General features: G+C 39.5%; 55 protein-coding genes and 1 pseudogene (1 of these 56 cut by a window edge). 31 read left to right on the plus strand and 25 right to left on the minus strand.

Features of this window, described 5'->3' with window-relative positions; translation table 11 throughout:
• Positions 1-180 (plus strand): annotated as a pseudogene (locus tag ACE1B6_RS15315) (RNA-guided endonuclease TnpB family protein); the annotation flags it as partial.
• A 199-nt stretch (positions 181-379) separates the two neighbouring features.
• Entirely contained in the window at positions 380-1462 is a 1083-nt protein-coding gene (gene psbA, locus ACE1B6_RS15320; RefSeq protein WP_413258113.1) for a photosystem II q(b) protein, read from the plus strand.
• 84 nt (positions 1463-1546) lie between these two features.
• On the opposite strand, the gene ACE1B6_RS15325 is transcribed toward psbA, so the two are convergent.
• The 4 genes from ACE1B6_RS15325 to ACE1B6_RS15340 form a co-directional block, all read right to left on the minus strand.
• Positions 1547-3970 carry a CHAT domain-containing protein gene (locus ACE1B6_RS15325; protein ID WP_413258114.1) on the minus strand — a complete coding sequence of 808 codons (2424 nt, stop codon included), beginning with the start codon at positions 3968-3970 and terminating at the stop codon, positions 1547-1549.
• 218 nt (positions 3971-4188) lie between these two features.
• Positions 4189-6696 carry a two-partner secretion domain-containing protein gene (locus tag ACE1B6_RS15330; RefSeq protein WP_413258115.1) on the minus strand — a complete coding sequence of 836 codons (2508 nt, stop codon included), beginning with the start codon at positions 6694-6696 and terminating at the stop codon, positions 4189-4191.
• Between the two features lie 145 nt (positions 6697-6841).
• Positions 6842-7417, minus strand: a complete 576-nt coding sequence (locus ACE1B6_RS15335; RefSeq protein ID WP_413258116.1) for a tetratricopeptide repeat protein — start codon at positions 7415-7417, stop codon at positions 6842-6844.
• Positions 7418-7727: 310 nt separating this feature from the next.
• The gene (locus ACE1B6_RS15340) at positions 7728-8348 is read right to left on the minus strand and encodes a TetR/AcrR family transcriptional regulator (RefSeq protein WP_459563038.1); all 621 of its coding nucleotides are present in this window, start codon (positions 8346-8348) and stop codon (positions 7728-7730) included.
• 157 nt (positions 8349-8505) lie between these two features.
• On the opposite strand from ACE1B6_RS15340, the gene ACE1B6_RS15345 reads away from it, so the two are divergent.
• Genes ACE1B6_RS15345 through ACE1B6_RS15355 form a run of 3 tightly spaced genes read left to right on the plus strand, consistent with a single transcriptional unit; the run spans position 8506 to position 11825 of the window.
• Complete coding sequence (locus tag ACE1B6_RS15345; RefSeq protein WP_413258118.1) at positions 8506-9930, plus strand: HlyD family efflux transporter periplasmic adaptor subunit; 1425 nt, start codon at positions 8506-8508, stop codon at positions 9928-9930.
• A complete protein-coding gene (gene devC, locus ACE1B6_RS15350) occupies positions 9927-11102 on the plus strand; it encodes an ABC transporter permease DevC (RefSeq protein ID WP_413258119.1) in 1176 nt (391 codons plus the stop codon). The genes ACE1B6_RS15345 and devC overlap by 4 nt, the downstream gene beginning before the upstream one ends.
• Positions 11103-11117: 15 nt before the next feature.
• Positions 11118-11825 (plus strand): DevA family ABC transporter ATP-binding protein, encoded by a 708-nt coding sequence (locus ACE1B6_RS15355; protein ID WP_413258120.1) that lies wholly within the window; start codon positions 11118-11120, stop codon positions 11823-11825.
• A 152-nt stretch (positions 11826-11977) separates the two neighbouring features.
• Here ACE1B6_RS15355 and hemJ read toward each other — a convergent pair whose 3' ends face one another.
• A complete protein-coding gene (hemJ, locus tag ACE1B6_RS15360) occupies positions 11978-12550 on the minus strand; it encodes a protoporphyrinogen oxidase HemJ (protein WP_413258121.1) in 573 nt (190 codons plus the stop codon).
• Between the two features lie 226 nt (positions 12551-12776).
• Positions 12777-14162 (minus strand): oxygen-independent coproporphyrinogen III oxidase, encoded by a 1386-nt coding sequence (gene hemN, locus ACE1B6_RS15365; protein ID WP_413258122.1) that lies wholly within the window; start codon positions 14160-14162, stop codon positions 12777-12779.
• Positions 14163-14361: 199 nt separating this feature from the next.
• On the opposite strand from hemN, the gene ACE1B6_RS15370 reads away from it, so the two are divergent.
• Positions 14362-14742 carry a hypothetical protein gene (locus ACE1B6_RS15370; RefSeq protein WP_413258123.1) on the plus strand — a complete coding sequence of 127 codons (381 nt, stop codon included), beginning with the start codon at positions 14362-14364 and terminating at the stop codon, positions 14740-14742.
• Between the two features lie 127 nt (positions 14743-14869).
• Here ACE1B6_RS15370 and hetL read toward each other — a convergent pair whose 3' ends face one another.
• The 4 genes from hetL to pirA form a co-directional block, all read right to left on the minus strand.
• The gene (gene hetL / locus ACE1B6_RS15375; protein ID WP_459563039.1) at positions 14870-15598 is read right to left on the minus strand and encodes a heterocyst differentiation pentapeptide repeat protein HetL; all 729 of its coding nucleotides are present in this window, start codon (positions 15596-15598) and stop codon (positions 14870-14872) included.
• 19 nt (positions 15599-15617) lie between these two features.
• A complete protein-coding gene (locus tag ACE1B6_RS15380; protein ID WP_413258125.1) occupies positions 15618-16472 on the minus strand; it encodes an alpha/beta fold hydrolase in 855 nt (284 codons plus the stop codon).
• An 89-nt stretch (positions 16473-16561) separates the two neighbouring features.
• Complete coding sequence (locus ACE1B6_RS15385) at positions 16562-17968, minus strand: aromatic ring-hydroxylating dioxygenase subunit alpha (protein ID WP_413258126.1); 1407 nt, start codon at positions 17966-17968, stop codon at positions 16562-16564.
• Between the two features lie 200 nt (positions 17969-18168).
• A complete protein-coding gene (pirA, locus tag ACE1B6_RS15390) occupies positions 18169-18318 on the minus strand; it encodes an arginine synthesis PII-interacting regulator PirA (protein WP_413258127.1) in 150 nt (49 codons plus the stop codon).
• A gap of 348 nt (positions 18319-18666) precedes the next feature.
• On the opposite strand from pirA, the gene ACE1B6_RS15395 reads away from it, so the two are divergent.
• The 4 genes from ACE1B6_RS15395 (at position 18667) to dprA (ending at position 22608) form a co-directional block, all read left to right on the plus strand.
• Positions 18667-19785: a patatin-like phospholipase family protein gene (locus ACE1B6_RS15395; RefSeq protein WP_413258128.1), complete on the plus strand. Its 1119-nt coding sequence runs from the start codon at positions 18667-18669 to the stop codon at positions 19783-19785.
• 86 nt (positions 19786-19871) lie between these two features.
• Positions 19872-20651: an SAM hydrolase/SAM-dependent halogenase family protein gene (locus ACE1B6_RS15400; protein WP_413258129.1), complete on the plus strand. Its 780-nt coding sequence runs from the start codon at positions 19872-19874 to the stop codon at positions 20649-20651.
• A gap of 55 nt (positions 20652-20706) precedes the next feature.
• Positions 20707-21369, plus strand: a complete 663-nt coding sequence (locus ACE1B6_RS15405; protein WP_413258130.1) for a DUF2301 domain-containing membrane protein — start codon at positions 20707-20709, stop codon at positions 21367-21369.
• Between the two features lie 84 nt (positions 21370-21453).
• A complete protein-coding gene (dprA, locus tag ACE1B6_RS15410; RefSeq protein ID WP_413258131.1) occupies positions 21454-22608 on the plus strand; it encodes a DNA-processing protein DprA in 1155 nt (384 codons plus the stop codon).
• Positions 22609-22723: 115 nt separating this feature from the next.
• On the opposite strand, the gene ACE1B6_RS15415 is transcribed toward dprA, so the two are convergent.
• The 3 genes from ACE1B6_RS15415 to ACE1B6_RS15425 are packed head-to-tail and all read right to left on the minus strand — an operon-like array spanning position 22724 to position 25376.
• Positions 22724-23050 carry a helix-turn-helix domain-containing transcriptional regulator gene (locus ACE1B6_RS15415; protein ID WP_413258132.1) on the minus strand — a complete coding sequence of 109 codons (327 nt, stop codon included), beginning with the start codon at positions 23048-23050 and terminating at the stop codon, positions 22724-22726.
• On the minus strand, positions 23022-23369 hold the full coding sequence (locus tag ACE1B6_RS15420) for a type II toxin-antitoxin system RelE/ParE family toxin (RefSeq protein ID WP_413258133.1): 348 nt from the start codon (positions 23367-23369) through the stop codon (positions 23022-23024). The genes ACE1B6_RS15415 and ACE1B6_RS15420 overlap by 29 nt, the downstream gene beginning before the upstream one ends.
• 24 nt (positions 23370-23393) lie before the next feature.
• Positions 23394-25376 carry a protein kinase domain-containing protein gene (locus tag ACE1B6_RS15425; protein WP_413258134.1) on the minus strand — a complete coding sequence of 661 codons (1983 nt, stop codon included), beginning with the start codon at positions 25374-25376 and terminating at the stop codon, positions 23394-23396.
• 89 nt (positions 25377-25465) lie between these two features.
• Here ACE1B6_RS15425 and ACE1B6_RS15430 point away from each other — a divergent pair, with 89 nt between their 5' ends.
• The 5 genes from ACE1B6_RS15430 (at position 25466) to ACE1B6_RS15450 (ending at position 27946) form a co-directional block, all read left to right on the plus strand.
• The gene (locus ACE1B6_RS15430; protein ID WP_413258135.1) at positions 25466-26071 is read left to right on the plus strand and encodes a hypothetical protein; all 606 of its coding nucleotides are present in this window, start codon (positions 25466-25468) and stop codon (positions 26069-26071) included.
• Positions 26072-26420: 349 nt separating this feature from the next.
• On the plus strand, positions 26421-26756 hold the full coding sequence (locus ACE1B6_RS15435; protein ID WP_413258136.1) for a type IIL restriction-modification enzyme MmeI: 336 nt from the start codon (positions 26421-26423) through the stop codon (positions 26754-26756).
• Positions 26757-26855: 99 nt separating this feature from the next.
• Positions 26856-27065 carry a type II toxin-antitoxin system HicB family antitoxin gene (locus tag ACE1B6_RS15440; protein WP_413258137.1) on the plus strand — a complete coding sequence of 70 codons (210 nt, stop codon included), beginning with the start codon at positions 26856-26858 and terminating at the stop codon, positions 27063-27065.
• Positions 27065-27292, plus strand: a complete 228-nt coding sequence (locus tag ACE1B6_RS15445; RefSeq protein ID WP_413258138.1) for a type II toxin-antitoxin system HicA family toxin — start codon at positions 27065-27067, stop codon at positions 27290-27292. Before ACE1B6_RS15440 ends, ACE1B6_RS15445 begins: the two co-directional genes overlap by 1 nt.
• A 69-nt stretch (positions 27293-27361) precedes the next feature.
• A complete protein-coding gene (locus ACE1B6_RS15450; RefSeq protein ID WP_413258139.1) occupies positions 27362-27946 on the plus strand; it encodes a Uma2 family endonuclease in 585 nt (194 codons plus the stop codon).
• Here the strand turns inward: ACE1B6_RS15450 and ACE1B6_RS15455 are convergent.
• The 7 genes from ACE1B6_RS15455 to ACE1B6_RS15485 all read right to left on the minus strand — a co-directional run bounded on the left by ACE1B6_RS15455 (position 27941) and on the right by ACE1B6_RS15485 (position 36015).
• Positions 27941-28405, minus strand: a complete 465-nt coding sequence (locus ACE1B6_RS15455) for a DUF29 domain-containing protein (protein WP_413258140.1) — start codon at positions 28403-28405, stop codon at positions 27941-27943. The two genes, ACE1B6_RS15450 and ACE1B6_RS15455, sit on opposite strands and share 6 nt — an antisense overlap.
• Positions 28406-28527: 122 nt before the next feature.
• Positions 28528-30627 (minus strand): M3 family metallopeptidase, encoded by a 2100-nt coding sequence (locus ACE1B6_RS15460; RefSeq protein WP_413258141.1) that lies wholly within the window; start codon positions 30625-30627, stop codon positions 28528-28530.
• A gap of 164 nt (positions 30628-30791) precedes the next feature.
• Positions 30792-31109 (minus strand): carbon dioxide-concentrating mechanism protein CcmK, encoded by a 318-nt coding sequence (locus ACE1B6_RS15465; RefSeq protein ID WP_413258142.1) that lies wholly within the window; start codon positions 31107-31109, stop codon positions 30792-30794.
• A 218-nt stretch (positions 31110-31327) separates the two neighbouring features.
• Positions 31328-31789: a DUF29 domain-containing protein gene (locus ACE1B6_RS15470; RefSeq protein WP_413258143.1), complete on the minus strand. Its 462-nt coding sequence runs from the start codon at positions 31787-31789 to the stop codon at positions 31328-31330.
• A gap of 185 nt (positions 31790-31974) precedes the next feature.
• Complete coding sequence (locus ACE1B6_RS15475; RefSeq protein WP_413258144.1) at positions 31975-32985, minus strand: NAD-dependent epimerase; 1011 nt, start codon at positions 32983-32985, stop codon at positions 31975-31977.
• Positions 32986-32994: 9 nt separating this feature from the next.
• Complete coding sequence (locus ACE1B6_RS15480; protein ID WP_413258145.1) at positions 32995-35172, minus strand: Tex family protein; 2178 nt, start codon at positions 35170-35172, stop codon at positions 32995-32997.
• A 96-nt stretch (positions 35173-35268) separates the two neighbouring features.
• The gene (locus ACE1B6_RS15485) at positions 35269-36015 is read right to left on the minus strand and encodes a DUF3891 family protein (protein WP_413258146.1); all 747 of its coding nucleotides are present in this window, start codon (positions 36013-36015) and stop codon (positions 35269-35271) included.
• A gap of 183 nt (positions 36016-36198) precedes the next feature.
• Between ACE1B6_RS15485 and ACE1B6_RS15490 the strand changes: the two genes are divergently transcribed.
• Complete coding sequence (locus ACE1B6_RS15490; RefSeq protein ID WP_413258147.1) at positions 36199-36819, plus strand: hypothetical protein; 621 nt, start codon at positions 36199-36201, stop codon at positions 36817-36819.
• Positions 36820-36823: 4 nt separating this feature from the next.
• Here the strand turns inward: ACE1B6_RS15490 and ACE1B6_RS15495 are convergent, their stop codons facing one another.
• Positions 36824-37318, minus strand: a complete 495-nt coding sequence (locus ACE1B6_RS15495) for a DUF4385 domain-containing protein (RefSeq protein ID WP_413258148.1) — start codon at positions 37316-37318, stop codon at positions 36824-36826.
• A gap of 164 nt (positions 37319-37482) precedes the next feature.
• Here ACE1B6_RS15495 and ACE1B6_RS15500 point away from each other — a divergent pair, with 164 nt between their 5' ends.
• Positions 37483-37818, plus strand: a complete 336-nt coding sequence (locus ACE1B6_RS15500) for a DUF433 domain-containing protein (RefSeq protein WP_413258149.1) — start codon at positions 37483-37485, stop codon at positions 37816-37818.
• Between the two features lie 76 nt (positions 37819-37894).
• Here ACE1B6_RS15500 and ACE1B6_RS15505 read toward each other — a convergent pair whose 3' ends face one another.
• Positions 37895-39364 carry an alpha/beta hydrolase family protein gene (locus ACE1B6_RS15505; protein ID WP_413258150.1) on the minus strand — a complete coding sequence of 490 codons (1470 nt, stop codon included), beginning with the start codon at positions 39362-39364 and terminating at the stop codon, positions 37895-37897.
• A gap of 58 nt (positions 39365-39422) precedes the next feature.
• Between ACE1B6_RS15505 and ACE1B6_RS15510 the strand changes: the two genes are divergently transcribed.
• From ACE1B6_RS15510 to ACE1B6_RS15525, 4 genes are all read left to right on the plus strand, one after another.
• The gene (locus ACE1B6_RS15510) at positions 39423-41591 is read left to right on the plus strand and encodes a DNA phosphorothioation-associated putative methyltransferase (RefSeq protein ID WP_413258151.1); all 2169 of its coding nucleotides are present in this window, start codon (positions 39423-39425) and stop codon (positions 41589-41591) included.
• A 2-nt stretch (positions 41592-41593) separates the two neighbouring features.
• Positions 41594-41887, plus strand: a complete 294-nt coding sequence (locus ACE1B6_RS15515; RefSeq protein ID WP_413258152.1) for a hypothetical protein — start codon at positions 41594-41596, stop codon at positions 41885-41887.
• Between the two features lie 22 nt (positions 41888-41909).
• Positions 41910-42209, plus strand: coding sequence for a hypothetical protein (locus ACE1B6_RS15520; RefSeq protein WP_413258153.1), 300 nt, complete (start codon positions 41910-41912; stop codon positions 42207-42209).
• 67 nt (positions 42210-42276) lie between these two features.
• Positions 42277-43428, plus strand: coding sequence for a DNA cytosine methyltransferase (locus ACE1B6_RS15525; RefSeq protein ID WP_413258154.1), 1152 nt, complete (start codon positions 42277-42279; stop codon positions 43426-43428).
• Here the strand turns inward: ACE1B6_RS15525 and ACE1B6_RS15530 are convergent.
• Entirely contained in the window at positions 43425-44003 is a 579-nt protein-coding gene (locus ACE1B6_RS15530) for a hypothetical protein (protein WP_413258155.1), read from the minus strand. The two genes, ACE1B6_RS15525 and ACE1B6_RS15530, sit on opposite strands and share 4 nt — an antisense overlap.
• Before the next feature lie 293 nt (positions 44004-44296).
• Here ACE1B6_RS15530 and ACE1B6_RS15535 point away from each other — a divergent pair, with 293 nt between their 5' ends.
• The 5 genes from ACE1B6_RS15535 to ACE1B6_RS15555 all read left to right on the plus strand — a co-directional run bounded on the left by ACE1B6_RS15535 (position 44297) and on the right by ACE1B6_RS15555 (position 50957).
• Positions 44297-46429, plus strand: a complete 2133-nt coding sequence (locus ACE1B6_RS15535; RefSeq protein ID WP_413258156.1) for a S8 family peptidase — start codon at positions 44297-44299, stop codon at positions 46427-46429.
• A 117-nt stretch (positions 46430-46546) separates the two neighbouring features.
• Positions 46547-48190: an ABC transporter substrate-binding protein gene (locus tag ACE1B6_RS15540; RefSeq protein ID WP_413258157.1), complete on the plus strand. Its 1644-nt coding sequence runs from the start codon at positions 46547-46549 to the stop codon at positions 48188-48190.
• Positions 48191-48430: 240 nt separating this feature from the next.
• The gene (locus ACE1B6_RS15545) at positions 48431-49441 is read left to right on the plus strand and encodes an ABC transporter permease (protein WP_413258158.1); all 1011 of its coding nucleotides are present in this window, start codon (positions 48431-48433) and stop codon (positions 49439-49441) included.
• Between the two features lie 69 nt (positions 49442-49510).
• A complete protein-coding gene (locus ACE1B6_RS15550) occupies positions 49511-50347 on the plus strand; it encodes an ABC transporter permease (protein WP_413258159.1) in 837 nt (278 codons plus the stop codon).
• A 205-nt stretch (positions 50348-50552) separates the two neighbouring features.
• Positions 50553-50957 (plus strand): four helix bundle protein, encoded by a 405-nt coding sequence (locus ACE1B6_RS15555; RefSeq protein ID WP_413258160.1) that lies wholly within the window; start codon positions 50553-50555, stop codon positions 50955-50957.
• A 115-nt stretch (positions 50958-51072) separates the two neighbouring features.
• On the opposite strand, the gene ACE1B6_RS15560 is transcribed toward ACE1B6_RS15555, so the two are convergent.
• Positions 51073-51387 (minus strand): slr1957 family protein, encoded by a 315-nt coding sequence (locus ACE1B6_RS15560; protein ID WP_413258161.1) that lies wholly within the window; start codon positions 51385-51387, stop codon positions 51073-51075.
• 328 nt (positions 51388-51715) lie between these two features.
• Here ACE1B6_RS15560 and ACE1B6_RS15565 point away from each other — a divergent pair, with 328 nt between their 5' ends.
• From ACE1B6_RS15565 to ACE1B6_RS15580, 4 genes are all read left to right on the plus strand, one after another.
• The gene (locus ACE1B6_RS15565) at positions 51716-53263 is read left to right on the plus strand and encodes an ABC transporter ATP-binding protein (RefSeq protein ID WP_413258162.1); all 1548 of its coding nucleotides are present in this window, start codon (positions 51716-51718) and stop codon (positions 53261-53263) included.
• 351 nt (positions 53264-53614) lie between these two features.
• Positions 53615-54529, plus strand: coding sequence for a COX15/CtaA family protein (locus ACE1B6_RS15570; protein ID WP_413258163.1), 915 nt, complete (start codon positions 53615-53617; stop codon positions 54527-54529).
• A gap of 96 nt (positions 54530-54625) precedes the next feature.
• Positions 54626-55609, plus strand: a complete 984-nt coding sequence (locus tag ACE1B6_RS15575) for a heme o synthase (RefSeq protein ID WP_413258164.1) — start codon at positions 54626-54628, stop codon at positions 55607-55609.
• A 100-nt stretch (positions 55610-55709) separates the two neighbouring features.
• The gene (locus ACE1B6_RS15580; protein ID WP_413258165.1) at positions 55710-56228 is read left to right on the plus strand and encodes a DUF29 family protein; all 519 of its coding nucleotides are present in this window, start codon (positions 55710-55712) and stop codon (positions 56226-56228) included.
• Positions 56229-56245: 17 nt separating this feature from the next.
• Here the strand turns inward: ACE1B6_RS15580 and ACE1B6_RS15585 are convergent, their stop codons facing one another.
• Entirely contained in the window at positions 56246-56446 is a 201-nt protein-coding gene (locus ACE1B6_RS15585; RefSeq protein ID WP_413258166.1) for a type II toxin-antitoxin system HicB family antitoxin, read from the minus strand.
• 206 nt (positions 56447-56652) lie between these two features.
• Here ACE1B6_RS15585 and ACE1B6_RS15590 point away from each other — a divergent pair, with 206 nt between their 5' ends.
• A protein-coding gene (locus ACE1B6_RS15590) for a hypothetical protein (RefSeq protein WP_413258167.1) crosses the window boundary here: on the plus strand, positions 56653-56932 show its 5' portion. Its footprint extends 134 nt past the window's final position; the window shows 280 of its 414 coding nt (coding positions 1-280); its start codon is at positions 56653-56655; the stop codon falls past the right edge of the window.

Here is a 56932-nt window from a genome sequence, read left to right on the forward strand (position 1 = left end):
AGAGACGAAAACGCCGCGATTAACATTCTAATCAAGGCATTGCAAATACTTGGCTATGTATCAAATACGCTAGGGCATAGCGAAATTAACGCTTGCGGAGAGACGACCCTCTACTTGGACTTGGAAACAACGCTCAAGCAAAGTCACTCGTTGAAGCAAGAATCTCCCGTCACAGCGTAGCTTGACGGTGAGAGTGTCAATGCTCGATCATTTCTGCCACGCTGCACTAATCGAGCCGATTTAGTTCTTATAAGTAATTTTTATATACTCTATATATTGACAACGATATAACTATACGGTTATAAATTACATACAGCACGGCAAACGCTGTGAACATTCATAAATACATAAAGCATTCATCTTTCAGGAGATATATTCCATGTCAAGTTCTGTAGTCAGACCTACAGGTGATAACCTGTGGGAACGGTTTTGCAACTGGATTACCAGCACCGAAAATCGGCTGTATATTGGTTGGTTTGGGGTGTTGTTGATTCCGACAATGCTAACAGCTGCGATCGCCTTCATTCTCGCCTTTATTGCTGCACCTCCAGTAGATTTAGATGGCATCCGGGAACCTGTTTCTGGTTCTTTGCTTTCCGGCAATAATATAATGACAGCGACGATCGTGCCAACTTCGGCGGCTGTTGGTTTGCACCTTTACCCGATGTGGGAAGCAGCTTCTCTGGATGAATGGCTCTACAATGGTGGCCCATACGAATTAATTGTCCTGCACTTTTTAATTGCGATTTTTGCTTACATGGGTCGGGAATGGGAGTTAAGCTATCGTTTAGGGATGCGTCCTTGGATTCCCGTAGCTTTCTCTGCGCCTGTAGCGGCGGCAACTGCGGTTTTGTTGGTTTATCCGATCGGACAAGGCAGTTTTTCTGATGGTTTGATGTTGGGAGTTTCTGGTACTTTCAACTTCATGATTGTTTTCTCGGCAGAACATAATATTTTGATGCACCCATTCCATCAATTAGGTGTAATTGGTGTGTTCGGTGGCGCGTTATTTTCCGCGATGCACGGTTCTTTAGTAACTTCTAGTTTGATTCGGGAAACGAGTGAGAACGAATCTGCTAATTACGGTTACAAATTCGGTCAAGAGAAAGAAACTTACAATATCGTAGCTGCTCATGGTTACTTGGGTCGCGTACTCTTCCAATATGCAAGTTTTAATAATGGACGATGGCTCCACTTTGTCCTCGCAGCTTGGCCCGTTGTAGGAATTTGGTTCGCGTCTTTGGGTATTTCGACAATGGCGTTTAACCTGAATGGTTTTAACTTCAACCAATCAATACTTGACGCTGAAGGTCGAGGAATTAATACCTGGGCTGATATTCTTAACCGAGCTAATTTGGGGATTGAAGTAATACACGAACGCAATGCTCACCAATTCCCTCTAGATTTAGCTTCTGTTGATGTGCAACCTGTAGCTTTAACTGCGCCTGCAATTAATGGATAAAGTCCTCTTTTTGTCAGCAGCTTCTCTTTAATTTGTTCCCCTGACTTTTAGTGTTGCAGCTAAAGTCAGGGGTTTTTTTGATGATTACAGCCAATTGCCTACTAAGACAAAGGCAGCCCAGAAAAATGGATGTTGAAATTGAGGATTTTGTAATAAAGATAGTTGAGCATTATGAAGTGCTATGGCTTTGTTTTCATGATTAGCTAACTCGTGATAGAACTGGGTCATTAAAATAGCTGTAGCTTCGTCACTAACTGACCACAAAGATGCTACGGTACTGCTAGCGCCAGAACGCACTGCCATTCCAGCAATTCCCAAGGCAGCACGATCGTCACCTTCAGCTGTTTGGCAAGCACTAAAAACGAGTAATTGAATGGGGGCAAATTTACTGCGTTGTCTATCTTTTAGGATTTGTTCTAAGTCTTTAATATTGAGAAAACCATCCCAAGTGAGAATAAATGTATTTTGGGCTTTTGAGCTAAAACTGCCGTGAGTAGCAAGATGAATAATGGGGAAAGCTGTTAATTTTAGCTTTTTTTGGATAGCTTCAGTGGTAAAATCTTGATTCAGAAGTTGCTCAGTTGAAATCAGAGTTTGTATTTGTTGTAATTCCTGAACTACAGAGGGTAATGCTGGGAAGCCGTGACGTGATTCTGATAATCCAGCGGTTAATGCTTTGAGATGTTCTTTGCTAAAAGATGTCCGATCTTGCAAATATTGACTAGGGCTAAGTGCGATCGCATATTTTTCTAATAAATACTGCTTTCCGTCATATAAAACACTCATTGGAACATTCCGTAACACTCCATCCAATACAAAAACTAAGGTTTTTGCTTCACTGCGATCGAGTTCCATCTCAGTAGGTTTAATTAGCCAGTTATACAGCTGTTGAGAAAGAGCTAAAATTTCATCTTTTCTAGAACTTCCTATAGTGATCTTGAGTAAACTGCGACGTAGTTGAGTGACAACACTTCTCAATTTATCCTGGGAGATAGAAGTAGAGTAGTGGCGCAATGGTTTTCCCGGTAAGGAAAGTATAATTTCTAATCGATCGGGCAAAATAATCGGATAAATAATTGCTGCTGTGGGATCTACTTGACTGATTGATACTCCACTCGAACTAGAAACTGTTTCGGAACAAGTATCACCAAAAAAGTTATCAAGTTCGGCTAATTGAAGTGATTCCATTAATGCTAACACCTCGTTTAGGTTATCTTGTGTTGGTTGATTGTTAGCTGTAGGTGTTAATAGTAAATTTATTAATTCTCGATAAACAGGTTCTACATTCTTTTTAAAAGAAAATTGAACTTCTGTATTGGCGCTGACTAAATCTCGCCGGAGAGATTTCAGGATTAAAATTGTGTCATTGTAAGCTGCGATCGCGTCAGGAATTTTCCCATTAGCTTGAAAAATTCGACCTAGTTGCCAATGCCATTTATAAGCAATATCGGTATCATTTAAAGCTTGAGCTTTTAGGAGTGCTTGTTGCGTTAAATCTTGAGCATCTGTTAATTTTCCACTCATCTCATATAAACTGCCCAATCTTCCTAAAGCATAAGCTTCACTACGTCGATCTCCCAAAGATTTTGCCTGCTCAATTGTAGTTTTTAAAAGATTAGCTATTTCTGACCAATCTGCCGCACCTTTGCTAGTATTTTCTCTTAGACGCATCAAACTTTCAGCAAAATTTATCTTTGCAAACAAGCTATTTCTACCAAGCGGTAGTTCACTTAAAGAATTCTGAATAGTCGGATATAAATTGCTGGCAGAAGTAATCCGAAACTCATCAAGCAATAAACTCAGTTGATTTAGTTGTGCCTGAACTTTTATGAAAGGTGAAGTTTTTATATTCGCTGCTTGAACATAAAATTGTAATGCTGCTTGATTATCCTCAGCAGTGCGAGCAGTATTACCTAAAGCTAACAAACTTTTTGCTGCTATTTCAGGAGCATTAATTCGTTGGGATAATTCCCTACTTTCCTGTAAGACAGTACGAGATTTTTCTATTTCTCCTATTCGTTGCCAAGCATTACCTAAAGCAATTAGTGTTTCGGCTTTTACTAAAGAGTCAGGTTGTGTTTCTAATAGTTCTTTTAATTGGGTTAAAATATGCAATTCTTGCTGATACAATCCTAATGCTTGTAAGGCTTGGGCTTGATTCAGAAGAGAACCTATTTTTCCGGTTTCATCTTTTAACTGGGTGTAGATAGTTTCTGCCTGTTTCCAAGTATTAAGTGCTGCTTCTGCTTTTCCTTGAACTAACTGTAGTTGACCTTGGATATTCAAAGCTTGGGCGAAAATGGCTGATTGTTGGGGATGATTGGTCAGAAGTTGTAAACTTTGGCGAATTGTTGTATTTGCGGCTTCCCATTTTCCTAACTGTTGATAACCTAGAGAAATCAGATTTAATGATGAAGCTTGTCCAATTTCATCTTTTTGAGATGTAAAAGCGGTATTCGCTTGTTGCCAAAGTTTAATTGCGTCAGTTATTTGACCAGCTTGATACAAGAGTTTGCCCTGTTTTAATAATATTTCAGGGTTTGATAGTTGTGTTTTGGTGTTAGTAGGTGAGGCTGAGATATGGGTTGCGAATAAAGGATGGGGAACAACTAAACTTAATAGTAACGAGCTAGCGAAAATGAGGAAAAATGAAATCAATCCTAAGTGTTTTTTCCAGGGATAAGTTCGATGAAATTTCTGATACATATTCAATCTTTAAGTTTTAATTATTGCGCCTGACAATCGGGTAAAGTCCACCAATGAGAATTAGTTAAATTAACTTGGCGAGCAGTTAAAATTATGTCTCCGTTGGCAGATTTAAACCATCCTTGGGCTTCGATTAATGAATCGGGTGCAGAGGCAGATACATGAGGAGTTACTTCCACTGATTGATTCGGATTAGTATAAGTGTCACGCAGGTCTAGCCAAACATTATCTCCACTGAAAGGGTCGCTAGGGCTAGGTGGCAAACCACCACGACCTGTAATAGTAAAAGTATTATTTGCCCCTGGACTACAACGCTTAGTAATCAATTCGGTGTTATTGATGAAATTATCAGATAGTTGAATTAATCCTTGACTAGGATTAATTTCGGCAATTTGAATATCTACTGTGCCACTAAATTCTGCACCAAGTTCTGAAGAAGCAGTAATATCGCTAGTCTTGGGACTTTCTTGTTGGCGAAATGCAGTACCAAAGATAGCTTGTGTTTGAATTTGTATCCGACCACCAAAACTTTGTTCTGCATCAGCTGTAATATCGCTATTTTCTAGGGCTGCTAATGTTTGGCTATTAATTGCAATATTGCCACCACTTGCGGTTCCTTTGGCGTTAGTAGAAATTAGACTTTGGTGACGTAGTTGCAAGCTTGAGGTGTTGAGTGTAATATTACCGCGATCGCCAGCGGCAGAGGTTGCCGTCAGTTTGCCTTGATTATTCAGTTGAATCAAATTTGCGGAAATACTTAAATTGCCAGCTGCACCAGTTCCAGTTCCACTAACAGTAATTTCTGCGCGATCTCTGACTACTAATTTCGGAGTTTCTATTCTCAAATCTCCTGCTCCTCCAGCCCCTTGACTCCGCCCTAATAACCTACTAGGTACGCTGCTATTTGCACCAATACCGATAATTTGCACAGATTCAGTTGCCTTAATTGTTAGCGATCCGCCCGGTTGTGTAGTATTTGTTCTAGCACCAACAGCAATTTCTCCCCCATCTTTAACTAATAATTGACTTGTTTGGATATTCAGATTACCTCCCTTACCTTGAGCACCTGTGAGAGCTTGGGCAAATAAGCCACTTCCATTGTTACCATCAAAGGTTTCGCCGACTAATTCAACTGTGTTTGCAATTACTGTGAAGTCGCCTGCTTGACCTTTAGTTATAGTCGAGACGGATATTTGTGCTCCTTGCTGTAAACTTAATTTTTGGGTTTGAATTGTTAAGCTGCCACCTGCTCCGGTTTCTTTAATTTCTGTTTGATTTGTATCCCCTGCTCTAGCAAAAATCCCGCTCGGAAAAAAATTTTCTTGTTCATAACCGCCACCAATTGCAGTTACAGATTCAGAGGCATTAATTGATACATTACCTGCTTTACCAAAGCCTAAAGTTGTGGCGGAAATCTGTGCTCCATCTAGTAGGGTTAATTTTCTTGTATTTACAGTAATATTCCCGCCGTTGCCTGTGGTTTCTTGTTGGGCTTCGGCAATCAAGCCACCACTATTTTGACTGAAATTATTGTTGATTGGCGATCGCATACCTACCAATTCTAAAGATTCGGAAGCATTTACCGATAAGTTTCCGGCATTTTGCTCCCCTAACGTACTATTTTCTATTTGTGCGCCATCGCGTAAAGTGACTCGCCCGCCCCAAATCTGAATTTCACCGCTAGCTGTACCACTGGTATCTATTTTCGCTTCTTGTGACAGTTGGATGTTGCCAAAATGCTCTACTGATTCATATCCCAAAGCTAGGTTTGGTAATAATTTGAGGCTGACGAAGCTTTCTCGTTGAATGCTACCTAGTTCAACTCTGCCGCCCGCTGCTGTGATTCTGCCGCCCTCTAGCTCGATATTCCCTGCAACTAAGGCTAAGGTTTGATTAGCTGGAACTTCTAAACCGACTATTTTTCCGCTGCTGTCTGTGGCGATCGATTGATTAATAATGCTTCTCGGTGTCTGATTGAATTGCAGCCCAATTGGTACATTGATGCTTAATAAAGGTGCAGTTTGGGGGTTGGTGGCGCTGAAAAAGCTACCATCAGATAATTGAATGCTGCTGGCAGTGCTAGCAACAAAAGAACCTCTCAAGTTTAATCTGGCATTAGGGCCAAATAAAATTCCATTGGGATTAATCAAAATTAAGTTGGCGTTCCCCAAAACTCCGAGTGTTCCAAAAACATGAGATGGGTTATTACCTGTAACTCGGCTGAGAATATTTTGAATTTGAGTTGGGTTGGTGAAGTAAACGCTACGTCCTGGTTCTATATTGAATTGTTGAAAGCTGTGAAATAGGGTGGTTCCACGAATTGCTCCGCCTTCTATTTGGTCGATATTATTATCAACATTTGGGGTGATGATTGAGCTTTCATTACCAAGTGTGGCATCTGGGATGATTTGTGCTGTAGCGTTTTCCGCGGGCATTGCGATCGCTCCCAGAAAAACTAAATAGCTGATTTTTACTAAGGGAAATTTTTGACTCCTTTTAGAAATCAACCTCAAAGTTGAGTGTTTCATTATTTTGCTTCAGTACTAACTAAAGGTACTCGCTAATAATGCCTCTTAAAAATTAAAAGCTAATTTTGAATTTCAGGGAATAGGGAATAAATTTTTCCCACTTTAGGTTGGTAGCCAATTTAAGAGGCATTTTAGCCAAGCTTTATTAGCGTCCTTCTCCTCCGTTACGCAGTACAGGGCGAGGAAAATTACCTTGGTTATTATCATTGGCGATCGCAGTTATTTTGGCATCAACTTGACTGACGCTTTCTGAATCACCTAATGTTATGTAGTTCTGCTTGGCTTGGTTTAATAATTGATTCGCTTCTTCTTTTTTGCCTAATTTAAATTGCACATCTGCTAATGCTACTTGAGCCGCTGCTTGTTCTGGCAAATTGTTAGCTGCTTTTGCTAGTTTTTCGGCTTGGCTATAAGCTGCTGCGACTTCACTCAGATCGCGTCCTGCTTCTAAATAAAGATCGCCTAACTTATGATAAATTGCTGCTGTTTGATTCCCATCTTTGATTGCTCCTTCTAAGGAGGCGATCGCTTTATTCAAATCTCCCTTTTGTCTAAAATTATCCGCACGTTTGATGATTCCTTGTGCTTCATCAGTACTCAAGGTTACTTCAGTTTTTGATGCCGATTGAACAGTTGATTGAGCAACTGAAGGATGAACCGAAATTCCTACTGTTGTCAAAGCTACAGACAACATTAAGGGAATATAAGCTATCCGCGCCATTTTGTATTCTCCTAAAAGCGTAAAATTGATAAAGCAGAAAATCAAGAATATCGAGGGATTTCCTGTTATTTTTTCAGAGAAAATGCTGTTTTTCTCCCAGTAATTTCTGCTGAAGTCGTACTATTGCTACAACCAAGTATAAATCATCTGATTCCACTTATGCCAAGCCAGGAAGAAAACAGCTTTAGCTTTGCGCTGCTGGATTTTAGGCATTATCTATAATTCCCACATCGCAAGGCGAAAGCCAGACTAATTAATAATTCTTCAAACAATCATTTAATGAGAGTCGGGGTAGAGTATTACTGGTAATTCATTTACAGGCGGAACAACAAGAAATTAAGTGAGTTAAGCTATCAATTATGCGATCGCTCTCCATTGGCATAATCTCATTTCCGTGTAACACTTCTTGAGACAACGTAAAGTGAATTAATGAGCCTAAAAATATTCTCGCTGTAGCTTCAGGATCGGGAATTTGTAGCTCTGGATGCTCGGTTAAGTATTTAGTTAGTGTTTCTAATCCTGGCTTGGCAATATTTTGAGCAAAAGTTTTCGCTAAACTGGGAAATCTCGCTGATTCTCCTATCACTAATCGCACAAAAGTCATGTACTCTGGATCGTTAGACATTTGATAGATTAATGCTTTGGCTAATTTTCGTAACAGTATTTTTGGTTCATCAGATAAAGTCAAGCTTCCCATAATTAGCTGAAACTTTTTCTTCGCTAATCTCTCTACTAAAGTGACAAATAACCCTTCTTTGTCCTGAAAATGGCTGTAAACAGTCGCTTTGGAAACTCCTGCTGTCTTCGCTACTCGATCCATGCTCGTAGCAGTGAAGCCTTGCGCTAAAAACTCTTGCATCGCGCCTTGAAGTATCTGCTCTCTCTTATCGTTGATTTCTTCTACTGCGGCTTTACTGACTCTTTTACTCATCCTTTCCCCACTGGTAGTTACTAGCATTCTTATCATCCCACCTTGATTATCGAAAATTTTTTACTGGGTACTTGACTACATTATACTAAACGGTTTAGTATAGCAGTAACAAAACTAAACGGTTTAGTTCTTAAGCGAATGACGTAAGAGGTTTCAAATGCTAGTAGATTCGGGTGAATCCAAGTCTAGATTAAGCTTTCTTGAAAAATTACTTCCTAAAAATGCGTTAGTGATGGCGACAGCAGCCACTCTGTTAGTCAGTGGGACTAGTGCTTACACAATTTGGCGGTTGCAGTCTTCCGAGTCGCAAGCTTCCCAAGCGCCAGTGGTAGTAGTTCCCCAAATCAAGACGGTGACGGCTTTGGGACGTTTGGAACCGCAAGGGGAAGTTTTGACGGTTTCCGCGCCTGTGTCGGCTGAGGGTAGCCGGGTTGAGCAACTGTTGGTGAAACAGGGGGATAGAGTGAAGGCGGGACAGGAGATTGCGATTTTGGATAGTCGCGATCGCCTAGCTGCATCTTTACTGCAAGCGCAAGAGCAAGTAAAAGTAGCACAGGCTAACTTAGAGAAAGTGCTAGCAGGAGCGAAAAAAGGCGAAGTTGAAGCCCAAAAAGCGACAATTGCCCGAATTAATGCTGAAAGAGAGAATGAAATAGCGGCACAAAAGGCGACAATTGCCCGAATTAATGCCGAACGTGAAAGCGAAATTACCGCACAAAGAGCAACAATTGCCAGAATTAATGCTGAAAGAGAGAGCGAAATTGCGGCACAAAAAGCGACAATTGCCAGGTTAGAAGCGGAACTTCGCAATGCTCAAACTGAGTATAAACGTTATGAATTGTTATATAAAGATGGAGCAATTTCGGCTTCAGCCAAAGATAGTAAAAGTTTAACCTTAGCTGCTGCTCAAGCGAGAGTCAAAGAAGCGGAAGCTAATTTAAATAGAATAGAAGCATCGAAGTTTGAGCAATTAAAAGAAGCGGAAGCTAACTTAACCAAAATCACCTCAGCGAAAGCACAACAATTAAATGAAGCCGAAGCTAATCTAAGGAGAATTTCGGCGGGGAAACAAGAACAAATCAATGAAGCGAAAGCGACTTTAGAAAGAATTTCGGAAGTTCGCCCAGTAGATGTAGAAATTGCTAAAGCGGAAGTTAGTCAAGCCGAAGCAGCAGCGAAAAGGGCGAAGGCAAATTTAGAGACGGCGTATGTGCGATCGCCCCGTGATGCCCAAATCTTAAAAATTCACACAAATGCTGGGGAACTAATTAGTAATGAAGGCATTGTGGAATTGGGAGAGACCGATCGAATGTATGCAGTTGCCGAAGTTTACGAAAGCGATATTAGCAAAATTAAACTTGGGCAAAAAGTGCTAGTAAAAAGTGACTCCCTAACCAAAGAATTACCCGGAACAGTTGAACGAATTGGCTTACAAGTCAAAAAACAAAATGTAGTTAACACCGATCCATCTGCGAACATTGATAACCGAGTCGTAGAAGTGCGAATTAAACTCGATGAAGCAGCAAGTAAAAAAGTAGCCGGACTAACTAACTTACAAGTAAACGTGGAGGTTCAATTATGATCGGTTTTATCCAACAAATTCGCCGCCGCATTCCTTTAGGTTGGCTACAATTAACCAAACAAAAAAGCCGTTTATTAGTAGCAATTTCAGGAGTAGCTTTTGCCGATGTTTTAATGATGATGCAATTAGGTTTTCAAACCGCATTGTATGACAGCAATACCAGATTACATCAACACTTAGATACAGACTTAGTATTAATCAATCCCCAAGGGCGAAATTTGATTAATATGTCTACATTTCCCCGCCGACGTTTGTATCAATCAATGAGTGTAGAGGGAGTTAAATCAGCCGATCCGCTTTATATAAATATGGGGAATTGGAAAAACCCAGAAACCCAAAAAGAAACCAATGTTTTAGTATTAGGATTCAACCCTAATAAACCAGCTTTTGACTTACCCGAATTGCAGCAAAATTTACATCTAATTAAAATGCCAGATACGATGTTATTCGATGAAGCTGCCAGAGGAACATATCAAGGAACGATCGCCCAAGTTTCCCAAGGTGAAACAGTTAACACCGAGTTAGAAAGACGCAAAATTAACATCAGTGGATTATATAAAGTTGGCGCTTCCTTCGCTGCTGATGGCAGTTTAATGACTAGCGATCAAAACTTTTTAATGTTGTTTCCCAGAAGGTCAGCTTCTAGCGTTAACATTGGCTTAATTGAGTTAAAACCAGGCTACGATCCGCAGCAAGTTGCGGCATCTTTAAACGCTTATTTGCCCAGTGATGTCAAAGTGTTAACTAAGGAAGAATTTATTGAATTTGAAAAAAATTATTGGTCTACAAATACCGCAATTGGTTTTGTCTTTAGTTTAGGCGTAACAATGGGATTTTTGGTAGGGGTAATTATTGTTTATCAAGTCTTATCTACAGATGTGAACGATCATATCGGAGAATACGCCACTTTTAAAGCAATGGGATACAGTCATGCTTACTTTTTAGGCGTGGTATTTGAAGAAGCGATAATATTAGCAATTCTCGGATTTATTCCGGGGGTAGCTGTGTCTTTAGGAATGTATCGTTTAACCAGAGTGGCGACAAATTTACCTATGTATATGACGATTGCTAGGGCTTTGCAAGTGCTAATTTTAACGATAATTATGTGTGCTATTTCTGGGGTAATTGCTACTCGGAAATTGCAAGCCGCCGATCCTGCTGATATGTTCTAATTGCGAGTTGAAAAAATGTTAGAATCACCAGTCATTGAAATCAAAAATCTCGATCATTTTTTCGGTAAAGGTCAACTGAAAAAACAGGTACTTTTCGATATTAATTTGGATATTATGGCAGGAGAAGTTATCATTCTAACTGGCCCTTCTGGATCGGGAAAAACTACTCTTTTGACTTTAATTGGTGGATTACGTTCTGTTAGTGATGGTAGTTTGAAACTGTTAGGTAAAGAGTTGTGTAATGCTTCGGGGAAACAGTTAGTGGAAGCGCGTCGTCGCATTGGTTATATTTTCCAAGCACACAATTTACATAAGAGTTTAACGGCGCAACAAAATGTACAAATGGGGTTGGAATTACATCGGGAATATTCGGTGGGGGAAATGCGATCGAAATCCGCTGAAATGTTGGAATTTGTAGGTTTGGGAAATCGGAGCAATTACTACCCGGAGGATTTATCAGGGGGACAAAAACAACGGGTAGCAATTGCTAGGGCTTTAGTCAGTCATCCGAAGATTGTTTTGGCTGATGAACCAACTGCTGCTTTAGATAAAAAGTCGGGTCGAGATGTGGTGAATTTGATGCAAAAGTTGGCTAAGGAACAGGGTTGTACTATCTTAATGGTGACTCATGATAATCGGATTTTGGATATTGCCGATCGCATTGTTCACATGGAAGATGGACAGTTATCTAATGCTAATTTGCAGTTAGTTACTGCTGGGTAATTAGAGATTTTTTTTTGAACCGCGTTCGCGTAGCGGTGCGTAGCACTTAGACGCGAAGAGCGCGAAGGAAGAAGAAAGAAGAAAGAAAAGCTATTTTCTACATCTGTGTTCATCTGTGTTCATCTGTGGATATCTGTGGTTAAAAAAAGATCTCAAACCTCAGACTTAGTTGCTAAATCCATCTTACTTTCATTTTGTTGGCGAATCTTGGCGTAAATTTTATATATCGCCACAATCACTAAAGTTAACGCCACAAGGCTAGCAACAGCTGAATTTACTGGTAAGCTTTGTTTGAAAACTGCTAACAAAATGATCGCCAATAACAATACAGTCGGAACTTCATTTAATATCCGAAACTGTTCGCTTTTCCAAGTTGATGTTCCGGCGGCTAATTGTTTCATAATTCGACCGCAGTAAAAATGATAACCGATTAAAACGGCGACTAAAAGCAATTTAAAATGTAACCAAGGACTTTTTAAAACATCGGGTTCTGTGAAGAGAATGGCGATCGCCATTGCTGCTGTTACTACCATTCCTGGTGTAGTAATAATGTTGAAGAGGCGTTTCTCCATGATTTCATATTGTTGCTTGAGAATTGTTTTTGCAGGTTCCGGTTTTTCCTCTGCTTCAGCATGGTAAACAAACAGACGCACTATATAAAACAACCCAGCAAACCAAACCACAATTCCGATTAGGTGAAATGTTTTAAACCAAAGATATGCCATGACTCATTTCCTGCAAAAGTCTCGACCCAACATTTTAGCATTGTGGGAGGTGTTGCGATCGCACTGAGATCCCCCTAAATCCCCCTTAATAAGGGGGACTTCAAATGCAGTCTTGTCCCCCCTGAAAAGGGAGACTTAAACCAAATTCTTGTTCCCCCCTTACCAAGGGGGGTTAGGGGGGATCAAGGGGGGTTAGGGGGGATCAAGCTTCTGTAGCAAATTCTGATTAAATTGCCCTAGAAAGCAGCTTTTCGGTTCTTGGTTTAGTGTGAGTATCAAAAATTATTGCAATATTTCGCACTAACAACCTTCCCATTGATGTCACTTCAATTCGGTTAGCAGATAATTCCAGCAACCCATCTTTTTCTAAAGGTTTCAATGCTTCTAATTCGGACGCAAAATAGCTATCAAAATCAATATTATATTTGGCTTCGATTGTTGACTTCTCTAACTGAAAGTTAGACATAATTTGCATAATTACATCCCGACGCAAGATGTCAATTTGACTAAGTTTAAAACCGTGACTTACTGGTAAACAACCAGCATCAATTGCTTGGTAATATTCTTTCAAAGTTTTTTGATTTTGCGCTAAAGTATCTTCCAACATACTAATAGAAGTTGCGCCAAACCCAAATAGATCGATTTCTGGTTTGGTGGTATAACCTTGGAAGTTGCGTTTTAAGGTTTTTTGTTGTTGGGCGATCGCTAACTCATCATTAGGTTTAGCAAAGTGATCCATTCCAATAAACACATAACCATTATTGGTAATTTCTTGAATCGTCATTTGCCAAATTTCTAGCTTTTCCTGCGGTTTTGGTAAAGCAGCTTCCGAGATGTTTTTCTGTACAGGTTTCATCCAGGGAACATAAGCAAAATTAAATACTGCAATTCTGTCAGGATCTAACTTGACTGTCTTTTTAATTGTTTCCTTAAAACTAGACAAACTTTGGAAAGGTAAACCATAAATTAAGTCAACATTGACACTTTCAAAACCTGCATCTTTAATCCATCCCATCGCTTCAAAAAGCATTTCTTCCGGTTGCACCCGATTCACTGCTTCTTGCACTTCGGGATTAAAATCTTGAATGCCAAAACTAATTCGGTTAAACCCTAGCGACTTTAAAAAGAAAATATAATTTTTATCTACGTATCTGGGATTAATTTCAATAGAAACCTCTGCATTTGCATCCAATTTAAAATGACTGTTGATCTTTTTCCAAAGTGATTCAACTTGTTCTAAAGATAAATAATTCGGTGTACCACCGCCCCAATGCAATTGTAAAACCTTGCGTTGCGAGTCAATTAAACTCGATGTAAGTTCAATTTCTTTAAATAAATACTGTAAATATTTTTCGGCTAGTTTTTTGTTACTAGAAACTACTACGTTACAACCACAAAAGTAACAAGGACTTTGACAAAAAGGTAGATGGAAATACAAAGATAAAGGTGTATTGCGTAAATTAGAAGCTTCAATCGCTTGACGACAATCTAATTCTGTAAAATCTTTGCTTAACTCAGTTGCAGGTGGATAGCTAGTGTATCGAGGTGTGGGATTGCCGTATTTTTTAATTAAGTCGAAGTCAAAACTTACATCTTGTAAAGAGAATCTCATTTACCTTGTCTCCACAGTTGAACAATAATTTAGATGCTGCTATGAATTAGTATTTAACCTTAAATTGCCATTTAGCTATATGTGTATTAATAAAATTTAATATTTTGTATAAACAAGAAAAGTATATTCACTTTTTATACATTGACATAATTTAAGCTGATCGAAAATAATGAAAATATCTTTAATCTAGAAGAATACAATGCTTACAACAGAAGACAAAGAAAAGATAAAACAGCTATTCAAAGAATGTAGAGAAGTTGACTCTGAGCCAAGAGCACTTTTCCACTTAATAGCAAATAGAGATCCCAGGTTAGTGAGTTTAGTATACTCAGTTTGTAGGCGAGATGACGGTACAATTGATGAAGGAGAAGCTGAATTATTAACTTGGTTAGATACTTTTATTATGGGTGGTTCTGACGATCCGTTTATCGATCGTTATCGCGATCGTTACCGCGATCTTTATCCCGATCGTTATCGCGATCGTTATGAACCTTATCGCGATCGTTATCGTCCATCTGGAGATATGAGAGAATTAAGTGACTTAATTGAGTTACTCATCGAGGTAGAAGAAAGTGAATAATTAACTTTTTTCTTAAGTTTAGGACAAGGAGATAATATTTACTATAAATAATTATCTCCTGATAATAAATCGTTATTAAATTCAGATGTTTCTAATTTCTGAACCATGACTAATGGCAGGAAAACCATCAATAATGAACCGAACCATCTGGCATAATTGCGCCTGTTAAATTAGCATCAGTTAAGATAGTTCTGGTTAAATCTGCACCTAATAAATTAGCTTTTTGTAAATTTGCTCCTGTCAAATCAGCATAGCTCAAATCTGCACCTTGCAAACTAGCTTCGCTAAGATCTGCTAAATAAACTTGCTCTTTTTTCCAAACTGCTAAATTAGTCCGACAAAGTTTAGCACCATCTAATTTTGCTTGATTTAATTGCACTCCATTTAAGTGAGCATAACTAAAATCTGCATCACTCAAATTCGCACCTCTTAAATTAGTTATTTGGTGTGAAGTAGGACGAAAATCAGCTTCAAACAAAATTGCTTTAGCTAAATTTGCACTACTCAAATTACAACCACACAAATAAGCTTTGGCAAAATTTGCTTGTTCTAAGTTCGCCCTAATTAATATTGCACCACTTAAATCTGCTTCGCGTAATTGTGCTAAGGAAAGATCGGCTTCACTTAAATCTGCACCCCAAAGAATTATTTCACTTAAATTTGCTTGACGGAGGTTAGCTTGAACTAGATTTGAGTGTCCTAATCTAGCTTCGCGTAAGTCACTATTGCTGAGGTTAGCACTATGAAGATTAGCATCCACCAAGTTAGCTTCCCGCAAATCAACTCCGGCTAAATTTACTTCAGCAAAATTTCTTTCTGCTGCTGCATATCGTCTCAGCAGTTCATCGACATCCATAATTCTTAATTTGTTATCTTTATCTGCGTTTTGTATCATGACATAATTTTATTAAAAATGTTCTAACAGTTTGATTAAACTTTTCTGGTTCCACCAAAAATGCCCAATGATTTCCCGGTACTTGGGTAAGTTGCAAATTTTTCAGATACTTTTTGTAAGGTTGCAATTGCCAATCGAAGCGATTTACACCTTTTTCTGGTTGGATAAATAAGGTGGGAATGTCGATCGCACTCACAAACCCAGGTTCCAGCATTACTTCATCGAAAATACCATCCCTTGCCGCAATTGTAAATTTGCTAACCCAAGTTCTATCAGCTTTCTGCACCAAACTTTCTCGAAAAATTTGCTCTTGTAAAGGAGTCCAACCTTGATATTGATTTAATAATTTTGCCTGTGCAACAGCTGTTTCATAAGTAGCAAATGGACCCATCCCTTTTAAAAAAGGCAAAACTTGATATAAAAAGGGAAAAGTTAACTTAACTAAGCTGGGAAATTTCCAAATAAAAATCGGATCGACTAAAATCATACTGCGAAAACGTCGGGGATTTTTTCTCGCCCAAATCGCCGCTAATTTCCCAGTCCAAGAATGACCTAAAATATGAGCATTTTGCCATCCTAACTTATCCATTAATGCTTCTAAATCGGCGATCGAACTCACAAAACTATAATCTTTATCCGGTTTACTACTCTCCCCATGTCCCCGCATATCCGGCGCAACCACATGAAATTCATCAGCTAAATCATCACCCAAAACTGACCAAACCAAAGCATGATCCGCTAACCCATGCAACAATAAAACAGGTTCCTTTCCTTGATTCCATTCTAAATAAGAAAGTTGAATCTCCGAAGTTGATAAACTTTGACGTACAGCCATTTTTCCCACTTTCCTAACTTCTTCCCAGTTCGTAGTAACGACTTCAGTCGGTTTACTTAAAAGTATACGACTGAAGTCGTCACAACGAACTATTTCTTAGCTTTTTCTACCATATTACGTGGAGGGATATTCTCACCTTGGTAAAACCGTTTTTCTAACTTACCAAGATACAACCAAACTGCACCTAAACATAGACTTAATCCAGTTAACAAAGCTGTTGGTAAAATCGCTTTTTGATTCAGTAAAACAGCGATGATTGGTGTAATTGTCCAAGCAAATGCCACACCAACACCCAACCCCAATCTAACTTTTTGAATGTTCGCCAAAGCAGTGCGACAACTCTTACATTTAGTTGTGTGAGAGTGATATCTATCTAACAATTCTTCACGAGACAAAGCCGGAGGCAAACTAGTATTAGGAAATGGATCTACACTATATTGATTCACCCATTGCCGCAACTCAAACACAAAACTATCTGCTTTTGTTGGCAGATAAAACGCCTTTGTAAAATTCTCACTTCCCACTTCTGCCAAATAGCGTTCTTGATGATGCAAGAAAATTTGGTCATCCTCCAAAACTCGATTTTGTCCTAAATGAGAATACCAACGCGGAGTCAACTTAATAAATAAACCAGGCAATTTCGAGGCAAACTTAAAAGGAAAAATCGCAAACAAACGACATTCACCTTTGCGAATTGGAGTAGCATAAACCACCGTTAAAGTTCTACCAAACTGCTTAGAAGTTAAGTCATGCCACATCAAATTCGGCGCAATAAAAGTAGTATCTTGCCTTCCCAAAGTACCCTTTCTTGGCCCTTCTTGCCAAACACCTTTAAAGCCATTTTTCCCAGACTCAGTAACTTCTAATTCCACTGGACTAGCATTACTGCGATTTCCCACCGTGCGATGATGAGTGTAAGGAACATGACTCGCATCTAACACATTTTCTAATAGTGTCAAAGCATCATAAGGCAAATCCCGAAAAGTATTAATACAAGTCCATTCATCAGGATTTTCTTCTATTGCATCGACAATGGGAACTTTGGTTAATGCCGCATTTTCCGGTTTTCCCGGATAAACAAACAACATTCCCTGTTTTTCAATTGTTGGTAAAGAAGCAACACAAGCTCTTTTAGAAGTCTCCGCTTTACTATCAGCAACTTGCTGGGGGATACGTTCGCAATTCCCATTTCCCGCAAACGCCCAACCGTGATAAGGACATTCTAATAAACCATCTTCAGCAACTCTACCTTCCGAAAGACGCGCCAAACGATGGGGACATTTATCATCAAAAACTCTCCAACTTGAAGCGTTTTTATCCCACCAAATGACAATATCTCTTCCTAGCAGAGTAAATGGTGTAGGTTGCGACTTATCCAAATCTGCCAGATAATGTACAGGATACCAAGCTTCTTGCCAGTCGAAGCGATCGCGATCGTTCCCACCCGCAAGCATTTCTGCTGTTGTATTCTCAAGTGTTGGGGAAGTTGTCTCCATACTTTACGTCTCTACTCATTTCCACCTTCTTAATTGTGTCCGTTATCTTTAATTTTTGCTAAAGTACGTTGTTGCGCTTTAGCGCCGCAGCGAAATTTAATCTAAAATCAAAAATCAAAAGACCCCGTTGTAACTGAAGGTAACGGGGTCTTTAAGAAAAAGAAATCTTTGGTAGGCATAACCTACCCTCTTAAAGTTGACTACATTTGGCGCATTTCTGCTTCTAACATCCGTACTAAATTTTCGTCTCCGTTAGCTCTGGCGACTTCCAGACGATGTTCGAGTCTTCTTTGGATATTGGCGCGATGCACATCAGAGACTCTTTGTAGATCTTCACGTTTTCTGTTCATTTTGGACTCTTTCTTTTACTTAACTGCTGTATGTTCTATACCCTTATTATAACTAAAATTCAGCAAACTGTATCTTAATTTACAGAAATTTATGTCTTGACTTCCATTAAAATAACTGGTTTTCCGCCTAGTTTTCACCCAACTGTAGGATGCCAATCAAAACAGGCTGTGCAATTTGAGTTTTAGGCCAGTTATTTGCATCAATATAGCCAAAAATATTTTTTTATAGATAGACAAAATAAAGATAAAAAACTTTATACAACTTAAAATTTGTATACCAAAAAATTCCCTGACCCTATAATAAGCCTCAGTAAAAAGTAAGTAAACAGATATTTCAAAGGAATTTATATGACTTTCAAATACAAAGTACTGTCTATTGATGGTGGCGGTATTCGGGGAATTATTCCCGCAATGATTTTAGCAGAAATCGAAAATCGCACAGGCAAAAGAATTCATGAAATGTTCGATCTAATTGCTGGTACTTCCACCGGAGGAATTATCGCTTTAGGTTTAACAATGCCATCAGAACAAGATAACAAACAGGCTAAATATTACGCTAAGGATTTGGTGGAACTTTACAAGCAAGAAGGCAACACAATATTTAAAAAAAATGAATCATTTATTGAAAAGTGCGTAGAACAACGCTTGAGAGAAGTTTTAGAGTTTTTGCATTTACCATTTGCAGAAATTGATGAACTCCTGAGTGCTAAGTATCTTTCAGAAGGGCGAGAAACAGTTTTGAATAAGTACTTTGGTGATACTCCTATTAAGGAAGCACTAACTGAAGTTTTCATTACTAGCTATGATACAGCATTCAGGCTGCCTGTTTTCTTTACTAGCAAAAGACACAAAATTCAAGGAAGGTGTTTTCATAAGGTATATGAAGGCTTTACTATGAAGCAAGCAGCAATGGCAACTTCCGCCGCTCCCACTTTTTTTGAACCACATAAAGTGCTGTTTTCTGAATCACTAAGTAAAGAAATCGAGAAGGAAAGTAACGGCTATCACAAAGATGACCACTATTCTTTAGTTGATGGCGGAGTTTTTGCTAATAATCCTACATCGCTAGCAGTTATGGAGGCAATTATTAACACAAAAATAAGAGACGGAGAAGTGGAAAAAGAAGATAGATTAGAACTTGAAGATATATTAGTTGTTTCTCTTGGTACTGGTTCTCTAACACGGAAATATGCCTACGATCAAGCAAAAAAATGGGGATTAGTTAAGTGGATAAACCCACTGATTAATATTTTGATGGATGGTACTAACGAATCAGTAGCCGTACAGCTAGAACAACTGTTAGCCAAACACCAATACTATCGCTTCCAAGGAATGCTCGATCAGAATAAAGGTAATGACGATATGGACGATGCAACGCCGCAAAATATCAGTAACTTGGAAGAATTAGCAGTGGATATAATCAATAAAGAACGTCAAAAATTGGAAGAGTTATGCCAGATGCTGTAGTTGGTTGAATAAACTTGTAAGATCAGGCAAGTTAGGAGTATGTCTATCAGGCATACTCTTTATTGTTGCGATCGCATTTTAACCAAATGAAACAACAGAAAATTGTTACTCTTTTAACTGATTTTGGCTTAAGTGATGTTTATGTTGGGGTGATGAAAGGCGTAATTGCCGACATTAACCCAACTTTAAAAGTAATCGATTTAACTCATGAAATTCCCCCACAAAATTTGATTGCGGCGAGATTTTGTTTAATGAATGCGGTTCCTTATTTTTCGCAAGAAACTGTACATATTGCTGTAGTTGATCCAGGGGTGGGAAGTAATAGGAGAGGAGTAGCAATAAAATTTGAGGGTGGTTTTTTAGTTGGGCCAGATAACGGTTTATTTAGTGGTATTATTGGTCAAATTGCAGCAGTTGAATTAACTAATTCTCGTTACTGGCGCACTGATTCACCTAGCACAACTTTTCATGGAAGAGATATTTTTGCAGCTGTGGGGGCACATTTGGCTAGTGGTGTTGATTTAGAGGAGTTGGGAATTGTAATTAATCCTGAAAGTTTGATAAAATTGCCAGTTGTTGAATGTCGAGAGAAAGAGGGGATTGTAGAGGGTTGTATTCAGTATATCGATCGCTTCGGCAACCTAATCACCAATATCCCCGGTAATCTAGTAATCAACAAAACTTGGACTGTAGAAATTGCTGGCAGGAATATCCCAAGTAAAATAACTTACAGCGACATTCCAATAGGTAGCTTAATCGCTTTAATTGGTAGTCATGGCTGGGTAGAAATTGCCGTTAATAACGGTAATGCTCAGTCAAAGTTACAACTAAATTATGGAGATCCGGTTAAAGTGTTACTCAATTAATGAATTGTAGATACAATTAACTAAAGGTGTTCTCCGAAGTTTAGCAGTTGGAAATATGACTCAAGTAATAGATTCATCAGAACCGAAAGTATATCAAGGACAATTTGGGGAGTTTACAATTACTCAGAGCGATCGTACAGGCGTAATCATCTATCGCATCAGCTTAATCATAGCAGCATTAAGTTTTGCCGCTGCTACTTGGTTAGTTCTCACCCAAATTGATAACCCAATAACCCTCAATGCAGTAACTCTTTTGTATGCTACTTTTTCTATAGCATTGGGAGTTAGCTTATATACAATTCATATTTACATGGCATCCTTACATCGCACCTTACAAATTTTTTGGGGAATCGGAGTTTTAACTTCCATTGTATTAATCATTCAAAGCAAACAACCCCTAGCCCTGTACATTTATCAGCATCCATTAACAATTTTAGGAGTCGGATTTCTCTTCGCCGCTTTAACAGGAATTTATTTCAAAGAAGCCTTTTGTTTCAACCGTTTTGAAACTAAAATTCTGACACCAATAGTACCATTATTATTAGTCGGACATCTTCTTAACTTGATTCCCCTAGAAATCGAACAAGTTTTATTAGCAATTTGGGCAGTTTTATTTGTCGTATTTGCTGGGCGAAAAATCCTGCAAGAAATTCCCCAAGATATCGGAGATAAAAGCGTTTTTGAATACTTGGAAAAGCAGCATAAAGTCAAAGCTTGAGGAAACTACACCCCAGAAACCCGGTTTCTTGCCACCAAAAAACATGGGATAATCAAATCAGAAGCTAGTAAACTCTTTTAAGTAGTGGAAGAACGGGTATATTGGTTAGCTTGGTCGCAAGTTTCCGGCGTTGGGCCAATTTTGCTCAAACGACTGCAAAAGCATTTTATTTCCTTGTCAGCAGCTTGGGAAGCCAGTCCAAATCAACTTAAGGAAGTGGAGGGATTAGGGAATAAAACAGTGCAGGCAGTTGTGGAAAAAAGAGCAAAAATTGATCCAGAAAAACTGCTCAAACAGCACTTAGAAAAAAACCCCAACTTTTGGACACCTGCTGACCCCGAATATCCCCGTTTATTATTAGAAACCCCTAACCCACCATCAGTACTTTATTATCGAGGAAAACCCCAACTTTCCGAAAATCAAGGTATCACACCGACAGTTGCTCTTGTCGGTACTCGTTCCCTTTCCGAATATGGCAAACGTTGGACAAGAAAAATTAGTGCAGCTTTGGCTAAACAAGGATTTACCATAGTTTCCGGCATGGCAGATGGCATTGATACCGAAGCACATGATGCTTGTTTAGAAGTAGGTGGAAGGACTTTAGCAGTGTTAGGAACTGGAGTCGATGTAGTTTATCCGCCTCGTAATCGCAGTTTGTACGATCGCATATTAGAAAACGGTTTAGTATTAAGTGAATACACTGCCGGAACTCAACCCAATCGCACTAATTTTCCCCCACGAAATCGCATCATTGCAGGTTTAAGTAGAGCAGTATTAGTAATGGAAGCACCCACAAAATCAGGCGCTTTAATTACCGCGGATGTTGCTAATGAAATAAAGCGCGACGTTTATGTATTAACTGCTCGTTTAGACGATTATAAATCTCATGGTTGCTTAAAATTATTAAACAAAGGAGCTACCGCTATTCCCATTGAATTTGATGAACTTTTAACCATGTTAGGAGCAAAACCTGTAGCAGAAAAAGCAGATTTTTCATCCTTACCATTATTTAATCAACCGCAAATCAATCAACCGCAAATAGCAAATCAACCACCAATTCCTGATTTAGAACCAGAGTTAAAACAGGTTTTTCAAACTCTAACTACAGAACCTTTATCTTTTGATTTAATTGTGCAACAAAGCAGTTTAGCAGCGAGTGTTGTTTCTAGCGCATTGTTGCAATTAGAATTAATGGGATTAGTAACTCAATTGCCCGGAATGAGATATCAAAAATGTTAGCCAGAAATTTTAGACCTTAGTTTCTTTAACTTGTATTTGAACAGAGAATCCCAAAGTATTTAGTTGTAGTTGTAGGGTGCGTCAGACCATAAATCTAAGCGAAAACATCAGGGATTTAGCTTCTGACGCACCCTACTAGTTGTATTTGAACAGAGAATCCCAGACTATTTAATAGACAGACTAAAGTATAAATTTCTTTGCCTGCAATTTCTGAAAGCATTTTATTAAGCTTTTCAGGATTTTGGGTAGCTGCTTCTGAAAGATTATTTTTTCTGATATTGGCATTAATTACATCTTGTATAACTGCTCTAATTAGTTGAGGATCGCTGTCTTCTGATTCTAAAGCTGCACTCAAGTAAGCAGCAGCTTCTTCAGGATTTTTTAGTGATTCGATTAGTGCATCTTGCCAACTATCACTTACTAAAATCTTCGCTTCGTTCATGGTAGTTTCTCCAGTATTCTTTTGCCTTAAGGATGTCCTGTTCTTGAGTACTTTTATCACCGCCACAAAGTAGAAGAATAATTGTTAAACCTACTTGCCCAAAATATACTCTGTAACCAGGGTCATAATCAATTTTAAGTTCGCACACTCCTTCTCCAACAGAGCGATAATTTCCTAAATTACCGAGGTTAACACGCTTTATCCTTTGATTAATTTTAGCTCGAACTTTGCGATCGCGCAGTGAATCAATCCACTCAGCAAAAGGAATTCTTCCATCTACTGTAATATAACGCTGAACATCTCTAGATTGTGCTTCCATAAATTTATTTAAAATCCTAAAATTTTATGGAACTTGCCAAATTTTAATAGTTTTATCCTCACTACCGCTAACTAACAATTTACCATTAGGACTGAAAGTAATAGCATAAACCGGGGCGGTATGTCCCTGAAGATTAGCCAATTTCTCTCCCGTCGTCAAATTCCATAATCTGATAGTTTTGTCATCACTTCCAGTAGCTAAAATTTTACCATTTGGGCCAAAAGCAACCGAATTAATATCAGCTGTATGTCCTCCGGTAAAATTGCGTAATTCACGTCCTGTATTCACATCCCACACTTTAATGCTTTTATCATCACTACCGCTAGCCACTAGTTGACCATCAGGACTCAAAGCAATAGAATTAACATCACCAGAATGACCATTTAAACTGCGTAATTCCTTACCTGTTTGCCAATCCCAAACTTTCACGGTTTTATCCACACTACCGCTAACAATAGTGCGATTATTAGGGCTAAAAGCAACAGAAAGTATTGGAGCAGAATGCCCGGTTAAAGTGCGAATTAGCTGTCCGGTTTTCCGATTCCAAATTTTGATAGTGGTGTCATAACTACTGCTAGCAATATGTTGGTTATCGGTACTAAATGCCACAGAATTAACGAAACGTTTATGACCTTTTAAATTAAGTAACTCGTTCCCGGTTTCCAGATTCCAAACTCTAACAGTGTTATCCTTACTTCCACTAACTAAACTTTTTCCATCTGGACTAATAGCCACTGAATAAACCCAATCAGAATGACCATTGAGGGTGCGAATTTCTTTACCGCTATTGAGTTGCCACAACTTCACAGTTTTATCATCACCACCGCTAGCAATTGTTTTGCCATCAGGACTAACGGCTACAGTGTTTACTTCGTCGGAATGACCTGGTAAAGTGCGGGGATTAGTAGAATTTTGCCAATACCAATAACCTCCTCCTAATAGCAAGAGAACAGTTGCTAAACCACCGATTAATACTTTATTTTTGAGTTTATTTCTAGGTTGAGAAACGGAGGTAACTACCATCGATTCTGGTGGCTGAGTTATTTGGGTAGCATTTTGATTAATTGTTTGTGGTGAATGAGTAAGGGGAGTAACATTTGAGTTGATTGTTGTTGGTAAGGTGTCAGAATGCAAGTCTTGCCAAACTTCATTTGCTGATTGATAACGGTGTTGCATATCTTTTTGCAACAGTTTATCTAGAACATAGCCTAATTGATCGTTGATGGGTCTTGGTAAATATTGCTGCCATTTTTTTGTCCATTCGTAACCGCTATTAACAAACAAATTATGGGGACTAGTTTGAGTTAATAGCCGAAAACAAGTGACACCTAAACTATATAAATCACTGACTGGATATGCTGTGCCATCTTGCATTTGTTCGACGGGCGCATAACCGAGAGTTCCGATATGAGTTCCGGGTTGACTCATGGCAGTTGCCGTTAAATGTTTGGCTACGCCAAAGTCAATTAAGACTAATTTGCGATCGCTACAACGACGAATTATATTATCGGGTTTAATATCGCGATGAATTACTTTTTGTTGATGGATGAATTGCAGAACTGGTAATATATCAATTAACAGTTCGCGAATTTTTTTGTCGCTAAAAGCACCTTCTTTACCCAACTCCTCCAACAAGTTATCTCCCTCGATAAATTGTTGCACTAAATATAAACGTTTATCTTCTTCAAAATAGGCGAATAACGTGGGAATTTGGGTATGTTCTCCTAATAGTTGTAGTCGCCTTGCTTCTTGTTGAAACAGTTCGGTAGCTTTTTGAATTGCCCAGCTACCCTGAGCTTGGGGTAAAAACTGCTTGACAACACAGCGTTCATCAAGTTTATCTATGTCTTCAGCAAGAAAAGTTCTGCCAAATCCTCCGGCACCGAGTAGCTTAATTACACGGTAACGGTTACGCAGGGGCGCAAGTGATGCCCCACAACTTTGGCAAAGCTCAGTCCCATCAGGGTTTTCAGGATTTAGGCAATCTGGATTAAGACAACAAATCATACTTTTGACAGAAGCACCCTCCTCTGTTAATGGTAATTCTTCTTTCAGGACAGTCGGAGAAATTTTGGAGTGATTACTGAGTATCTGCTATGAGTACCAAGTTAATCAATAAGGGCACAAATCTACTAGTTACAAGCATCTTAGCTGGTATTTGGTTGGGAAATGCTTCAGCAATGGCTCAACAAAGACCTGCAAGACAAGTTTCTGATGCTCAGGTAAACGCGATGGTGGAGGCTTTGCGAAAGGCTGCGCCTCCCAACCGCGCAAATGATGGGATGTACAGTGATTGGCAAGTTTTACCGGGTATTATTCCTGACTGGACTAAACGCTGTTTGGGAAGGCAACTGACTCCGGCTGAATTTGAGTCTGATGCTAAAGCTGCTAGGGAAACTGTAGCCTGTATTGCTCGACGGGAGTTAAACAGGTTGTATGGTGCGACTGGTAATGAAACTGCTGCTGTACGTGGTGCTGCTTGTTGGTGGATGACTGGTAAAGACAACGCTTGTACCAGTGGTGCGACTGCGGCTTACGTGCAAAAGGTGGTGGGTTTCTATCAACAACAGGCGCAGACTAATACGCCAACTGAGAAACCTGCGGCTACGGAAAGTCAACCTGCGGCTAAACCGACTCGGACACCTGCGGCGACTCCGGTGGTGGAACCTGCGGCGACTCCAAAACCAACTTCGATAAATTGATTTAGTTGTAGGGTGCGTCAGACGATAAATCTGATCGACAGCATCAGGGTTTGAGTTTCTGACGCACCTTACTAAGTAGGTAGATGTAAATAAAGTGAAAACCAAGGCGGGCATCCTGCCCACCCCATCCTTAGATAACTATTATTACTTTATTTATTTGCAGCTACTTAATTGGGACTGGTGTAAGATTTGTGTAGAAGGAAAGGAGAGAGTTTTGAGTTTTCAATTTTCCTTTTTTCCTTTCTTTTTTTAGGTAAAGTTTTAGATAAATTTAAGTATAAATTTGGTTTTTAGATAAAAAGATATCAGATAATTAAAAATTAGACCGATCGCACTAATTTTTATCCAAATGGCTGATATACTGAAGAATATTCAAGGCTTTGTTGATTATGCTGGGAATTTGCGGGGAGATGAAAAAGGGGAGGCTCAAGTATTTTGCGATCGCCTTTTTCAAGCATTGAATCACGCAGGTTACAAGGAAGCAGGAGCCGAATTAGAATATCGGGTAAAAGCGAAAGGGAAAACTACAAAGTTTGCTGATTTGTTGTGGCGACCTCGGTTATTGTTAGAGATGAAAAAACGAGGGGAAAAATTAGAAAAACATTATCAGCAAGCTAAAGTTGTAGCTTCTGACAATTTTTTGCTGAACCTGCTAGCCAACTCGCCAAACTTCATCCTCAATTAGATCAACTCGTTTGTAAAGCTTACGGCATCACAGCCAATGATGATGTATTAAAGTTTTTATTAGAATTAAATTTTGAAGTTGCAAAGGCAGAATCTTAAGATGAAAAACAGAGAATTTTACGTTGTAATTGAACGAGATGAAGATGGAATTTATATCGGTGAAGTTCCCCAACTCAAGGCTTGCTATAGCCAAGGGGAAACCATTGATGAACTGATGCAGAATATTCGTGAAGTAATTGAAATGTGCTTGGAAGAGTTAGAAGAAGAGTCAACAACCGAGTTTATTGGTGTGCAGAAGGTGGTAATCTAGTGGCAAAACTCCCAACTGTAACTGGAGAAGAACTTATAGCCGCACTGGAAAAAATAGGTTTCTTTGTAGTGCGGCAAAAAGGCAGTCATGTGCGGATGAAACATGAAGATAATCGAGTTGTTTCTATCCCTGTTCATGCTGGTAAAACAATTGGCAAAGGGCTATTGTTAAAAATCCTGCGAGATGCCGATTTAACCAAAGATGAATTAATTGATCTGTTAACATAATGAGCCAGTAATCGAAATTGCTAAAATAGATGTAAACCGAGAGATTGAAACGTTAGGAATCAACCAATTATGATCGCTCAAACTGAAACAAAAACCTACACACCGGAAGAATATCTAGAACTTGAAATTGCCTCAGAAACTCGCAACGAATATCGCAATGGAGAAATTATCGAGATGACTGGTGGAACACCTGACCATAATGATATTGCTGGAAACCTTTATATTCTTCTTAAGCTTGCTCTCAAAGGAAAAGCTTACAGAACTTTTTATGTAGATCAAAGGCTTTTGATTCCAGAAGTTAGGGTCTATACTTATCCTGATGTGATGGTTTTACCAAAACCTATTGAACTACAAACTGGACGGAAAGACACGGTAATTAATCCTTGTTTTATTGGTGAAGTTCTATCTAAGTCTACGCAAAATTACGATCGCAGCGAGAAATTTGCCGCCTATCGCACTATTCCCACTTTTCAAGAGTATCTTTTAATCGATCAATATCGAATTCATGTAGAGCATTATGTAAAAACTGCGGTCAATCAATGGCTTTTTTCGGAATACGATGATCCAAATATTAACCTAACTTTGAATACCTTTGAATTGCCTATCTTAATTGCAGATCTCTATGAGAACATTGATTTCACTAACGAATCATAGATCATCTTCATTTTGCCAAAATATTTCGGTTAAAATTGCATCTAAATCGCTGCTAAATTGCCATGTTTGCGGAAACTGAGTTTCGGGATATTCTTCTGACACTTCGGAAAGTGCTTCTTGATAAATCTCTGCAAATTCTGCTACTAAATGATTGCGTAAGCTTGGGGCTTTTTTCAAAAGTCGATTTAAATCATTTCGCTGGGTGCGAATGGTAACTTGCCAACCGCGAAAACAATCAGGTGAAGGTACGTAACACCGCTTGAGAATGTGAGCCAAAATTGTTTTTAAACGACTTTCTACTTCATGCTTTTGTGAGATTCCCAAAGCTTCAATTTCCTCCACCAAATTATCCCAATCTAAGTTGTTAATATCTCGCGCTTTTAATTTGGCTGCGGTGTCTTCTAACCACAGGGCAAAATCGCGATCGTACAATGATGATTGAGTAGTTTTAGGTATCATCAGATTTTTCCTGAAAAATTTTGTAGAGACGTTATATATAACGTCTCTACATAACATTATGGATAATCAAACGGACATTAAAAAAATCCCAGTCCCCAATCCCCAGTCCCTAGTCCCCAAAACTAGCTTTTCAACCCACTGTGTCTAAGCAATGCTTCGGTGTTTGGTTCTCTACCTCGGAAAGCTTTAAAAACTTCCATTGGATGTTGGCTACCGCCTAATGCTAAAACTGTTTCGCGGAACAGTTTACCTGTTTCGGTGATTGCAGGTTCGTTTTCTAAACCTGCTTCTTCAAAGGCGGAGAAGGCATCGGCGCTGAGGACTTCTGCCCATTTGTAGCTGTAGTAACCAGCGGCGTAACCACCACCAAAGATGTGGTTAAAGGCGCACAAAAATGCGTCTTCGGGTAGGGGGGGGATGACTGTGGTGGTTTTGGCGAGGCGGTTGCGGACATCTGTAACTTTTTCAGTGCCTCCGGGTTGATAACTGTTGTGTAGTTCGATATCCAAAAGGCTAAAGTGAATTTGGCGCAACATTCCGCTACCACTCATGTAGTTACGGGCGGCTAGGAGTTTTTGGTAATAATGTTCGGGTAAAGGTTCGCCTGTTTCGTAATGTTTTGCCATGTTGAAGAGGGTGTTGCGATCGTAACACCAATTCTCCATAAATTGACTCGGCAATTCTACCGCATCCCACTCAATATTATTAATTCCAGCTGCTCGCGGATAATCTACTTTGGTGAGCAAATGTTGTAAACCGTGACCAAATTCATGGAATAAAGTTTCTACTTCCATAAAAGTCATTAAGCTGGGTTTACCATCTACAGGCGGAGTTTGATTGCAAACTAAATAAGCCACTGGTAAACGAGTTGTTTGGGTACCCGCTTCCATGATTTTTGCCCGGACAATACATTCATCCATCCAGGCTCCACCGCGTTTTTCGGCAGGGCGACTGTAGGAGTCTAAATAAAAGTAAGCTATGGGGTTTCCTGTTTCATCAGCTACTTGGAAATAACGCACATCTTCATGCCAAACTGGGGCAGTACCATCGGCGGCAGTAATAGTTACACCGAATAGCCGTTTTGCTAAAGTAAATAACCCGTCTAATACTTGCGGTAATGGGAAATACGGACGCAATTCTTCGGCGTTAAAATCAAATTTTGCTTCTCGTTGCCGTTCTGACCAAAAACTAATATCCCAGTGTTTCAAGTCTTTAGCTTCTGGGGCATTTTTAGAGGCAGCAAAAGCTTTTAATTCTGCCAAATCTTTAACAGCAGCATCGTAACTCGCTAGACGTAATTCTTCTAACAATGCTTTTACTGCATCGACGGTGGGAGCCATTTTTCTGGCTAAACTTAACTCAGCGTAACTGTTAAACTCAAGGATACCAGCTTGTTCTTTTCGCAGTTCTAAAATGCGTTCAATTAACGGGTAATTGTTTAGTTCTCCGTTGGAAGCGCGACTAATAAAAGCGCGATAAAGTTGTTCTCTTAAGTCGCGTCTGGTGCTGTGTTGCATGAAGGGAACATAGCTGGGAAAATCTAAGGTAATGCGCCAAGGGCCATTTTCTGGAGTGGCGTTTTCCTCTCCAGCAGCACGGGCAGCTTGGGCGGCTAAACTTAGCAAACTGGGAGGTAAGCCATCAATTTCTTCTTTAGTTGTCAGGTTTAAACTAAATGCTTTGGTGGCATCTAAAACATGATTAGAGAATTTGGTTCCCAGTTCGGCTAGTTCTAATTCAATGGCGTTGAAACGCTCTTTTTCTTCACCTTCTAAACCTACGCCGGAAAGTTCGGCATCTTTAATTGCTGATTCAACAATTCGCTGTTGTGCTGGTTGTAACTTATCCCAATCTTGGCTTTGGCGCAAAGCTTTAAATGCTTCGTATAGGGGTTTACTTTGGCTGAGTTTGTTCCAAAATTGGACTACTTTTGGTTGGACGTTTTCGTAAGCTTGGCGCAGTTCGGGGCTGTTTTTTACTCCCATTAAATGCCCAACTACTCCCCAACTCCATCTTAAGGGATCGTTTAAGCGGTCTAAGGGTTCAACTAAACCACTCCAAGTGGGTTGAACATTGGCTTCTAATTGGGCGAGTTCTGCTTCTAGTTTGGGAAGTAATTCGGCAAATGCAGGTTCTACTTGTTCTGGTTTAATGGCATCAAAGGGAGGTAGTCCTTTGCCAATTAAGAGGGGATTATTAGTAATGGTAGAGTTGGCAATCATGGTTTACTTGTTACTACAGTCTCTTTTCTTTAGATTAACGTAAATTTAATTTTAAGTTGGAAAAAATCAGGATTAAATAGAATATTTTATGTTTATAGTTAGTGGTTAGCAGTTAGTAGAAATTTCGACTAAAGGCTAACAACTAACGATTAAAATTAACTTTGTCAAGTCCGAAGATAAACTTCAACTTCTCGACTGTTGTGAATTGGTAGTACAGTCTCAACATTAATATGAGGGCGAGGAATTACGTGATAGGAAAGCAATAATTCTTCTTCAGTGTTGACTGTGGCTACTGCTCTGACTCCGGCTTCCACAGAGGTTGACACTTCTGCAACATCTCCGCGGACAATAAGTGTATAACGGGCACTGCTGACTTTCTCCATACCGACAAGTGTCACACGGGCGGCTTTCACCATCGCATCTGCCACTGCTAAAGCTGGAGGAAGACCTTTGACTTCAACCATACCGACCGCTGCTGGCATCGTAAGACTCCCACAATAATTAAGGCATACTCGACTTTAATTGTACTTTGAATGATCTACTAAATTAGCAAGTAAATTTCTTAAGCTTTTGAACATTTAAGTAGGTATGAGGAGAAGAGGGAATAGGCAACAGGGAATCGATGTTTTAAGTTCAGGACAGCTTATGGGTGTAAGAAGTTTTTCTTAAGTAATAGTTTTAAGCTAGGAAAATCGATTAATTAAGAAATAACTCTGGGTAAAAACTCTGAGTCTAGTATTTGATCGATGGCATAGGGACAATCAGCAGGAAATGTATTTATTTGCACTTTAATTTCATCACTTGCTGCTTGTTTTCCTCGATGATAAGACTCAGGTAAAACTTCGGTTAAATATGGCTGGAGACTGGGACTATCTTTTAATAAGTCTAAGATGCGTTTTCGTTGTTCATAAATTGTACTTTGCCAAGAGCTACTTTGGAAATTAGATTGATATTGCCATTTGAGTAAGTGCTGTAATAATACTTCTAAACGGCTTTTTATTTCACGGCGATCGGATTTTCCTAAGCTTTCAATTTCTTCTACTACTGCTTGCCAATCTACCTGAGAAAATTTTTTAGCATGAATTAATTTTGCTGTCTGTTCAGTCCAGACTACAAAATCGGTTTTGTATAAATTGAGGTTGTTTTTTGAGGTTGGATTCATTTTTTAAGTTCCGGTAGAAAGTTAGGGGTCAATATCCAGTTTTTCTCAAGCTTTAAACTTTAAGTGTTGGATTTGTTCTGCTACACAGGCATCGTAATCAGAATTATACAGGTTATTGACCATCTGAAATTTTCCAAAGAGTTCAGTGGGATGGTGCGTTAGTAACGCACCCTACAAATGGGAATTTAAATTTTGTAATAAGAGCGATACCATTTTACAAAGTTATCAATTCCTACTTCGATCGGTGTGCTGGGTTTAAAACCTACATCTTTAGTTAAGTCGTCTACGTCTGCATAAGTTGCTAACACATCTCCTGGTTGCAAAGGTAACAGATTTTTTTCGGCTTTCATTCCCAAACAGTCTTCTAAAACTTCGATGAATCGAATTAATTCTACTGGTTGATTGTTGCCGATGTTATAAATTTTGTAAGGTGCTGTACTTGTGCTAGGATCTGGGTTTTCTGCTGACCATTCGGGGTTGGGTTGGGGGATTTTATCTAAGGTGCGAACGACACCTTCAACGATGTCATCGATGTAGGTAAAATCTCGTTTCATTTTACCATAATTAAATACGTCGATCGGGTTGCCTGATAAAATCGCTTTGGTGAAGGTAAATAATGCCATATCTGGACGACCCCAAGGGCCATAAACGGTGAAAAATCTGAGTCCAGTTGTAGGTAAATCATATAAATGACTGTAAGTATGTGCCATTAATTCATTGGCTTTTTTGGTGGCAGCATAAAGGCTCAATGGATGGTCTACATTATCATGAACGGAGAATGGCATTTTGGTATTTGCTCCGTAGACGGAACTGCTGGAAGCAAATACTAAATGTTTAATGTTGTGGTAGCGACAGCCTTCTAAGATGTGGATAAAACCGACTAAATTACTATTAACATAAGTATGGGGATTTTTTAGGGAATAGCGAACGCCTGCTTGAGCAGCTAAATGTGCTACCATATCAAATTTATGCTCGGAAAATAGTTTTTCCATGCCTGCGCGATCGGCTAAATCCAACTTGTAAAAAGTAAAATTATGTCTATCTCCTAATTGCGCTAATCGGTCATGTTTAAGATTAACATCATAGTAATCATTGATGTTATCTATTCCGATTACTTTATCCCCTCGATTAAGTAATTTTTGTGCTAAGTAAAACCCAATGAAACCTGCTGCTCCGGTAACTAAAATGTTTGCCATATATTCTCCTTATTTTTTGCCAACACTAGCTTGATTAACGGCTTTCATTGATAAGCTAATTCGCTTCAATTTTTCGTTGACTTCCATAACTTGCACTTTCACAACTTGTCCGACTTTGACAATTTCTTTGGGATCTTTGACAAAGCGATCGGCAAGTTGGGAAATATGCACTAAACCGTCTTGATGCACGCCAATATCGACAAATGCACCAAAGTTAGCCACATTTGTGATAATTCCTTCAAGTTCCATGCCAACTTTTAAGTCGGAAATTTCTTTGATTCCTTCTTTAAAGGTAGCATATTTGAATTCAGCGCGGGGATCTCTTCCGGGTTTTTCTAATTCGGAAAATATGTCGCGTAATGTGGGTAATCCAACTTTATCGGTGGCATATTTATTCAGGTTAGTTGATTTGAGTTTTTCGGCAATTTGGGTAATATTTTTCAGGGGTACGTTGAGGTCTTTGGCGATCGCTTCTACTACTCCATAACTTTCAGGATGCACGGCTGTATTATCTAAGGGATTCTCACTACCTCTAATTCTTAAAAAACCTGCTGCTTGTTCAAAGGCTTTTGGCCCTAATTTGGGTACTTTTAAGAGTTGGCGACGATTTTTAAATGCGCCATTTTCGTTGCGATAACTAACAACATTTTTAGCAACTGTTGGAGTCATTCCAGATACAAAAGTTAGTAATTCTTTGGATGCTGTATTTAAGTCTACGCCGACATAGTTAACGCAGCTTTCTACAGTTTCGTCTAATTTTTTCTTGAGTAATTTTTGGTCAACGTCGTGTTGATATTGTCCGACTCCGATGGATTTGGGATCGATTTTCACGAGTTCGGCTAAGGGATCTTGTAAACGCCGTCCGATACTAATTGCACCTCTGACGGTAATATCAAGTTCGGGAAATTCGGAAATGGCGACATCGGAAGCGGAATAAATTGATGCGCCTGATTCGTTTACTATAACTTTGATTGGTTGGCGATCGATCTGTTTTAAAACTTCGCTAACAAATTCATCTGTTTCACGGGAAGCTGTACCATTTCCGATCGCAATTAATTCAATGTTGTATTTTTGAATTAAACTTTTTAAAGTGTTAGCTGCTTGGGTGCGTTGCGCTGCACTTTGATGGGGAAAAATGGCTTGATATTCTAAAAATTTGCCGGTTTCGGAGAGGACTGCAACTTTACAACCTGTGCGAAATCCGGGATCGATCGCTAAAGTTGGTTTCATTCCCGCAGGAGAAGATAACAATAACTCTCGCAAATTACTTTCAAATGTTTGAATTGATTCTAAATCTGCAAAAGCTTTCTTTTCGCCTCGCACTTCGGTAATTAAAGAAGTTTTCATTAACCGATTAAACGCATCTTTGAGCATTTCTTGGTAAAATTCTTTGATTTGAGGAGTCTTCGTTTTAATGATTTGAGATTCCAGGTAAGACAAAACGAAAGAATCGTCAAAATCCAAGTCTAAATCTAAAATTCCCTCACTTTCACCGCGCAACAATGCCAACATATTGTGAGGCGCAATATTTCTTACCGGAATTTGGTAATTGCGATACATTTCAAATTTGGTGCTTCCTTCGGGATGTTCTTCCTTAATTCGCGAAATAAAGACACCTTCTTCTAAAAAGTATTCGCGCAAGTAAGCACGCAATTCTGCTTTTTCTGCCACTTCTTCAGCTAAAATATCTGACGCACCTTTGAGCGCATCTTCGGCAGTTTTTACTTGCTTTTCTTCGGAAATATATTTTGCTGCTTCTGCTTCTAAAGGTGTTGGTTTCGCGTTGCGATCGTTCAGAGATTTAATAAATTCTGCTAAAGATTCTAAACCTTTTTCTCTAGCAATGGTGGCGCGAGTTCGCCGCTTAGGTTTATAAGGAAGATAAAGGTCTTCTAATTCATTTTTTTGGAAAGTAGATTCAATTTTTGCTTTTAATTCATCAGTTAGTTTACCTTGGGAAGCGATCGCATCTAAAATTGTTGCTTTTCTGGCTTCTAATTCTGTGAGGTAGGTAAAGCGATCGGAAATATTGCGAAGTTGAATTTCATCGAGTGCGCCAGTGCGTTCTTTACGATAGCGTGCAATGAAGGGAATTGTCGCACCTTCGGCGAGGAGATCCAGTGCATTTTGCACTTGCGAAGGTGCGACGGAAAGTTCTTGTGCGAGAAGTTGCGGAATGTTTAACATCGAATCTATTCAGCGTTACCAGTGAGATAACTTTTTGGTCATCTTCTAGGGTAACAAATGTTTGGCAACTTCTAACTTAATTAAGATAGTTTGCGATTAATCTGATGAATTGGCAAAAGTCCACTCTAGAGTTTTTATTGGTGCAGCTTGCAGTGCTTGTGCAAAAGCTTCATTATTTTCAAATACTACTTGATTTAAATAAGTTGCTTCCACATTAACAGTAAAGCTTTCCTCTTCAAAAGGCCAAGGTTTTACATACACAGTTTGATCTTTTTTTTGAATTACATTATAACGTCGATCTTTGCCATCTTTGCCAATTTCTAAATAGCGTTCACCTGCTGGTAATTGATTATTACAAAGGATTAGTGAAAGGCGATCGCACAACTGAAAAAAAGCATAGGTTTGTGTAGCTTCTTCTTTACTAATTCCTAATTCTTCTCGCCATTGTTTTTGTTGTTGTAATTGTTCGTCAAGAAAACTATCTATTTCTGATGATTTTCCCCGGTTTCCTTCCGTTAAAAAGCTAACGTGCATCGAAATTAACATTGCTACCCAACGTCCGCGATAGCGGGAATTTTTAATTAATTCTCGCAGTTTTTTTAGGTCTTCTCCTGTAGGCAGTCCTTTAATTAGCGTAAAGTCTAAAGGTGTGCCAACTTCTGTTAAATGATTACCTTCCCATTCTCTTTCTAAATCATCATGATGGGAAATTGCTGCTACTGTTTCTACAATGCGTCTGGGTCGATCGCTTTTGCGCCAGTTCCCCGCAATTTGCGCCGCCAATAAAGCATGAGCGCGATGATAAATTATTTCCCAACCTTTCTCATCTTGGTTAGCAATCATGGATTTCCTTAGCTCCTAGTTTATTTAGCAATGCTACAACTGTACAATTGTAATTAGTCGATTTTTAGGTCAACCTCTGTTTAAAGAATGATTTTTTCTTCTCCAAACAACCTGGAACTTTTATAGTAAAGAAAATTCATAACTGATATCACATTTTTAGTCAACCTATCCCAGGAAATAGCTATGAAACTGAGACTGCGGATTACTGCCATATTAAACAGTTTGTTAATAATAGCAACTTTTACAGTAATTACATCTACCAAGAGGGTAGAAGCACAAACAACAGCTTTAGATTGTTTAAAAGAAGCAGCAAAGTATTTCGATTCGGCGCTTTTTGGCAGTTCAAATGCGAGTGAAAAAGCAGCTGATTTGGCAGCAGAATTATGTCGAGAATACCAAACTCCTGAAACTTTAACTTGTGCTAAGGAAGCGGAAAAAGTTTTTGATAATGCTTTGTTTGGTAGTTTGAGTAGTGAACAGAGGAAAGAGCGATCGCTAACTTTAGCAGTAGAATTATGTAAAATCGCAGGAACTAAGCAAAGTGTAACTTGTGCCAAAGAAGCACAAAAGTTTTTGGATAACACTTTTTTGGGGATTTTAACTGATGAAGAAAAGTCCGAGCGATCGACAACTTTAGCTATAGATTTATGTAGAATTGGCGGAACAACTCAAGCTGTAACTTGTATGAAAAAAGCCTATCCCGGATTTGATGAAGTTCTAGCTGACGCAGAGTTAAGCGACAATGAAAGACGGATGCAAGCTGTAGAAAGAGCAGTGGAATTTTGTCGTCAAGGAGATTGGTAGTTAATCATTCTTTTTCATACAACTGTTTATGTTTTTGTAAAAGTTGTAAATATTTATCGTGGGTTTTTGCTAACATCCATTTGGCTTTAAATATTGCCGCAGATTCCGCTTTTACTGGATCGACTTCATTGGGTAAGATATTTTTTCTCGCTTCTAACTGAGCTTCTTTAGTACTTTCCTTTTGGGGATTTTTCTCATATTTTCTGCCGCTTTTATGATTAGCATATCGACGCGATCGCGTGTAACCCATTTGGAGAAACTTTCGCGCCATATCCGCACCGACAAAATCATCTTGTTCCAAATACTCAAGAAACATTTGGTAGATTTTTTCGCTAGATTCTTTAGCAATTTCGGGAGTTTTAAAGCGCCAATAGGGAAGAATTTCAGATTTATAAGGTTCGACTAAAAGTACTCCTTGTTCGCCTTTGCCAACTCGGTAAAGTTCGGGGGAGGAGCGAAAATCGAGGTTTTTAAAATCTAAATTATAATCAAAAGCCATTATTTTTACCTCTTTCAAAAGTTGAATTTTTGTTTATTTGAGGAGTGCGATCGCTATCATTTTCGTAGCTCGCAAATCAATGATAACTAAATTTGTTGAAAATCGCCAAAAGTGCCATAATTAAATATGTTTGAAAAATGCCGATCGGTAAGTACTAAGTAAACATGACTATTCAACCGATAATCTCCGAACATATTGAAATAACTCCTGGTTTTTGTGGCGGTAAACCAAGGATTGCCGGACATCGAATTAAAGTGCAGGATATTGTTATTTGGCACGAAAGAATGGGAATGTCTCCCGACGAAATTGTGTATCATTACCCAAGTATTACTTTAGTTGATGTATATGCTGCTTTGGCTTATTATCACGATCATTTACAAGAAATTAGACAGCAAATTGATGAAGATGAAAAATTTGTCCGGGAATTAGAAGCTAAAACTCCTTCTTTAGTTCAACAAAAATTAAGGAAGAGTAAATTTACAAGCATTGACTCACCCTAAAGACTTTTTTTTGAACCGCAAAGGACGCAAAGGACGCGAAGAGAAGACAAAGAAGATAGAGGGGTAGCTATTGGTATTACCCAGCTAAGGGAAAAGCAGCAGCAAGCGTCCAACCAAAAAATAGAGTACTTCCTAAAGCATAAGTCCAAGTATCATTAACTTGAGTCGCAGCGAAAGCTAGAACTCCGAAAACTAGGGGAAATATGGGCAACAAAAGATAGATAAAGCTGAGTGATGGCACTAGGGAAACCGCTACAATTAAACCTGTGACTAAAAGAATACTTTGGCAAAACCACCAAGCAATTCTCTTGATTATTCCTGCATTTTGTTGCACGATTTCTGATGCTAAAAACCAAGGTAAACAAGCGAGAGAAAGTATAGGAAAAACTAACAAACGTGAGGGAATTAACCACCATTGTAACCAGACTACTTGCGCCATTGCACCAAAAGCAAGCCAAAGTAATGCAAATAGTCCTAACCCAAAGTATAAGTTTTGAATTTTCGGACGGGGGAAATTCCAGATAGTAATTAGCCAAGTTGTTCCTGCTAAAAAGAACCAGACACCTAAAGCGCCGCCTACTAATAAACCGCCTAAACTTTGCAGTTCGATTCGCGTAGCGCTCCCTTCGGGAATCGCACCATCCAACCCAGAAAGCAAACCACTTGCCACAAAAGGTGCTACCAACAAACCTGCAAAACTTCTGAACCAAGCAACTTTCTGATTATTAGTATTAAACCGCAACTTTGGAGCAATTGCAGCTAATAAAATCAACCATCCTAATAAGTGTAAACCGTAAAAAATCATTCTGCGATCGAGATATTTACTATTACTTTGTAATCCAAAAGTTGCATTTAACCATTTAAGCGCCGCTTGGTGACTCGCATCTCGAAACAAAATTGTAATATGTTCGGCATTGGGAACAATAATTAATTCTCTTCCCTTTCCCGTCGCCAAATTTTGATTTTCTCCCCCCGCAGCTTGCAACAATTTTTCTGCATTCTTAACAAAACCCGGTTCCCAACTACCCGCTTGTAGCTGAAGATTGCGCGGTGTTGCAGATGTCACACCTTTACCCGTAGGCGAAACTGCAACCGTCGCCGCAAAACTTTGAGAATCTTTAATTGCAGCAGAAATTACGGCACCGCTACCCATAGAATGACCCAAGGAAGCTAAACGCGACGCATCTATTTGCGGTTGTTCCAACAAAGTAGCAGTTGCAACATCAATATATTCTTGAAGCGAACCAAATTTTAGCGGTGTTGAATTAGCACCATGACCGCCAAAATCCCACAATAATACACCATAACCAGCGTGCGCTAATGTGTGCGCGTAACCCAACATTAACTGTTTAGAACCTGCGAAACCATGCGCCACCAAAACACCGGGAATGTTGTCTTGGTTTTTTGGCGCAACGTATAGCATGGGTACGTTATCGCGGTCAAAAGAACGCATTACCAGTCCGTTTTGTGCAGTTGCTACACCCCACCAAGAAAAGGCGATCGATAATAGAGCAATTGTTAGTAAAAATATACGTTTGCGAGTCATCCAAATTTCCCAACTAGAGTTATTCTTATTCAAAACGAGCGCGAATTGAGGCAAAGCAATGACTAGTTTTAGTATGAGCGATGAACTGCTTTTTCGCTTGGAAGAACCGGGTGCGATCGAAAATTGCTGTTTGCAAAGTGCGATCGGTAAAAAATTACCCAATGCTCTTTACGTACACATTTCGGCAATTGAAAAACTCGACCCTTTATTGCGTCTTCATTATCACCGTTTCCTCTCAATTGTAGACAGGCAAATTGACCAAGCAAACATAGTTAAATTTCACACCAACGAATCAAAAATATCTTTCCTATTTTATCCCGAATTCGACACAGATCCCCATCCCGCTTTACAAGCTAGTATCCAAGTTGACTTAAACGATCGTAGTATTAACTATCGAAATTATTCCACTGCTGATAATCCGCCAATTCTCCATCGCAAAGAAACATTTGTTACAGAAGAATATCCTAATTACGCAGAATTTGCCGAACTGACTCACCAAGAAGAAATATTAGGACTTCTTGACAAAAGCAAATTTATTGGCACTCTCAGAGGTTGGCAACAATGTTTAGAAGAAAAAGGTGTAGAAATTCGCAATCACCGCCTTTTTATTATTACAGAAAATGGCGAAGAATTGGACTTTAAAGAAAATAACTACCAACTACCAACTAGCAATTATCAATTACTATTCCCCCAAATTCAACGCCACCGAGCCGCAATGGTGCGCCGAGACATTTCTCGTCCAATGCGTTTAGCTTTAGAAGCAAATATCTTTAATCAAAATAGCACTTTTTTTGATTACGGTTGCGGTTATGGCGGAGATGTAAAACGCATTGCTGAACAAGGTTTTGTCAGCTATGGATGGGACCCGTACTACTTTCCATACAATCATATTATTGCTGCCGATATTGTCAATATTGGTTACGTAATTAATGTAATTGAATGTCAGAAAGAACGGCGAGAAGCTTTATTAAAAGCTTGGGAATTAACCAAACAAGTTTTAATTGTTTCGGCACAGGTTTTAATTGATGATGAAAGGCGCGGTCAAGTAGCATATAACGATGGGTTTATTACTCGTAAAAATACCTTTCAAAAATATTACCAGCAGGAAGAACTAAAAGTTTATATTGACCAAGTTTTAGAAGTAGATTCGATTCCCATTGCTTTAGGAATTTATTTTGTTTTTCGCGATCCTACGCAAGCGGAAGCTTTTCGTGCTTCTCGTTGTCGATCGCGCCTCTCCACCCCCAGAGTTAAATACATCGATAAACGCTTTGAAGACTATCAAGAATTACTCCAACCTTTAATGGCATTTTTCACCGAAAGAGGTCGTCTTCCCCTACCAGGAGAATTACCCCAAGAAGCGGAAATCAAAGCCGAATTTGGCAGAATTAATCGTGCTTTTCAAGTAATTTTACAAGCGACAGACCAACAGGAGTGGGATATGATTACCGAAAAACGTTACTCAGATTTACTCCTTTATCTTGCCTTACAAAATTTCAATGAATCTCCGAAATTAAAAGATATTCCTTCAGTTATTCAAAGGGATATTAAAGCACTTTTTGGTAGTTATAGAAATGCCAAAGAAGCCGCCGAAGGAATGTTGTTTAGTTTGGGGAATTTAAACATTATAGATAAATGCTGTGAAGCCAGTCAAATTGGAAGTAAACGTGCTAATGCTCTTTACGTTCACGTTTCCGCTTTGCCAGAACTTGACTATCGTTTGAGAATTTACGAAGGTTGCGCTAGTAGAACTATTGGTCGCATGGATAGCGCAACTTTAATTAAATTTCATACCAAACAACCGAAGATTTCCTATCTATTTTATCCCTATTTTGATACCGATCCTCATCCAGCTTTACACAGGAGTATGCACATTGATTTAAGAGATTTGCACGTTAGTTATCGAGATTATTCTGATTCAAATGATCCTCCTGTTTGGCATCGGAAAGAAACTGTTTTAACTCCTGATTACCCAGAGTATGAAAAGTTTGCTAAACTCAGTCAACAGGAAGAAAATTGGGGATTATTTGATGATTTAAATAGTATTAGAACTCGGAAAGGTTGGCAACGTTGTTTGGATGAACATTGTGCAGAAATCCGCAATTATCGATTGTATTGGCAGAAAGATGCTGACCCTTATCGCTTGAAGTTGGCGCAGTCTGCTAAAAAAGCACGGCAAAAAAGTAAAATGGTTGTTGCCAGTGATGAAATTTCGATGGAAGGTTAGCTGTGGCAGAATCACCTGCTCATTCGTTTGGTCAAAAACTGGGTGAGTTTTTGGAAATACTTGTAGAACATTTGCTAATTCCAGTAGCTACCAAGCATGGACTATATATAGATAGAAAGGGTTTGCGTCCAGCGAGAAAAAACCTCAAGAAAGCCACCTGGACTGATAAATACGGCAGTAAGCATGACCTAGATTTTGTGTTGGAACGTGGAGGTAGTGATAGCAAATTAGGAGCTCCAATAGCATTTATAGAGGCTGCTTGGCGCAAAGGCACAAGACATTCAAAAAATAACTGAGCGGATTGAAATTATTCAGGAAATGATTAAGCTGAAACAGCAAGACGTTGATCGATTTATCCAAACATTAGAAAATTCCATTACGAGGCAGATAATTTCCTTGCGAGTACTTCCCCTTCACGGAAGAGCATTTGAGCAAAATTCTGTGTTAGAAGCGATCGACTTCGTGGCAAATTATAGTGCAACTGCTGTTGATACTCCAGTGCTAAAGTTTGAGATTGAGATTAGCTATTGTAATGGAGACAAGATCCAAGCGATAATATCTGACAAAAATAATGTGCTGACTTTTCTGAATAATTACTTGCCAGTTACTCCTCCTTGAGCGGTTGCTATTTATTAAAATATATCCAGAAATACAACATTTTCATTGTTAGTAAATAGTTAAAAATATGACAGATAATTTCACTTGTATAGATCTTTTTTGTGGCGCTGGGGGATTAACAGAAGGTTTTCGTAAGGCTGGTTTTACCTCCACTTTTGCAGTTGATTGTGATGAGCAAGCGGTAGAAACTTTTCGCTATAATCACCCTGATACTGTTTGCTTACATCGCGATGTTCGATCTTTAAGCGGGAAAGAAATTCTTCATGCAGCTAATCTCACCCCTGGAGATGTTGATGTTCTTTGCGGTGGGCCACCTTGTCAAGGCTACAGTCTTGCAGGTTTGAGAATTACTGACGACCCAAAAAATAGCCTCTTCCTTGATTTTGTGCGCTTAACTAAGGAGTTACAACCCAGAGTAGTGTTGTTTGAAAATGTCGAGGGTATTAAGTCTATGCAAGGGGGAAATGTTGTTAGTGCGATCGAGCGAGAGTTTGAGCAAATTGGATATTATTGTGAGGCGCGTGTGCTCAATGCTGCTGACTATGGAGTACCACAACATCGACCACGTTTTATTTTGCTGGCAGTTCCCCAGGATGGCGCTATAATATCTTTTCCCCAAGCAACTCACGCACCTTTTAATCAACAGCAACAACTTCATTTGTTTGAGAAAATTCCCTTACCTTATGTAACTGCATGGGAAGCACTTTCTGACCTTCCAATGATAGTTGCTGGAGAAGGTGCAGAAGAATTAATACATAGTGGTAAATACTATTTTTCCTATCAACGCGATCGTCAAGGTAATCGCTTTCCAGGTAAAATTTTTAACCATCGTGCTACTAAACATAGTGAGCGAATTCAGACTCGTTATGCTCAAATCCCCGAAGGTGGTGATAATCGATTATTGCCGGATGAGTTGCGAACAAAAAAACGTAATGTTTGGAAGATCGATCGCCTAAAACCGTCCCGAACAGTAACTTGCAATCACAGAACAGATATTATTCATCCCATACTTCCTAGAGGCACAACTGTTCGGGAAGCTGCACGACTTCAGTCTTTTGATGATGATTACCGATTTTTTGGGAATCTGACTCGTAAGGCTAAATGGTTAACACAAGACGATCAAGTTGGAAATGCAGTACCACCATTGTTGGCTAATGCCCTAGCAATCCAAATTAAACACATATTGACAGAAAAAATTAAAGTTAATTCTGTAGCTTAGTTCCTCCTTTGTTTAGCTAATTCTAACCAATGTTCAATTCCTTTTTTGCTGGGTTGTCCTGATGCGGTAAATGTCCAAATTTCTCTTTTATTTTGGGGGCCATAACTAATATGAATTGGTTGATCGACACCGTAAAAATAAAGTGAGTCAAAGGGCAATTTTTCTGCTAAAATCCAGTCGATAACGCGATCGCTCCCCACCCCCAAAATCAAAAAATCACAAGCAGCACCCAACCTTTTACAGTAATACTTCCCATTCTGATTCATTTCATAAGCTAAATGTTGGTCAATTTCTGGCGCAACTCGACCATTTTTTAAACCTGTTTCCGGGTCTTTTTTGGCTAAATACTTTTTCAAATCTTTTGAGCAAAAACCGTAGGTTAGCCGAAAGTTTTCCCTGCCAAAATAATCGATGATTGGATCTAAAATCACACAGTTTAGATCTGATAACGCTGGCAATGTCTCTGCGTAGTTATCGGGATAGGGATTAATTTTATCAGCATACTTACGGTAAGTTTGCGTACAAGTACAGAAGTCTTCGATCGTGAAGTATTTTCCCAAACTAATTTCTGCCATATTCCCAAAACAGTTTTTTGATTATCCATTATAAACAGTGAAACGCAAAACTGCTAATTTTAGCTCTTAGATCTGAAAATGGCAGTACCCGCTGGGGTATTTTTTTACTTTAAAATGTTAGCTAAAATAGCTTATTTGAGTTTCGATCGAGCTAAAAAACAGAACATTAATTTCTGAAAAATATCCAAAATTATCCTGATATTAAAAAGCTGAATGAGAAAAAGGTTGTGTTAATTGAATAGTCGATTAATAAATCACGATCGATTAGTTTAATAATTTGAGGAAACCTAATAATGACTGATGCGAATCATGCCAACGGCAATTTGTTTTACTATGCCGATGGTAAAAAAATTCTTTTAAATCCTTCACGTCATTTCGTTGCCATACAAACAGATACAAAGAATCTCAGAGAAATGAGTATTGCTAATTCTTTGTCTTCTGTAACTGGTGTCAATCAAGTAGTAGAATTGCCACAGTATAAACTGGCAGTGGTCAAAGTTCCTGAGACCACAGGCATGGCTGGAATGACAGCACCGATCGAAACTGTGAATTTCTTTGTCAACTCTCAGCCCGATCTCACACCTGGACCATCTGTATATGAAGTTACCAATACTTCTGTAGAAGAAGGGTTGGTTCCAGTGGGAGAAATCTTGGTCAAATTTCATTCTGATGTTTCGGAACAGGCAAAATCTCAGCTGTTAGCAGAAAATAATCTGCAAATTAAACAATCTGACTATCCAGAACCAGGTTCCTATTTGGTAAGTACAGAAAACCTGGGGGAAACCGTAGCGATCGCCAACAAACTGCACGAAAGCGACGTGGTGGAATTTGCTCAACCTAACTTTGTGCATTTACTACCTCGTTTGCAAGCTGTAGATTTGTTGGAGAAAGTGGCGGAAAATGGCGGTTCATTGAAAGCCGAAGTATCACCGACAGCGCCACCCACCGATCCGGGTTATGCTTCCCAGTGGGGTTTACCAAAGATCAAAGCACCAGAAGCTTTTGATATTTCAATGGGTAGTCCTGCAATTTCGATCGCCATTATTGACGAAGGTTGCGACCTCAGCCACGAAGACATTTCCTACAAACTTCCTGGCTACGATGCAGTTTATCGCACAGATAACCCGTCACCGCTGCCTAGAGATGGTCACGGTACTTCCTGCGCCGGAATTGCCGCAATGATTGCCAACAATGGCAAAGGCGGGTCGGGAGTTGCGCCCAAGTCAAAAGTGCTACCAGTTCGCATTGCCTACGGTAATGGTGGAGGTTGGGTAACTTCTGACGCGATCATTGCTGACGGTATTCGCACAGCAGTAAACCGCGGCGCAGATGTGCTTTCTAACTCTTGGGGTGGCGGTTCACCCAGTACAGCGATTACCAACGCTTTCAAATATGCTCAAAGCAACGGACGTGGTGGTAAAGGTTGTCCGATCGCAGCTGCAACTGGCAATGATGACGTGCGGGGAGTGATTTACCCTGCAAATCTTTCGCCCACCATTCCTGGCTTGATGGCAGTTGGTGCCAGCAACCAATGGGATCAACGTAAGAGTAAAACCAGTTTGGACGGCGAAAACTGGGGTTCCAACTACGGCCCTGAAGTTGATGTAGTAGCCCCAGGTGTAAAAATTTACACTACTGACATCATGGGTACAGCTGGTTACGGCAGCGGCAACTACGTGCCCAACTTTAACGGTACATCTTCAGCTACTCCCCATGTTGCAGGCTTAATGGGCTTGATCCTGGCAGTAGACCCAGATTTGCGTTCTTGGGAAGTAGAAGAAATTATCAAGCAAACAGCAGATCATTTGGGAACACCCGGACGCAATGAAGAGTTCGGTTTTGGACGGATTAACTGCCGTCGCGCCTTAGAAGCAGCTTCTCGGATTTGGTATCAAATTAGTGTTGTCCCGGAATTTTTGGGTACAGGTAAAGACTGCTATCTACGGATTAACCTGCGGATGTACAATCCGGGTATTAACACTGTGCGTCTGGATGGGTTGACGATCGGTTCCTACAGTCCAGACTGGAGTACTCAAGTCGATCGCTTTGAATACCGACCTAATCCAGGCAACGTTTTGGCACCTCGATCGACTCAAGATGTCCGCTTTAACCGAATTTTGCTCAAAGCTAATGGCAATCAGTCCGGTTGGAGTTACAGGTGGTCGATGAACTGGTCTTACACCTTCTGGCGACCTGGTGCCCCGCATTTACCTTTGTCCGCTGAATCTTTATCTGAAACCGCAGGACAAAAAGCAACTTCGATCGATGTGCGTGGCGATAGCAAAACAGCAGGTAAATCTGAGGTCAGCAGTTCTTCCTTTAACAATCAAGTTTCCCTGACCAACGGTAATGGCGCTACCGAGGGAATCGGCGATTTGATTTTTGTTGATTTACAAGCTAAAACAATCAAAATTGCTCTACGTTAACGCCTAAAACGGGGTGATAGGGAAAAGATTTCACTCTGACCGTTAACAGTATAAACTAGGAAAATAGGGCTGAGTGATATACTCAGTCCTGTTTTTTGTTTGAGAATATGCCCAATTATGCGAAATAAAAAATCGCGGTTATTTGTTTTAGCAATAGCTTGTACAGTAGCTTTAATGCTGGTAAATTGCCAAGCTGGTAGTGATACTAACCAGACTACTATTAATTCAACAACAACGGATAAACAAGTATTAGTTTATGGTTCCGGGGGTTCGCCAGTAAATTTAGAACCGGGAAATATTACTGATGGTAATTCGCTGATTGTTCAACAACAAATTTACGATCGCCTCTTAGAATTTAAACCAGGTACTACCGATTTACAACCAAGTTTAGCTACTTCTTGGTCAGTTTCCCCGGATGGTAAAACCTGGACTTTTAAACTGCGTCCGGGTGTGAAATTTCACGACGGTACTGATTTTGATGCTGAAGCAGTAAACTTTAATGTGGAACGTTGGTGGGATGCGAAAAACCCAAATGGTTATCGGAATGCTGGTAAAAGTTATGAAATTTGGCAGCAAATATTTGGCGGTTTTAAAGGAGATCCGAATTCCCTATTACAAGATTTTAAAATAGTAGATAAATCTACAATTCAATTTGTTTTAAAACAACCTTTTGCGGCTTTTCCCGCTGCTATTGGATCGGGATTTTTTGGTATGGCTAGTCCGACAGCCATTAAAAAAGCTGGTGCTAATTATGGTACTCCTAATTCGTTAGCTGTAGGAACAGGGCCATTTATATTTAAAGAATGGCGAACAGGCGATCGCGTTACCCTAGCCAAAAATCCGAATTACTGGCAAAAAGACTTCCCCAAAACCAATCAATTAGTAATTCGTTTTGTCACCGATCCCGCTGCTAGATTAGCTCAACTTCGCGCCGGACAAATTGATTTTACCGTCGATCTTGCACCGGATCAAATTAAAGAAATTCAAGGCGATACTAATTTAGTAGCTGTTCCCCGTCCTTCTTTTAATGTTGGTTATTTGGCGCTGAATACTAGTTACAAACCTTTGGCGGATGTGAGGGTGAGACAGGCGATCGATCTAGCAATCAACAAACAACAAATCGTTCAAGCATTTTGGGGAGACTTAGGCGAAACCTCACCCCATTTTCTCCCATCCATATTAAGTTGGGCGCAATCAAAAAATCTGACTAAACGCGAACAAAACCCCCAAAAAGCCAAAGAATTATTAACACAAGCTGGCTATCCAAATGGATTTGATTTAGAACTTTGGTATATGCCAGTTTCCCGTCCTTATTTTCCCACACCGAAACCGATCGCGGAAGCTTTCGCCGCCGATTTAAGTGCTGTTGGCATTCGTGTTAAACTTAATACCAAAGATTGGGCAGCTTACATTGCCGATCGCAAAAAATCCCCAGGTTTTCAAGCATTTATGTTAGGTTGGACAGCTGATTATGGCGACCCTGATAGTTTTTATTACCCTCATTTTGGCCCCGGTGGAACTGTAGATATAGGAAATTGGAAAAACGCCAAAGTTATCCAACTTTTAAACCAAGGTAGGGCGACAGGAGAACAAGCAGCAAGAGCAAAAATTTATGCCCAAGTTGATGAAATTTTACATCAAGAAGCTGTACGTCTACCAATAGTACATTCTCAACCATTATTAGCAAAAAGAAAGAACATTGAAGGTTGGCTTCCCAGTCCTTTAGGTAGCGAAAACTTTACCAGAATAGAAAAGAAATGATAATTAAAAATTAGCAAAGCTGGATATGGGCAGGTTTTGAATCTTATATTATTTCTGGGTATTTCGATCTTTTGGTTAAACCTGCCCCTAGCTATTGCTATAAACTAATTGTCTAAACATTAGAACAGAAAAATGTTATTGTAGGGGCGGGTTTAGCAATTAATACTTGCACCTCACAAAAAATTTCTCAACAAAACCCGCCCTCCACCATGCAATAGCGATCGAGATTGAATATAAACCATGTTTAAATACATTTTAAAACGCTTACTAAGTCTGCTTCCAGTTCTCATCGGAATCACTCTTTTAGTATTCACATTGCTGCATTTAATTCCCGGAGATCCAGCAGTGGTATTATTAGGAGAAAGAGCGACACCAGAACAAATAGAATCCCTCAGAGAACAATTAGGATTGAATCAACCATTACCGATTCAATATTTTAACTTTTTATTTAATGTAATTCGCTTCGACTTTGGCAAAAGTATTATCAGCGGTATTCCGATTATTGATGAAATAAAAACCCGTTGGCCTGCAACATTTGAATTAGCAGTAGCAGCAATGTTAATTGCCCTAATTTTAGGAATTCCTGCCGGAATTTTTGCCGCAGTTCGGAAAAATAGCTGGTTAGATAACCTATTAATGAGTAGTTCCTTAATAGGAGTATCTTTGCCAGTTTATTGGTTAGGATTATTGTTAATTTATCTATTTGCCGTCAACTTACAAATTCTTCCTCCTAGCGGCAGAATTAGCGTTGAAGCAGGATTTAATTTTCAACCAATCACAGGTTTTTTTATTTTAGATTCTTTGCTTAGATTGGATTTTAAAACTTTACAAGATGTACTATCTCATTTAATTTTACCAGCCATAACATTAGGAACAATACCTTTAGCAATTATTGCTAGAATTACCAGAAGTTCGATGTTAGAAGTATTATCACAAGATTATATTCGTACTGCGAGAGCCAAAGGAGTTCCTGAATATTTCGTTATCTTAAAACACGCTTTAAAAAATGCTTTTCTGCCAATTAGTACCACTGTTGGGTTACAATTTGGGACTTTACTTGGTGGGGCAATTCTCACCGAAACAATTTTCTCCTGGCCCGGAATTGGTTCTTGGATTTATGAGGGAATTTTAGCGAGAGACTATCCAGTTGTGCAGGGAGGAGTAATTTTTGTATCTATAACTTTTGTGTTAATTAACTTGTTAGTGGATTTATCATATACTTTCTTAGATCCCAGAATTCAGTTTAGATAAAGAGAACAGTCTTCATCTGTGTTTATCTGTGTTCATCTGTGGACATCTGTGGTTAAAAAAATCCTAAAAATGGTGCAAAAATCCTGGCAACGCTTTCTGCAATCTACATCCGGCAAAATTGGTTTAATTTTAACCATTGCGATCGTACTATTGTCCCTTTTAGCGCCAATCCTTCATCCTTACGATCCGGCTACCGATCGCAATTTTACCGCACGTTTAAAACCTCCTAGCATTGAACATTGGTTTGGTACTGATGGATTAGGAAGAGATATTTTAGTATTAGTTTGGTATGGAATGCGAACCTCTCTGACTGTTGGGTTAATTTCGGTAGGAATAGGATTAGTAATTGGCTTAATTTTAGGATTAATGGCTGGATATTTTCGGGGGAAATTTGATACAGTAATTAGTTGGGTAACGGATATACTTTTGGCTTTTCCTTCTATTTTATTGGCAATTGCGATCGTCACCGTCACCGGCCCAAGTTTACCCAGTGTAATGTTAGCAGTAGGAATCGTCCAAATTCCGATTTATATTCGCTTAACTCGTAGCATGGTACTCTCATTAAGAGAACAAGAATTTATCCAAGCAGTAAAAGCATTAGGTGCTTCTCCAAATCGAATTATTTTCAATCATATTTTCCCCAGTACACTTTCACCTTTAATCGTTCAAGCAACACTATCAATTGGTACAGCAACCTTAGAAGCAGCAGGGTTAGGATTTTTAGGATTAGGAGCACAACCACCAACACCAGAATTAGGCACAATGTTAGCTGATGCTTTCAAAGGTGGTTATTCTTTAACCTATCCTTGGACAACAATTTTCCCCGGTTTATTTATTACTTTAACCGTCCTAGCCTTCAATCTTTTAGGAGACGGTTTAAGAGATAGTTTAGATCCTCGTTCTTAGGGACTGGGGACTGGGGATTGGGGACTGGGGACTGGGGACTGGGGATTGGGGACTGGGGATTGGGGGATGATGAATAGGTAATGTCAGCGGGTTTTTAGGGATAATTTTATAAAAAAAATTGGTAATAATTATTAAAGGCCTCCGATCATCGTCCCTAGTCCCCAGTCCCCAGTCCCCAATCCCCAATCCCCAATCCCCAAATATCATGGAAGAAAGAGGCTTTGAATCCCTAGAGTTTTACCAAGATAGTTTAAAGTTAGTCAAAGCTGCTTATAGATTGGCAAATAGTTTACCTGTTTATGAACGCTATAATCTCAGCGATCAATTGCGACGATGTGCCTGTAGCATTGTGTTAAATATTGCCGAGGGATATGCACGCTATCATTATTTAGACCGCTTGCGTTTTATGTACATAGCTCGTGGTTCATTGGGAGAAACCATTAGTGCTTTTATGATTGCTGAAAGTGTGGGGTATTGCACTAAAGAACAATTGAATTGGGTGATTCAACTTAAAGAGCAAATCGAAAAGAAACTTAACGGTTACTGCCGTTTTATCCGTTCCCAAAAACAAGGACGGGACGAATATGGTAACAAGTATATAGATAATTAAGTATCAGGGATAATCGATGAGGAAAAGAGTAATCAAAAAAAGATTTTCCCAGTCCCCAGTCCCCAGTCCCCAGTCCCCAATCCCCAATCCCCAGTCCCCAGTCCCCAATCCCCAATCAATCTAAATCGAATTGACCAACAGTAACGGCACAAAAGGCAAAAGCTAACACAATTGGAATTGGACATTTCATCACAACACTAGCAATTGTGGCACTAATTGTGGCGATTACAGCAGCGATCGCCCAAATTCTTTCTTGCGGACTCAAACCTTTTTTATCTTTAATTTCTCTTAATTCTCCGTTCGGAATTGGTTCCGGCATTACGGCATTGGGAGGAAAAGCCCAATAAGTATTTTTACCATCAATTACTAAATCTGTCCAACCGTTATCTTCACACCATTGGTTAACCCATTCATCAGCAAAATGTTTCATTTCAATTCCTCCCAATCCGGCAATAGAGTTAAGTTATCTAGCGATCGCTAACAGCACAGCACCATTAGCGAACAAAAATCAGTAATGTTAACTTCCTTGAATAGTTAGAAAACTGTTACAACGCTGTTTACCAACGCCGTGTTCTGAACAGGTTAGCAAAAGCTAGACTTATATCAAAGTAAAAGATACCAAATGTAATGAACGGATTACCGAACATTAAGAAAACTTGAGAACTGCGATAACTAAAGTTAAGAAAAGTTACCGCTGAACAGACTAAAATTGATACAAAATGAAATACTAATTACTTCTGCGTAATTGAGGTGTTCCCATGACTGCTACCACTTCCAATGTCACGATAGAAACAACTAAGCCCCCGAAGTTAGAAGTAATTGGCATGACTAAGCGGTTTGGTAATATGACCGCATTAGACAATGTTTCGATTACTCTCAAACCAGGAACATTCCATGCTTTACTGGGAGAGAATGGCGCAGGTAAAAGCACTTTGGTTAAGTGCATCATGGGTTTTTATACTGCTGATAGCGGCAAAGTATTAATTAATCAACAACCGCAAAAAATCACCAGTCCTCGTGATGCCCATAAATACGGGATTGGCATGGTGTATCAACATTTTACCTCCATTCCGGCAATGACAGTGGCAGAAAATTTGGTACTGTCTTGTTTAGAAGGGCCAAATATTATTAATTGGGATGCAGAATACGATCGCCTCCTCTTATTCATGAACTCCGCACCTTTTCATCTTGACTTACACACACCAATTTATCAATTAGCCGCCGGACAGAAACAAAAATTAGAAATCCTCAAACAGCTGTATCTCAAAAGTCGTATTTTGATTTTAGATGAACCTACTTCAGTCTTAACTCCCCAAGAAGCAGATGAAATTTTAGGGTTATTACGAGAAGAAGTAATCGCCGAAAAATTAAGCGTATTGATGATCAGTCATAAGTTCCGAGAAGTTACCGCTTTTGCTGACGAAGTAACAGTATTACGTAAAGGAAAATTGGCAGGTTACGGAACAATAAAAAATCTCTCGGTTTCCGATATGGCTGAGATGATGATGGGAGAAAAAAGCGAATCTCAACCAGTGGAAAAACAAGCAACTGTTGCCAAAGTTCCGGTATTAGAAATTAGGAATTTGCATACTAATAAAGATAACGGATTAGTAGGTATTTCTGGAGTAAATCTGGTAGTTCACGCTGGGGAAATCGTGGGAATTGCAGGTGTTTCCGGCAATGGTCAAAAAGAATTAGTAGAAGTATTAGCAGGTCAACGTGCGGCAACTGCGGGAGAGATTTTGGTAAATGGGGAAAATTACAAAGCAACTCGCGCCGAAATGTACAAACATCAGATTTTCTCTTTGCCGGAAGAACCGTTGAAAAATGCCTGTGTTCCTAATATGAGTGTGGCGGAAAATTTGGCTTTACGGACTTTCGATCGACCTCCCCAAGCTGTAGGTAGTTGGTTATTAATTAACCAAGTTATTCGGCAAGTTGCCCAAGGTTTAATTCAGCAATTTTCCATCAAAACACCTTCACCAGAAACCCCCATAGTTAACCTTTCCGGTGGAAATGTCCAGCGCACAGTTTTAGCTAGAGAACTATCATCAGAAAAAGTCAAATTGTTGATTGCTGCTAATCCCTGTTTTGGTTTAGATTTTTCCGCAGTAAGTTTCATTCACGACCAAATTGTAGACGCAAGAAATCGCGGAGTAGCTATTCTCTTAGTCAGCGAAGATTTAGACGAAATTCTCAAAATTGCCGATCGCGTCCTCGTACTCAGCGAAGGTAAATTCTTTTACGAAAGTGCGATCGTCGATGCCGATGTCGTAGAAATTGGTAAACGCATGGCAGGACACTAGGGGCAGAGGGGCAGAGGGGCAGAGGGGCAGAGGGGCAGAGGGGCAGAGGGGCAGAGGGGCAGAGGGGCAGAGGGGCAGAGGGGCAGAGGGGCAGAGGGGCAGGGGGGCAGAGGGGCAGAGGGGCAGAGGGGAGGAAAACTTAAAACTCAAAACTTTCCCCAGTCCCCAATCCCCAATCCCCAATCCCCAGTCCCTACATTAAGAAATATAAACCCTGAATAACTGAAAATTACCTAAAGCTTTTGGGCAAAACTCGATACCGTAAGTAAAGTGTTAACTAGTGCCTTAATTGGCTGCGGCTGAGTGAATACTCAGCAGTAACTTAACACTTGGAGTTGGAAGGTACAGACGATGACTGAATCTGTGTTGCAGCAGGATCGAGGTAATTCCGCGATCGTCCCTGTAGATATTATCCGTCGCTTGGTGTGGAAGATTGCGATCGCCACTTTCCTGTTGATGGCGGTGGGAAGTGCGACACGGGTAATGAATGCCGGATTAGCTTGCCCTGATTGGCCTTTGTGCTATGGTCAATTAGTGCCCAGTCAACAAATGAACCTGCAAGTTTTTTTAGAATGGTTTCATCGGTTGGATGCGGCGTTAGTGGGGATTAGTGCGATCGTCCTAGTAGGATTATCCTGGTGGTATCGCCAACAAATACCCAAATGGTTGCCTTGGGCATCATTATTCGCCCTCTTCCTAATAGTTTTCCAAGGTATTCTTGGAGGTTTAACTGTTACTCAACTATTGCGATTCGATATCGTTACCGCACACTTGGGAACAGCACTGTTATTTTTTGTTACCCTGTTAGTAATCGGCACCTCACTTTTGCCATACAAAGGCACAAATACCGCGAAAAAATTAGCTTGGATTAGCTTAGTTGCTGCCTTTTTGATTTATCTCCAAAGTCTTTTAGGCGCTTTAGTAGGTTCACAATGGGCGCTACATCAATGTTTATCCGAGTCTAGTTTATGTACAGTGATGAATAGTCACATTGCTGGGGTTGTTCCCGCAACTTTGGGAGTTTTAGCAGTAGTAATTGTAGCATGGCGCACAGCAGGACTACACCCAAATTTGCGATTTTTAGCTAACGTTTCTGGCGCTTTGCTGGTATGCCAAATTGCTTTAGGAGTCGCCACTTTGCGGTTGCGGTTACAAGTAGAACCATTAACAGTATCTCACCAAGCGATCGGTGCAGCTTTACTGGCAACTCTGGTAATTTTCAGCGTTTTAGCATGGCGCGACAGCAAGTTAGTAGTAAATGGATAATTGGCGATTAGTAATTGGGAAAACTTTACTATTCATCCTTTCCCAATTACCGATCGCCAATTAGTAATTAGTGAATAACAAAGGACATTAGAATTCATGCAAGAACTTATTGCAACTGGGGTTACTCGTCATCATCAAAACTTTAAAGAAGTAATGCAAAGCTATTACCAATTGACGAAACCTCGGATTATTCCACTACTATTAATCACTACATCAGCTAGTATGTGGATGGCATCAAATGGCAGAGTCAATCCCTTATTATTGGTAGTAACTTTATTGGGTGGAACTCTGGCAGCAGCATCAGCCCAAACCTTAAATTGCATTTACGATCGCGATATTGATTATACAATGGAACGCACTCGCAAGCGTCCAATTCCTTCGGGAAAAGTTCAAACTCGCCACGCACTTATTTTTGCGATCGTCCTTGCCGTTTTATCCTTCACATTGCTAACAGTTTTCGCCAATTTATTAGCCGCTTTGTTAGCAATGTCCGGCATAGTTTTCTACATGGGAGTTTACACTCATTTTCTCAAACGTCATACTACCCAAAATATCGTGATTGGTGGTGCTGCTGGGGCAATTCCCGCTTTAGTAGGATGGGCAGCTGTTACGGGTGATTTAAATTGGTCAGCGTGGATGTTATTCGCTATAGTTTTCTTGTGGACACCGCCACATTTTTGGGCATTAGCATTAATGATTCGGGAAGATTACGCTAAAGTTGGCATTCCCATGTTACCAGTAATCGTAGGAGAAGAAGAGACAACCAAGCAAATTTGGGTTTACACTTTAATCATGGTGGCATCAACTTTTCTACTAATTTATCCTTTGGGAACAGTGGGGATAGTTTATGGTGCGATCGCAACTATTTTAGGATGGAAATTCATTCAAAAATCTTGGCAATTATTACACAATCCCAGTGATATTCCCTTAGCGCGATCTACCTTCAAATATTCCATCATCTACATGATGTTACTCTGTTTAGGAATCGTCGTTGACACCTTACCTGAAACTCATTCCTTAACCGCAACTATAGCCGAAAACTTGCAAACCATAATCAGCGCCATCCCAATTTTCCAATAATCAGCAATGTAGCAATATAGGGTGCGTTACGCTTTCGCTAACGCACCATCCCCTTATATTTTGAATATAATCAAATAAATGTGCCAAATTATTTAAAATTATGACTCAAGAATTAATGGATTTAAGAACCAGCATCTTAGAAGGAAGATATGAAGATGCTTTGGCAATAGTTGATGAACTAGAAGGAATGAGTAAACAGGCAGTTATAGCTAACATCCAAGCTTTTTTAGATCGAATGCTCACCCATTTAATTAAAAATCAAGTTGAACAAAGATTAACAAATTCCTGGGCAGCTTCAATTTCTGATTCTATCATCAAAATTAAGCGCCTGAATCTGAAAGAAAATAAAACTTCTTACTACGTCAAAATTGATGATTGGGATGAGATGTTGGAAGAGTCATTTAATGCGGCAATTATTGCCGCAACTGTAGAAGTAATGGAAGGACAATTAAGTATGTTTCAGCTATCTGAAATGGTAGACCAGAATCTAATTAAAAATACGGCAAAAAATTTCCTAGAATTAACTTATGTTCATTCAGCTAAAGAGTTACCTGGCGTTATTCCTAATTATTTAGCAGAACTCCCTGGTGGCGAAAATTGGAAAGAAGGTAGGCGGTAAACGGATGCGACTACTCATTAAACATTAACCTCTGCAACTATCGCCTCTGCTGGTAATTGAATCGCATCGGGTTGTAAATAAAGTTCAATAGCTTCACGAATATTTTCTAAAGCTTCTTTTTGACTTTCTCCTGCGGAAGTACAGCCAGGTAATTCTGGACACCAAATTGCATAATCTCCTGTTTCTGGATCTGGTTCAATGATGACGCGCCATTTCATAATTTTACTTCCTCAACTCGCACTTTAATAATAACTGAATTGGGCAAAACAGCCGATAATAATTACAAAACGTTCCTTAAATCTATCTACCGAAAGAGAGAATTTATCTAATAACTTACGGCAAAAGAATCTCCATCTAGAGAACGGTTTACTCATGTGTCAAATCAAGTACAAATAAGATATTAAAACTCATGGAGTTGTGTTCTATGAAACTGAATTATTTTACAAAAGTAGCACGGAAAATCGCTACAGTTCTGTTTTGTGTATGTGCGATCGCCTTCACTTGGCAAGGCGCATTCCTCACCAACAGCGCCGCCATCGCTGCACCTGCAACAAACTTAATTGCAGCAGCAGATAACCCCACTGAATTTGCTGAAGGGCACAAAAGCTTTGTTAGAGATGCCGCAGACAAAGTGAAGGAAACAGCAAACGAAAATGCCAGAAAAGTCGATCGAGCAACAGACAACGGTAGTTTCGTTGAACGGA

This window comes from Floridaenema fluviatile BLCC-F154, assembly GCF_041929135.1.
Lineage (GTDB): Bacteria > Cyanobacteriota > Cyanobacteriia > Cyanobacteriales > Aerosakkonemataceae > Floridanema > Floridanema fluviatile.

Excerpts from the sequence above, each read along its gene's own strand:
- ACE1B6_RS15475 (WP_413258144.1), bottom strand. The coding sequence starts at position 32,985 with ATGGCAAACATTTTAGTTACCGGAGCAGCAGGTTTCATTGGGTTTTAC.
- ACE1B6_RS15355 (WP_413258120.1), top strand. The coding sequence starts at position 11,118 with ATGTTAGAATCACCAGTCATTGAAATCAAAAATCTCGATCATTTTTTC.
- ACE1B6_RS15490 (WP_413258147.1), top strand. The coding sequence starts at position 36,199 with ATGAAACTGAGACTGCGGATTACTGCCATATTAAACAGTTTGTTAATA.
- ACE1B6_RS15560 (WP_413258161.1), bottom strand. The coding sequence starts at position 51,387 with ATGAAACATTTTGCTGATGAATGGGTTAACCAATGGTGTGAAGATAAC.
- ACE1B6_RS15465 (WP_413258142.1), bottom strand. The coding sequence starts at position 31,109 with ATGCCAGCAGCGGTCGGTATGGTTGAAGTCAAAGGTCTTCCTCCAGCT.
- ACE1B6_RS15340 (WP_459563038.1), bottom strand. The coding sequence starts at position 8,348 with ATGAGTAAAAGAGTCAGTAAAGCCGCAGTAGAAGAAATCAACGATAAG.
- ACE1B6_RS15400 (WP_413258129.1), top strand. The coding sequence starts at position 19,872 with ATGAAACAACAGAAAATTGTTACTCTTTTAACTGATTTTGGCTTAAGT.
- ACE1B6_RS15335 (WP_413258116.1), bottom strand. The coding sequence starts at position 7,417 with ATGGCGCGGATAGCTTATATTCCCTTAATGTTGTCTGTAGCTTTGACA.
- ACE1B6_RS15395 (WP_413258128.1), top strand. The coding sequence starts at position 18,667 with ATGACTTTCAAATACAAAGTACTGTCTATTGATGGTGGCGGTATTCGG.
- ACE1B6_RS15525 (WP_413258154.1), top strand. The coding sequence starts at position 42,277 with ATGACAGATAATTTCACTTGTATAGATCTTTTTTGTGGCGCTGGGGGA.
- ACE1B6_RS15455 (WP_413258140.1), bottom strand. The coding sequence starts at position 28,405 with ATGATACCTAAAACTACTCAATCATCATTGTACGATCGCGATTTTGCC.
- ACE1B6_RS15370 (WP_413258123.1), top strand. The coding sequence starts at position 14,362 with ATGCTTACAACAGAAGACAAAGAAAAGATAAAACAGCTATTCAAAGAA.
- ACE1B6_RS15415 (WP_413258132.1), bottom strand. The coding sequence starts at position 23,050 with ATGAACGAAGCGAAGATTTTAGTAAGTGATAGTTGGCAAGATGCACTA.
- ACE1B6_RS15480 (WP_413258145.1), bottom strand. The coding sequence starts at position 35,172 with ATGTTAAACATTCCGCAACTTCTCGCACAAGAACTTTCCGTCGCACCT.
- ACE1B6_RS15345 (WP_413258118.1), top strand. The coding sequence starts at position 8,506 with ATGCTAGTAGATTCGGGTGAATCCAAGTCTAGATTAAGCTTTCTTGAA.
- ACE1B6_RS15545 (WP_413258158.1), top strand. The coding sequence starts at position 48,431 with ATGTTTAAATACATTTTAAAACGCTTACTAAGTCTGCTTCCAGTTCTC.
- ACE1B6_RS15500 (WP_413258149.1), top strand. The coding sequence starts at position 37,483 with ATGACTATTCAACCGATAATCTCCGAACATATTGAAATAACTCCTGGT.
- pirA (WP_413258127.1), bottom strand. The coding sequence starts at position 18,318 with ATGAACAGAAAACGTGAAGATCTACAAAGAGTCTCTGATGTGCATCGC.
- ACE1B6_RS15405 (WP_413258130.1), top strand. The coding sequence starts at position 20,707 with ATGACTCAAGTAATAGATTCATCAGAACCGAAAGTATATCAAGGACAA.
- ACE1B6_RS15460 (WP_413258141.1), bottom strand. The coding sequence starts at position 30,627 with ATGATTGCCAACTCTACCATTACTAATAATCCCCTCTTAATTGGCAAA.
- ACE1B6_RS15495 (WP_413258148.1), bottom strand. The coding sequence starts at position 37,318 with ATGGCTTTTGATTATAATTTAGATTTTAAAAACCTCGATTTTCGCTCC.
- psbA (WP_413258113.1), top strand. The coding sequence starts at position 380 with ATGTCAAGTTCTGTAGTCAGACCTACAGGTGATAACCTGTGGGAACGG.
- ACE1B6_RS15450 (WP_413258139.1), top strand. The coding sequence starts at position 27,362 with ATGATCGCTCAAACTGAAACAAAAACCTACACACCGGAAGAATATCTA.
- ACE1B6_RS15520 (WP_413258153.1), top strand. The coding sequence starts at position 41,910 with ATGATTAAGCTGAAACAGCAAGACGTTGATCGATTTATCCAAACATTA.
- hemN (WP_413258122.1), bottom strand. The coding sequence starts at position 14,162 with ATGAGATTCTCTTTACAAGATGTAAGTTTTGACTTCGACTTAATTAAA.
- hemJ (WP_413258121.1), bottom strand. The coding sequence starts at position 12,550 with ATGGCATATCTTTGGTTTAAAACATTTCACCTAATCGGAATTGTGGTT.
- ACE1B6_RS15575 (WP_413258164.1), top strand. The coding sequence starts at position 54,626 with ATGCAAGAACTTATTGCAACTGGGGTTACTCGTCATCATCAAAACTTT.
- ACE1B6_RS15440 (WP_413258137.1), top strand. The coding sequence starts at position 26,856 with ATGAAAAACAGAGAATTTTACGTTGTAATTGAACGAGATGAAGATGGA.
- ACE1B6_RS15510 (WP_413258151.1), top strand. The coding sequence starts at position 39,423 with ATGACTAGTTTTAGTATGAGCGATGAACTGCTTTTTCGCTTGGAAGAA.
- ACE1B6_RS15570 (WP_413258163.1), top strand. The coding sequence starts at position 53,615 with ATGACTGAATCTGTGTTGCAGCAGGATCGAGGTAATTCCGCGATCGTC.
- ACE1B6_RS15420 (WP_413258133.1), bottom strand. The coding sequence starts at position 23,369 with ATGGAAGCACAATCTAGAGATGTTCAGCGTTATATTACAGTAGATGGA.
- ACE1B6_RS15485 (WP_413258146.1), bottom strand. The coding sequence starts at position 36,015 with ATGATTGCTAACCAAGATGAGAAAGGTTGGGAAATAATTTATCATCGC.
- ACE1B6_RS15380 (WP_413258125.1), bottom strand. The coding sequence starts at position 16,472 with ATGGCTGTACGTCAAAGTTTATCAACTTCGGAGATTCAACTTTCTTAT.
- ACE1B6_RS15565 (WP_413258162.1), top strand. The coding sequence starts at position 51,716 with ATGACTGCTACCACTTCCAATGTCACGATAGAAACAACTAAGCCCCCG.
- ACE1B6_RS15550 (WP_413258159.1), top strand. The coding sequence starts at position 49,511 with ATGGTGCAAAAATCCTGGCAACGCTTTCTGCAATCTACATCCGGCAAA.
- ACE1B6_RS15330 (WP_413258115.1), bottom strand. The coding sequence starts at position 6,696 with ATGAAACACTCAACTTTGAGGTTGATTTCTAAAAGGAGTCAAAAATTT.
- ACE1B6_RS15430 (WP_413258135.1), top strand. The coding sequence starts at position 25,466 with ATGAGTACCAAGTTAATCAATAAGGGCACAAATCTACTAGTTACAAGC.
- ACE1B6_RS15470 (WP_413258143.1), bottom strand. The coding sequence starts at position 31,789 with ATGAATCCAACCTCAAAAAACAACCTCAATTTATACAAAACCGATTTT.
- ACE1B6_RS15585 (WP_413258166.1), bottom strand. The coding sequence starts at position 56,446 with ATGAAATGGCGCGTCATCATTGAACCAGATCCAGAAACAGGAGATTAT.
- hetL (WP_459563039.1), bottom strand. The coding sequence starts at position 15,598 with ATGGATGTCGATGAACTGCTGAGACGATATGCAGCAGCAGAAAGAAAT.
- ACE1B6_RS15385 (WP_413258126.1), bottom strand. The coding sequence starts at position 17,968 with ATGGAGACAACTTCCCCAACACTTGAGAATACAACAGCAGAAATGCTT.
- ACE1B6_RS15580 (WP_413258165.1), top strand. The coding sequence starts at position 55,710 with ATGACTCAAGAATTAATGGATTTAAGAACCAGCATCTTAGAAGGAAGA.
- ACE1B6_RS15530 (WP_413258155.1), bottom strand. The coding sequence starts at position 44,003 with ATGGCAGAAATTAGTTTGGGAAAATACTTCACGATCGAAGACTTCTGT.
- ACE1B6_RS15425 (WP_413258134.1), bottom strand. The coding sequence starts at position 25,376 with ATGATTTGTTGTCTTAATCCAGATTGCCTAAATCCTGAAAACCCTGAT.
- ACE1B6_RS15435 (WP_413258136.1), top strand. The coding sequence starts at position 26,421 with ATGGCTGATATACTGAAGAATATTCAAGGCTTTGTTGATTATGCTGGG.
- ACE1B6_RS15535 (WP_413258156.1), top strand. The coding sequence starts at position 44,297 with ATGACTGATGCGAATCATGCCAACGGCAATTTGTTTTACTATGCCGAT.
- ACE1B6_RS15540 (WP_413258157.1), top strand. The coding sequence starts at position 46,547 with ATGCGAAATAAAAAATCGCGGTTATTTGTTTTAGCAATAGCTTGTACA.
- ACE1B6_RS15555 (WP_413258160.1), top strand. The coding sequence starts at position 50,553 with ATGGAAGAAAGAGGCTTTGAATCCCTAGAGTTTTACCAAGATAGTTTA.
- devC (WP_413258119.1), top strand. The coding sequence starts at position 9,927 with ATGATCGGTTTTATCCAACAAATTCGCCGCCGCATTCCTTTAGGTTGG.
- ACE1B6_RS15505 (WP_413258150.1), bottom strand. The coding sequence starts at position 39,364 with ATGACTCGCAAACGTATATTTTTACTAACAATTGCTCTATTATCGATC.